We start from the raw sequence: 54,639 nt of genomic DNA, 5'->3' as shown, positions 1-54,639 counted from the left end.
GAATTAGTTTTATAAGTTCTTACAACTTTATAAGTTTCATTCTCATAAATTATATATTGTTCTTTTTCATAATCAATTTGTTTTACTTCAAATATTATCTTTATTTCATTTCCATTTTGACTAGATTGATAGTATTCATTTGTAGTTACTGATTTCTCATTACAAAAAACTTCTCTAGTTATAAAAGTTTTATCTTCTACACCATTATCATTAGCTATAACTGATAAAGTTGCTAGTTCTAAAATATCACACCACATTATAATCACCACATAAACTTAGACTTTGTTTAAGTAAATCATATGACTTTTGATATTTTTCACCATCTTTATTATCTAATCCAAAATTCGCTTTACAATATAATATAATAGCTCTTTGAATTATAGGATCTGTTAACTCTACTTTCCTTACTCCACTTATAGATAAATCTATCTTACAAGCTTCTATTAAATCATTTATTTCATCGTCCAATTTTGAATTTTTTATTCTTAAACTTAATTTTACTTTATCTATCATATAATTCACCTCAAATAAAAGCACTTATATACTTCTAAGTGCTTCAATAAGTTGAGTTTTATTCATACTAGAATATCCAATAACATTATTTTCTTTTGCTATTTGCTTAAGTTCAGCAACCGTATTATTCGAATAATCTATTTTTGAATATAATTTAGCTTTAATTAAGCGTTTTTTTTAGTTATAGTTACTAATGAATTTTTGTCTACAACTTTACCATCAGCTAACATTAAAGCTTTAGTTACTAGATCATCAGTATCATTATCTTCATATCTCTTTATAGTCATATTTAAATTTGTATTAAGTACGTAGTCAGAAGGATTAAATAAGAATGCTATTATTTTATCTGCTTCAACAGTATCAGCATATGAATCCATATAGTCATTTAATACTACTCTTCTTCCTAATAAACTTCTATCAGCCTGTCCGTTGATTCCATAATTTACTCTTGCAATAGGTTGTCCATTTGTATCAACCATTCCTACAAATGACATAAATGTCTTTTTAGTCATAAACCATACTGCTCCATTTTCATAAGCTAACGGTAATACTGATTCTGCTTTTATTAAAGTTTGATATTCTAACTTTCCAGTTGCTGCAACATCAACATTTTGACCTTCTACAACATCTTCTTTTAATATTCCTTTTGGTTGTCCAGAACCACTACCACTTATAATAGCTAATTCTAAAGCTTTAGTCATAGCTTCAACTACATTATTTATAAAAGTAGTTTCAAATACCGGTAAAGCCATAGTATCTACTTCTAATGAATTCGATATAGCACATCTTAATTTATGATAAGCAAATGTTATTGATCCAGTAGTTTTCTTTTGCTTATCTGATGTTGCTCCTTCAGCTACCCAAGTTGCAGTTGGTTTTACAGTTGAAGTAGGAATAGTTAATCCACCTTTATAAGATGTTCTAGTAACTAAAGGAAGTATCATTCCTGTAGCTTCCATCTTCTCAATTATTTTTGATAATACTGTTTCAGGTATCATTTCCCCTACATCTGTAGTTTTTGTTGGTCCTGCTGCATTTTTAAATTCTCCAGGTATTGATATACCCTTTGTTACATAATTCATAAATGCTTTTCTATATTCAGTTGTATTAGAAAAATCTTCTCCAACTATTTCTCCTATTTTATTTTCCTCTCTATTTACTGGTGCTTTTGGACTAACTGTATTTTTGTCTTTTAGTGAGTTAATATTTGCTTGGAGTGTATTTATTTCATCACACTCATTTTCAAATTTTTCAATTTCTTTTAATTTTTCCTTAACTCCTTTTGTATCATTTGCATCAAGCAATTCTTGAGAATCCTTTAATAGTTGATCATATTTTGCTTGTTGTTCTTTATTCATTTTTGTTTTCATTATCTACACCTCTTTTTATTTATTTCATTTTGTAATATTTTTTTTTCTAAAAATAAAAAATCATCCTTATTACTTTGAACTGGATGATTTTCTCTAGGTTCATAGTTTTTAAATTTTGCTAATAAGTTATTATCTAACTTCCCTATGCTATTACAAAAAGTAATAGCATTATTTTTTAATGAATTAAGTAAACTTTTGTCTACTTTATCATCAGAATACATTATTTCATCTATTAACCCCATTTCTAAAGCTTCATCAGCAGTAAGCCAAGTTTCTTTATCCATAAGATTATATGCTTCCTCTTCTGACATTCCAGTTTTTAATATATAAGCATTAGCTATAGTTTTATTAGCTTTCTTTAATATTTCTACAGTATGCTCCATATCTCTATAATCTCCACTTGTTGATGTAGATACATTATGTATCATTATTTCAGCTAAAGGAGACATTTTACACTTGCCTGCCATAGCTATAACACTTGCTATGCTTGCACATAAACCATGTATTTCTATTGTTACTTCTCCACTGTAACTTTTCAATTCATTATATATTTCACATCCTGCAAATACATCACCGCCACCACTATTTATTTTAATAGTTACTGGTTGACCATTAGCATTTTTTAAAGCTCTTGTTACTTGTTTAGGTGATGTTGCTTGGATTCCATACCAATCATAAAGCCATTCATTTCCACTTTGAACTACTTCACCTTTTACATCAATATAAACCATTATTCTTCTTCACCTCCTTCCCCAATAGCTATAGTATCTAATCTTCTTAAAGGTTTATCACCATCTGCAACTGGCGGTAAATTTAAAACTTCCCTCCACTCATTTGGTGTCATTGCCCCTCTATCTACCATAGCTTGTAATCCTAATTTAGTTGACATAGAAGCATATTGAAGATTATTAGCTGAATAAATTATTTTATTACCATATCCTCTTTCTCTTCTAGTGAACAACTTTCTAGTATCTTCATTACTCCATTGCATAGCTAAAGGTTCTATTTCACTTTCATAGTAAGAATTCCATTCATCTTCATTATATTTACTTTGAACTATCTTTTCATTTGTATTAAAGAAAGAGTAAATTCTTTGAGTTGTTCTATCTATTACTGCTGCATTTGGAACATAATCTTTTGGATCTATTTGTATAGCATCTGCTTTACTATCTATTCCAGCTGCTCCCCCACTATTTTCTATATTTAAAAAAGTTTCAGTAAAATCATCTGTTTGAGATTTTATATCTTCTTTTCTCATATTGGTATTAAATTTTAATAACCATTTTATTATTCCGCTATTTTTTATAGCTTTAACTATGCCTTGGTCTGTAGTGCTTACTATATCCATTAATGGTAATAAAGCTTCTCTAGGACTATCTCCAAATATATCATTCTCATTTATATCTTGTCTTAAATGAATTATATCTGTATATGGATAAGTTACTACTACACCATTTCTATTAGTAAACTTCAAAAATAACTCACCATACGAATTATAGATAGCTTCAACTCCAACACATGGAATATTATACATTTCCATAGGATAGCCATTTTCATCTCTTACTAATAAAGCAAATGCATTATTATTTAAAGCCAATTGAGTAGCCATTTTTTCTCTAAATACTTGCCCTGACATATACGGATTAGGTTCTTCATATAAAAATCTTATATACGGTTCTGGATTAACTTTAAATCCCTCCATACTGTTATTCCTTATATGTTGTGGTATTAATTTCCCTATAGCTTTAACCTTCGGTCTTATACAAGCTCTAACTACATCACTTTTATAAATACTTCCATTCCAAGCATAAAACCCATTACCTCTATCTTCTATCATTTCAAATCTTGTTTTAGGAATACTTCTATTGAAAAACCTACTTATTATCCCCATTTTTTCACCCCCTTTCTATATTACAGACATATATCCTTCGTAAACTCTTTCTAGTTGAACATATGCATTTAAAAGTGATGCTAACCCATCTATTCTTCTCCGTTGATTAGATGTTTTTATAGGTTGTATATTATCATTTTTATCAAAATCTACTGCGGTATTAGTTAAACACCACTTAAGAATAGGGTTATTATTATAATTAATAACTTTCTTTTCTAAATCTGCTCCTAACGCTTTCATAGGACCACTCAAAGTTTTCTTACCTTGATATACAGGTTCCCAAGTTTCTTTTCCGAAAATACCTTTCATTTCTTGAACCCAATATTCAGCACTCCACGCATCATAACCACCACTATAAATGTATATATCATATTCATTTTGAATTTCTAAAAACCATTCCGTAACAAAAGTTTTATCAACTCTATTCCCCGGGGTTGTTCTTAGCAAACCTAAATCCCTCCAAATATCATAAGGAATTTTATCTTCTTGAACTCTTTTTTCTAATAAATCTTCCGGTAAAAAATACATTTGCATAACGTAAATAGTATCATCATTGGGAACTTTAAATATTATAGTTGCACAAGTTAAATCTGTTGTGCTTGATAAATCTGCTCCACCTATTCCATATCTAGGTTTTAACTTTTCTATATCAAATGTATTAATATTATTTATTTGTTCAAAGTTCAACCAAGCTTCACTAGAAGTTTCTCTTATATTGAATTCTTTACATAATAAATTCTTGACTAATAAAGGATTCTTTTTAGCTTTTTCAACTTTTTCCTTTAATGTTCTAGAATTTTTTATTGTTCCTAATCCCGGATTAGCTTTTTGCCAGCATTCTTCTTTTATCCATTCTGACCTATTATCTAATTCATATATAAAATAAATACTTCTTTCATCTTTATATCCATTTTCATCATCATATCCATTTATCAACATTTCTGCTTCATCATATTTCATATCATAAATATCTTCTCTTATTGTACCTGCAGTAGTAGTTACAAAAATTAAAGGTTGTTCTCTAGCAGTAACACCATCAGCTATAATATCATATAAAGCTTTACCATTTTTCCATTGATGTATTTCGTCCATTAATGCTCCATGAACATTTAAACCATCTAAACTATCGCTATCACTCGCTAATGGTTTAAAAACCCCATCATTAAATTCACTATCCATTTCAGAAACTAATGTTTTAATTCTTTTTCTTAAAGTTGGTGACTTCTTAACCATCCTTTTAGATTCCTGCCATATAATTTTAGCTTGATCCTTTTTAGTGGCTACACTATACACTTCCGGACCCGCTTCTCCATCTCCAACTTGTAGATATAATCCAACGCATGAAGATAATAATGATTTCCCATTTTTCTTTGCTATTATCAATTCCGCGAATTGATATTTTCTAATACCTTCTATGTTTATAAACCCAAAAATAGTAGCTAACATGGCTTTTTCCCATAATTCTAAAATAACCGGTTTACCACCCATTTTACCTTTAGAATGTCTACAGAAATTTTCAATAAATTCAATTATATGATTCCCTCTCTTATGAGAATAAAAAAACTCTCCAGGATTATTTAAGTCATTAATAACTTTTTTATAAGTCCTGTAGAGTTTATTACAAACTACTATTTCTTTATTTTCAATTTGATTCCAATATTCTAATATAGGATTATAATCATCTGGATATTTTATCATACATCCTCACGTCCATATATAAATTCATTAAAACCATCATCATCTTCTTTTTTATCTTCTATTGTTTTTGGCAGTAAATCTGTTAATTGTTTTAATCCTTTTTGATATGAAGTATTCATAGTGTTATATAAATCAGCTACTGGTCTTTTCCTTTCATATGGAGCCTGTTTTTCTCCTTGCTGAAACAATTCCACAAAACCATTTTGATCTAGGTCTTTTTCAAAATCTTCTAAGGTTACTCGTAAATAAGCTAACCTTTGGATTAACCCTATAACTGTTTCTTTCTTTTTATCTTCTATATTTTTATAAATCTTTTTAAGTCTATTTTCTTCTTTCTTAATCCTTTTATCTTTCTCCATTTACTTTCACCTTCTTTCAAAAATAGATACTTTTTAGGGGAGGGGGTACTGTGAAAATACTTGTGTATTATCTGAATGTCCTCACCTCGGTCTCCCAAGAAATCTAAAATATATTTTTAAGGGGGCTTATAATTTTATTAATTCTCCATATTCATTGAAAGCTAATCCTTTTTCTACAGATTCTTTTTTATCATGTCTTTTATGATGACATTCTTTACATAATAATCTTAAATTATTTTCTCCTAACGTAACATTAGTATCATTCATATTATCTGGTGTTAGATGCTCTATATGATGAACTTCCTTACCTGGAGTTATTATTCCTTTACTCAAACAATCTTGACATAATCCTTTATCTCTTATATATACATATCTTCTAGTTTCCTTCCAAGCCTTGCTCTTATAGAAACTCTTACTAAATTCTTTAGCCATATACTATATTCCCTCATAAATAAAAAAAGAACTCTAGTAATAGAGTTCTTACTTATATGTTATTAATGTGTGATAACCTTCCATTTGCTTTGTTATCCCTTGTCCTTGAATACTATTAAACTTAACATCTATTATCTCGTATCCATCCATTTGCATAGCAGTTAATATTTCATCTATTTGAGTTGTATATTTATCTTCACATCCAAAGTTTTGATTTAACCATTTACTAAAACTATTCACCATAACTATATGAGTATATCCATCTTTTTCTTTTAGTATTGGTTTTATTTGACTTTCATAAATACTAACTGATGTTGATTTTTGTACATTATTAAAAAAACCCATTTTATACACCTCCCTTACTTTTACAATTTTATATTATAATTAGATTTTTTTCAATATTTAGTAAGGTAAGGGTATATAATAAAATGAAAAGAACCCTATTTCTAGAGCTCTTTACTTCTATCTTTGGATATATTTTATTACCCCATCTTCAATAGTTATTTCTCCTTCTTCCTTAAGAACTCGTAAATCACTATCAAAGCATGCATTATGTGCCGAAATAATTCCTGGTGGGTCAGGTGTTATATATATCTTCCTTAAATCACTATATTTTATAGTTCCATATTCTTTTATAACTCTTAATAAACTCGCATTCATTACTTTTGTTACTCTCATATTTTCACCCCCCTCCCCTATAATTTTACAATCTTCTGTAAAAAATGTAAAGCACCTAACATTTATTATGCTAAGTGCTTTCATGGTATAAAAGGGTATTGGGAATTTACGAGAGGTTATATGGTTAATAACCAAATCTATCCGACTATGTGCCTGTAGGTGAGGTCTTACCGCCTGTCGATAGATTATTTCTTGCTTCACTCGTTTTATACCTTAACCTACGCTAGTATAAAAGTCATAGTTAGCTTATGGCGGAGATAGTAAGAATCGAACTTACATATATAGGTTAACAGCCTATTGTTCTACCATTGAACTATATCTCCATGTTGCACCCAGCTTTAAGCCAGGTGCCTCCTATTCATACAGGAGGATGCCAAACAATGAAAAAATCCTGTCCAATTTCTTCACAATATAATTAAATCATATTTTAATGCTTAATTTATTCGAGTTTTATTCCAAAATTATTCCACCTATTCCACTCTCCTATTATTCTTATAGCTTGTTTTATTTTTTTATTAACTTGGCTTTGGCTTAAATGGACCTCATCAGCTATTTTGTATTCATTGTATTTCTTCTTATACTTCATTTCTAAAATGTTTCTATGCTCTGTACTTAATTGAATTATTATATCTTCTATTTCACTTACATCTCTTTCTATATTATCAAGTATTTCTTCTTGCTTTTCTCTTTCAAGTTTCTTTTCAGTTACTCTTCTTATTTTCATTTCTGTAACTCTCATTATTTCTCTTTCTGCATAACTTATTCCACTTCCAGATGTTTGTACTCTTTCTTCAAAAGATGATGACATACTTTCTTCTGGATCTATATTAAAATTACAATTCCTTAAATCCTTCTCTATTTTATCTATTTGTTCATCTAATATCTTAATAGTTTTTTCTATTGATTTTATCTTCTTCTCTCTTTGATAATATCTTTTAATTTTTTCTTCTGTTTCTTTAAACTCCTTTTTATCCATCTACTTACCTCCTGGTATATACAATACCTTTTCTTCTATCTCTACTACTTTCACATTATAGTAACCTTCTTTATATAATCTATCTGCTAATTTCTTAGCACTAGACATACCACCTTCTACTCTGAAAGGTAAATGTACTACTCCATCTTTATTTAATTCCTTATATGTTACTACTAGCATATTTTTTACCCCCAGTTTTTCTATTTGTTAATAGTTTTACCGTTGCTGCATCTTCCAAACTCCAACCTTTTCTTACCCTAGCATAGAAAGTTATTAAACATATCCCATTTTCTAATGCTAAATCTGTATATTTTTTAGGATATTTCCTTGCCTTACATTCTCTTTTTATTGGTGGAGTTGTTATAGCTTTCTCTATATCCCATCCATAATGGTAAACTCTTGAGTAAATTGTAAACTTTTTTATTCCGTTTTTAATTCCAATCTCATATTGTTCATCTGTTATATATATCATCTTATCTCCTTTTATTGAATTGAGAATTATTATTTTTCATATAAAACAATAGCTGTATAATATGTTGAATACCCTGCTTTATGAGTTGAATGTGATATATTGGTTATTTTTATATCCTTATTCTCATATAACCACGCTTCTATTTTTAATTCCAAATTATAAAGTCCATCATCTTCAAATGTTTTTACTGAATAATTAACCATTTTTATTCCTCCATTTTTTTTGTAATATAATTACTGTTTAAAAATTATAGATCTTTATATTCTTTTAATTCTTCCTCTACTCTTTTTACAAATGTATCAAATTCAGTAGGTGGAAGATTAGATATAGCTTTATCCATCAACTCTACAAATTCTTTTTGAAAATCAAATCTATCCATATTTATCTCCTTACTAATAACTCATATAACCTAAAGCATCTAACTTATCTTTTATTTCTTTTTTATAATTTTCCCTAAACTTAATTATCTGTTCATCGGTATAATCATTTCTATCTCCTGGAATATACTTTTTAAATCTTAATCCATACACAAATACATTTATTGAAAAACAATTCATATTTTGCTCCTTTACTTAATGAAAATAGTATAATTATTTCTTAACTTTCCTGTTCTATTAATTCTTCTAAATATGTTTTAGCCTTTAATAGATCCTCTAATCCGTTCTTCTCCTTATATCTAGTGATGTACTTTATTACATTACCTTCAAAGAAGTTAAGATTATTTGATTTTATATAATCAGAAAAAGCAATACTGAATATTATCATCACTTAATTTTAATTCTTTACATTCTTCTTTATCAGCTTCTAAATCATAATATCCCGCTCTTAGTTTATCTAATATGTCATTAGCCTGTTCAGTTTCTTCATTTTTAGAAGCTATAACAACTAAGTATGATAAATCAATAATCGCTTCATACTCTTTATTAGTTTTAATTTTCTTATCTCTTGCACTTTTAATAATTTTATTAGCTTTCTCTATTTCTTCTCTCATACTCATTCACCTTATTTATAAAACCCAATAACACTTAATCTTTTACTTAATGCTAACCAGCTCATCATTCCAAGTTCACTTATTAATTGAACATATAATTTCTCTTCACTTCCTAGAAATAAATTTAGTACTGAATATTTATGTTTATTACTTCCATCAATTATAACTACTGCTCCTGGTACTATTCCTTTATTAATAGCTTTCTTCATTTGATTTTTTACATTTTCTAAACTATTACTTTTACTACTTTCTCCTAATATATCAAATACAGATACTTGCCCCTCTATCATAACTACTCCTTAACTCAAATCCTAAACTCTTCTTTGAGCTCTCTTAAAACTTCTACAGTATTAAAATATCTTTGCTCTATTAGATTAGGATTCTCTAATATTAACCCTCGTATATTTTCTTTAAACTTCTTAGTAGCTTCTATTTTTCTTGCTACATCTTCTTCAAATTTATCTAAGTTCCCAAAATACTTACTGTCTACTGCTCTCGCTTTAGCAACTTTACTACAATTAGCATATCTACTCATAAATTCCTCCTAATTCATATATTTTTCATGACTTTTCTTCACTTCTGAATCATCTACTATTACATATTTTTGAACTGTATTTAAATTAGCATGTCCCAACAATACTGATATTTCTTCTATTGCCATTCCTCTTTTATGAGCTATAGTTGCACATGTTCTTCTGAATCTATGAGGGTGAGTATCTTTTACTCCTGCTCTTTCTCCTATAACTCTTATTATTTCTCTTATTCTGTCAGTTGTTAGATTGTCATAAGGTTTCTGTCTTTTACTGAATAAGTATTCACTCTCTTTTTTGTTATTTAAATAATCCATTAACCTTATCTTTGAGCTTGAATTTAAATAAACTATTCTTTCTTTATCACCTTTTCCGAGTACCTTAACCTCATTTTTTTCTAATCTAACATCATTTATTTTTATATTTACAAGTTCAGCAACTCTAACTCCTGTGCTTATTAGAAATTCAATCAATGCTATTTCAAATTTATTTTCACAACTTAACTTTAATCTTTCTATTTCATCATAAGAAAATGGTGGTTTTACAGTTTTCTTAATCCTTACTTTTTTGATTTTCTTCAACGGACTTTTATTTATATATTCTTCATCTTCAAGGTATTGGAAAAATGTACTTAAGAATCTTCTAGTATTATCTATAGTTACAGAGCTGCAGGTCCCTTTAAGTTGCATACAAGCTAAATAATACTTTATATCATCAGATGTTATGTGAGTGTATTCTTTATTAATAGAATAAAGCATTTTCTCTATTTCTCTTCTATATACTTTCAAACTTCTATCCGATAATCCTTGAAGTTTCTTAGATATTAAAAACATCTTTAAAGCTTTTACATTCTTGCTTTCTTCATATAAAACTATATTACTTTCTTCTTTTACTAACTTGTATCCATTTAACTTTACAGTTATATAACTCTGTAAAAAGTTATAGGTTTCAAAATCACATTTTTCTTTTATTTTATATAAGATTTCCTCAACTACATTCTCCATTTCCGTTACCTCCTTTAGAGTAGGCTAGATATACTAGCCACCCTTATTCTTTTACATCTATCTCTATACCAGTTTCTATTATCCAACCTCTACTAGATAGCTTGTCCTTATGTTCTATATTAATTTCTTGAATTAGATTATCCTCTCCCATGGTCTTTGCCCTTCTGTGGCATCTCCAAAGAATTAATATACATACCTGAATCAAGTCAAATGTTTCTCTAACTATCTCTTTCAAATTACTTAATGTTTTATCTTTATGATAATCCTTAGTAGCTTTAATAACTTCTTTACACTCTTCATCTAACTTATTTAGAATTGTTATATCATTAGCTCTTGTATTATCTATATTTAATTTCTTATTCTCTCTTAATATGTGCATTAATAATTTCATTTCCTACTAGCTCCTTTGAAAAATAACCATATCCCTAAAGCTCCTATAAGCCATATTAAAAATATCTTCATCTATATTTCCTCAAATATTTTCTTAAATTCATTACAGAATACTTCTAACTCATTCACATCTTTAAATGCTATTTTATATCCTTCATTCTCTAATGCTACTCCTATACCTGTTTTTGCTTCATATATACCGTGTATTCCTTTAGCCTTTACTATTTTTATTACTTCCTTCTCTATTATTTCTAATCCTTTTGACACTTCTTTTTCCTCCTTAACTTCTTCTATCTTTTGGCTAACTTCGGCAATATGTTCTTCTTTCTCTAATTGTCTTGCCACTTCTTCTGATACTTTCTTAGCTTCTTCTTTTATCTTTTCTGATGATTCTTTTTCTATTTCTTCTTTTAACTTCTTAGTTTCTTCTCCAAATATATAATTAGTTGCATCTTCTATATCTTGTTCATCTTTTAACTTTCCAAATTCTCTATTAACTAAATTCTTAGATGCTTTGGGAAATTTATATAATGTTTCTTCTATAACATCTGGTTTACTTTTTCCTTGCTCTATTAATCCCTTCATAAATTCTGTAACTTCTTTTTGTAATTTAGCCATATTCACATTCTCCTTACTTATCATTTTTAATTTATTCTCTTCATCTGTTAAAAACTCTGCTAACATCAACTTTACTTTTCTTACTTCTTTTAATGTAAATCCTATATTTATTAAAACTGCTTCTAAGGTTTTATCTACAAGTTCCATCATTTGCCCAGTTTTATATCCACTTACTTCATCTATGATTTTATTTATCTTAAGAATTTCTTTTTCTGGTAGCTTTCTTAATACATCCATCTTTTTCTCTACCTGTCGTTCTCTTTTTCTTCTCTCCTGTCTATTCATAGCTCCTCCTAAAGTTTTTCACAGTTCCTTTTTAATGGTCCATAAAAAACTCCATCTATTTTTATAATAAAATTATTCTCATGTTCAAATAGGTACTGGTGTATAGAGCCACATAAGAAACTCTTATGTAACTCCGTACAATCAACTTTAAAGATTATAAAATTAAAGCCTATTTGGTCCATTAGAACGGACAATCCCCATCATCTACTGGAGCCATATCCTCATAGAAACCACCTTGGTCAAAGTTACTATCTTGATATGATGTATTACTTTGATTATTGTTATTTCCGTTACTGTTTCCTATAAACTCAAATGAATCTACTATTACATCTGTTGTATATCTCTTAGTGCCATCTTTAGCATCATAACTACCTGTTCTAATACTTCCTGTAACTGCTAATTGCCTTCCTTTAGTTATATACTGTGCTATTGTTTCACCAATCTTTCCAAAAGCTATACAGTTTATAAAATCTGTTTCATCTTTCTTAAATGGTCTTGTTACCGCTAAATTAAATTTACATACTGCTGTTCCTGTTCCTGCTGCATAATTTAACTCTGGATCTCTTGTTAATCTTCCTATTAAAAGTACCTTATTCATCTAAAATCCCTCCACATTATCTACTGCTGTAGAACATATTGTTTCATCAGTGTATAATTCATATAAATCACAAGCTTCTCTTAAAGAACATACATCACACCTGCAATTATTTATCGCTATTTTAATTTCATCTACCTCATTCATAATAATCACTCCTACTCCCAACTATATTTTTGTTCTTTCGGTTCTTCTAATTCCATTCCTATTATTTCTCCTACTCGATAAGCTAACCAACTAGCTCCAAATCTTTCTCCATCATTAAAAATGTCATTTTCATTTCCACTAGAATATTCCTCAGTAAGACCACAATCTTCACTATCATAGTTTTCATCAACTAATTTCTTTAACTCTTCTAAAATTTTCATTTCTTGCTCTATTTGAGATAATTTATCTTTAATGATATTTATATCCTCATTCTCTCTTATCACTTGCTCTGGTATGAATTTAAGTGCTCCAGTAAGTGTTGTGCAATAAGATAATGTTTTATATAAATCTTTATCGTCCTTATCTTTTCCTATATACTTCTTAACTTTATATTGTCTTTCATCTGTTTCTATAAAATAATCTCCTAGTTTAATCTTCATTAGGTAATTCCCCCTTATATAATTTCATCCATTCATCTAATGTCATTGTTACAAGCCACTCTGACCTATCTTTCCTATGAAATACTGCTCCTAATTCATTTTCTTTCTTATCTGCTTTAGCTTGGCTTATAGCATCATATATATTAAGTCTTTCTACTCTCTTACATTCGATATGAATACCAGGTAATCCAACTACATCTGCATCACCATTAGCACCACAATATTGTTGCCCTCGTCTTGTTTGGTATCCATATTCTTTTAGCTTAGAAGATAATTCTCTTTCTCCTCTAGCTCCTTTTTGTTTACTATTAGTCATTTCATCACCTCTTATCACTTGATTTTCATTAGTATATGAGAATAAGAGTTTATAACTTTAACTAAATTACTCTTACTCTCCTATTTATTTAATTTTTATTTAATACTTTTAATATTTCTTCTTCTATCTCTCTTATCTTATTTATTTTTTTAAGTGAATATTTCATATCTGCTTCAACTTCTTCTGTATCTCCATATCCACCTTCTAAATAAGTTTCCGCAACTGCTTCTGTATGTTCATTTAAAACTTGAACATGAAATATATATTTTCTTAACAAATCTTCATTTATCATTTTATTTCCTCCTTCTTGAAGTGCGAATTAATCTACTATTTTTCTCTAATTCTCCTTAATTCATTTTCTGCATCTTCATATGAATAGTAAACTTTATTATCGTATCCATAGAATTGTTCAAGTCCTTCTGGACCCCATTCGCCAGGATTTGAAATAATAATTTCTCCGTATTCACCTTTACTAATTTCAAATCCTTCACAGATATGTTTTTCAATTGAATAATGTGGTGTTGGACATTCATATTCATTACTTAATTGAGAACATTTAATAGGATTAAAATCAGCTTCCATCCCATATTCACATAAATCACAAGGACAATCATCACAATAAATTGTATATACAATATCACCTATGTCGCATGGTAATGAAATATTTGTTCCTTTAGGCATTTTTAACTCCCCTTTTTAATTCTAAATATAATCAATTTAAAGTTCTTCCCTATTATTTCTTAAATCTTCTCTACCAAGCTTATAAAGTACTCTTGTATCTCTATGAACTTCATCTAGATACTTAACTATATTCTCTAGTAAATCTTTAAGCTCTGCTCTTTCTCCACGCTTTAGATTACTTCTTATTTCACATCTTATAACTGACCATCTAAAATAAGCTTGTAAGCTATCTTGCATTAATCTAAATGCTCCTACTATGTCATTTTCATTTAGATTATTTTTTCTTTTTATTATGTTTCCTAAGATAATACAATCATCTGGATATTGATTTTTTAATTCTTCCACTTTAATTACCTTCTAATAATTCTGGATTTTCATATATATTACCTATAACCTCACATCTGTAACTCGCTATATTTTTATATCCTTTAGTTTTAGTTTTTCCTGTATCTGTATCGTAAATTAAAGGATTTCTTAAACATACGCCACTAGAAACAATAACTACTTCACCTACATGGCATCCTTCAAAACTTTCCATTTCATCACCAAACCCTATAACTTTATGGTATGTCTGCTTTACTATATCTCCCTCATATATTTCCTTTCCGTTCTTATCTTTAAGTCTTGTGTATTGCATTAAAATTTCATTACCAGCACATTTAATATCTTGATTTACAAATATTTCATTTTGTTCATTCCAGTTTACACTTCCAATATGGTAAATCATAACTTTATGTTTTTTACACCAAGCTCTAAATTTAATCTCTCTCATTTTTACACCTCTATATAATTAATTTTCCGCCCATACAGCGCCTTATTACTTCTTCCTTAACATATTTACCGTTGTGTAAATTCAAAGGTTTTAATAGGCTTTCTAATGTCTTGTCCTTAATCTCTAAAACTTCTTTAATTTCTTCTCTTGTTAAATATGGTTTATTCCATAATATTTCTAACCACCCTTGGAATTCTAATTTAATTTCTCTATCTAATTTTTTATTAAAATGAACTCCCACTCTATGATCTCTATGGTGTATATTACATAAATAAGCATGATTTAATTTACAATCTTCTAGTTGCTTACATTGTGACCTATAAACTCTATGATGTAATTCTATTCCATAGCTTGTACCACACACTTTGCAAAAATGTATTTCCTTACTCACCTTCTTCCTCCTTATCCCAACCTAGTAATTTCTTTTCTAAATCGTCATAGTCATAATCTCTACCTTTGAAATTATCAAACCTTAGTTTATTCTTATTTCCATTATTAGTTGTTTTTTTATCTTCATAGTTACCCTCTATAACTTTAAGGAAGTTATTAGGCTTTACTAACCAATCAAAAGTTATGGTCCAGCCTTTACTATTCTGACCTTTTAAAAATGTACTAGATCTTATATTCTCTATTGCGGCTAAAACTTTATCTTCTCCATATTCATTAATTCTTGCATTTAATAATTTATATCTAGTAGTACCTGGATTAATAGATATTAACTTTTGTAATCCTAGTGAGTTCCATTTGTCTATGATAGGTTGTAATTTATTACTACTAACTATATCTTTAGATATAGTATTATTACTCTTATCTATATCTACTTCTTCTTCTCCTTCTACTTCTTCTTCTAGGGAGTTAACATTAGCTTTACTGTTAACTTTACTGTTAACTTTACCTTCACTTAATGCCTTTTGCTTTTGTCTATACTTTTTCATATAGTCCTTCATATATTCTTTTCTTTCTTCTAATTGGTCTAAAGTTTGATGTTTAGACCAATTAGGGATAGTTATTACATCATTTATAACTTCTATCATTCCGTACATTTCAAAAGTTTTTAGTGCTAATCTTACTGTATTTACATCCCTTCTAAAGATAGTTGCTAACATTTCATCAGTATAAGCAATTCTTTCATTTAGCATAAATACTCCAGAGTTATTATTCTTGCCAGCTAAACATAGAAGTTTAAACCAAATAACTATTATGCTATCTGCACTTGGAAGACTTTCTATTAATAACATCTTTTCATCATCAAATACATCTGTTACTATCTTTATCCACTTTACTTCTGCCATTAGTCCCTCCTATAACTTTTTCTTTGAAATAGTATTAAATTTAATATTGTTGCTTTCTAAAAATTTATTAAGTTTTATAGCTTCATTAAGCGTTAATTCAAACTCAATTTTGACTTGAAATAATTGAGTATCATCTTTTTTAATATTCTCTAAAGTACCCTTTGAGCTATTAGCTTCCTCTTTTGGTTCTTCCTTAATATCACCCTTTTTTTCTAATTGTTCCTGTTCTCTCTTAGCTTTTTCCTCTGCAATCTTAGCAGCTCTTTCTTCTGCTTCTCTTAGATTACTAGCTGTATCATTTATTTCTCTTATAATATAAGTAGGATTCATTCCTTCCTCTAACTTTTTGATATATATATCTGCATTAAGTTTAGATATAAGATTTAAATTAGCTTGATCTATAGTTTCCTTTATAATAACCAAATTCTCTTGATAAACTCTCTTTTCATCCTCCTGTATCTTATAAAGTCCTTCTGCTCTATTAAATATATCTTCCTTTATTGCTTTCTTACTTGTAGCTACTAAAGTATATTTATCTAATACAGTAAGTGAATTAGAATATTTATCATCTAAAGGATATTTCACTAAAGCATCTTTAATAATTTCTCTAGCATACTCTCTCTTTTCTTCTCTCTTCATTTCATCAAAAATTGCTATACCTTCTTTTATTGGTGCATCAACCTCTGATATTAAACACACTAATTCTTTACATTGCCCTTCAAAATTCTTTATTGGTGCTTCTAACTGCTTCTTAATCTCTTTACGATTAGAATCTATATCCTTCTTTAATTTACTTAAACCCTTTTGGATATCCTTACAATCCTTTAAGTTATCATCAGTAACAACTATTCCTTTATATTTTTCTAAATTCTCAACTAAAGATGCTTTAACTTCCTCAAAATTCACATTAACTGTAGCGTTTGTTGTTTTTACTATTAATTCTTTCATTCTTAAATCCCCCTATAGTGGTAAGTCTTCTTCGCTTACTCTATTTTTATTTTCTTCTTCCTCTTTTTTCTTTCTAGCTTTCTCTGCTTCTATTTTCTTTTTATTATCATTCTTCTTTTTCTCTAATAATTTTAGAAGCTCTGGATAATCTTTATTTTTTATATCTTCTAACTTTTTAACATCTGCATATCTTAAAAAGCTATTTATCTCCGTTTCAGTTTCTTCTATAAGTTTTTTCATAACATTAAGATGTACTGTACCTATTTTTTGCTCTCCAGCTGCTTTCTCTTCATCAACTTCTACATTATCAACTAAATCAGTTTCAGCTATTTCAAATGCCATCATATATAAATACCTTCTAGCAAATGTTTGTGACCCTCCTATAGCTTGTATATCACTACAACCTTTCAATGCAGGAATCTTTACTGGTGTACTCCATTCTCTTCTTACATCTGGATTATCACAATCTATAACATATAGAAACGCTAACTCTTCTCCATATTTAAACTCTGTGTATAAACCTAATGAATCACAAATTTCATTCACGTGTGGTAAAAAATCACCTAATTCAAAATATTTGTATCCAGAATATTTATTTAATCCTGTTTTCTTAATATCTCTTTTTTGAAGTTCAACTCTAGCTCTTTGTATCTTTTGAAAAATATTAAGCTTCTTTTCCTCTGCCATCTATTTATCCTCCTTGGTATCAAAATATAAATTATTATCCATGCCATCATATCTAATGTTATTTATATACCAACCTTGATTATCTGAATCATAAATCTTAAATCCTTCTTCATTGAGTATGTTTATAATTGCTATAAGGATTCTTAATAATACTTTAAATGCGTTCATCTTCTAACCTCCTTATAGTTACTCCTGTTTCTATGTCATAAATTTCTCCATTGTCTAAATCTGCTTCAAGTGGTAAAATATCATTAACGTTATTTTTACAGTGCTCATTCTCCTGTGTGGTAGCTAGAGAGTGAGCTTTTTTATATTCTTCAATTAATCTTTCTACTGAAACATTATGTCTTAATGCAATTTCTTCTATTTCTTTAGCAATTTCAAGCTCTTTATTATCCAATGTTCTTTCCTCCTTCCTGGTGTAATAGCATTACTATTTAAAATTAATATCTTGTCCATGTTTCCTCCTAGTAAGTTAAAATAGTTTTACTATCTTCTAATCTTAGTAATCTAATTAAGTGACCTCTTTTCTCTTTATTCATAAGTCCTTTTTTCTTTAATTCATGTACTTTCCCTGCTACTGACTTTTCAGTTCTTCCTAGTGCTAAAGACATTTCTTCCATTCCGATAATGTCATACCAATTCATAAGATACTCTAATTCATCATCACTCCATGATGCTCCTTGATTAAAATGTAGCTCTGGATTATAATTCATCCTTCCACATTTATCATAAGTAACTTCCATAATCTCACCCCCTTACTCCCCTATAAACTTATCTATCTTTCTTCTAAAATAAGCTTTATCTTGCTTTCTATAAGTAACTACTGCCATATATATCATTAATGGTATTGAGCCTATGAAGGCGTATAAGATTAATAAAAACATCATTATATAAACTTGAATTATTGCATCCATTTATTCAAATCCTTCATTTCTTTAACTATTTCTCTATCTCTTTCTTGGCTTATCTTTAATGTTCTTTCATCATTTAAGCCGTACTTTTCTATTGCTGCATATAACCTCTCTTGTGTAGTCATTTAGACACCCCCTAAAACAAATTCAAAATAAAATCTCTACCTTTTCCGGTCCACTTTCTATCGTAAATAATTTTCCCATTATCCAAAGGATGCTGTTTAATACTTACGAGCTCCATTTCTGAATACTTACTATAAAGAAGCCATGTTCCATTTTGCTTATATTGTATTTTCTTCTCTGAAAGTAAGTTATTAAGTTTTGTAGCACTACTTAAACCTAATTCCTTAGCAATTTCAGAAGTTGTATATAATTTATTCTGATGTAATAGCTTGTCCCTTTGCTTTTCTGCTTCCAACCTAGCAGCTCTTTCTTCTTTTAATTTAGTTGCTGCTGCTATTAATAAATCTGGATTATCTAATAATTCATCTTTGGCATACATCCCATGTTTTCTTATAGAAGGTAGAACTTCTGATGTAACCCATTTTCTAAACTTCTTAGCTTCTTCTTTTCTACTTCTAATAATTAAAGTGTATAATCCACTTTCATTAATTAAGTTAGTTTCTCCAATTTGACCGCCTAAGTTTAACTTAGTCACTTCATCTGAATCTAAATTTTGTATTGCAACTGTTGGATTAGATAAATCTAAAATAGAACATACATCTTTTACTACAAACCATGGTTCATTTTCTTTAGATATAACTCTTACTTCTCCAAAGTGTTCATTTTTGAAAATCTCAACTTCACCTTTTAGATATGGGACTTTTTGTCCTCCAATAATTCTTGTTTCTATCATTGTTTATCCTCCTTAACTTTTATTATGTTATATAGCTTGTACTAAAGGCGATTAAGCCTATTTTCATATGTTATAATTGAACTTTATCTAGGTTTTCTAGCTTGTCTATAAATACACCTAACTCTTCATGGGTTAATTTATTAGAAACTATATCAGCCATTACTTCAGCAAATTTATTTTCTAATTCCTTTGTATCTTCTGGTAATATCAAAGTTACTTCATACATACAAATCCTCCTTAAAATTTTCTATAATATCTTATGCTGAATATTTGTTTATGTTCATTGTCTTATTAATTTATTAAGTTCAATTTATTGAACTTCTTTTTCAAAAAAATATACTTGAATTTCATTTGATGCTATATTTAGCAATTCTGAAATCTTAGTTATTTCATCTTGAGAGAAAAATATTTTATTATTTAATTTTAATGATAAAGTTCTTTCAGAAACTCCCATAGCCTTAGCAAAACGTCCTTGAGTTCCATATTTTTCAATTATTCTTCCCCTTAATTTATTATAGTTAAAAGCCATATTGTCACCTCCTGTCATCAAGTTCAATTTTTTGAACAACTTGATAATATCATGTCATATTTTGTCTGTCAACACTTTTTGTTCAAAATTTTTAACTTTTATGTTTAAGGTATTGAACTTTAATTCAAAATACTATATAATATCATTGAAAGGAATGTTGTTATGAATAATGAAAATACATCAACTAGATTAAAACAAATTATGAAAGAAAGGAATTTAAGGCAAGTAGATTTATTAGAAATGGTAAAACCTTTTTGCGAAAAATATAATGTAAAAATTAATAAATCTGATATAAGCCAATATTTATCTGGAAAAGTTAAACCAGGACAAGAAAAACTTTCAATGTTAGGAATGGCTTTAAATATAAATGAAACTTGGTTAATGGGCTATGATGTTCCTAAAGAAAAACAATATACCATTGAAAAAACATCTTTATCTGAAAATGAAATATTATTATTAAAAAATTTTAATATACTTAACAAAGATGGAAAGTCAAAACTAATTGAATATAGTAATGATTTAATTGAAACTCCAAAGTATTTAGAAAGTAATAAAATTATTGATCTTCCTAAAAAAGAAAAACAAATATGGGAAGAAGACGGTAAAGAACATTTAATGCCTATAGCTTGTCATGATGATAATCTTACTGATGAAGAAAAAGTTATAGTTGATGAAAGAATAAATGAGATTTTAAAAAAATATAGATAAATATTAATAAATTTAATACGGAGTACAGATGAGTAATTATGAGAATTTAATATCCCTTGCATATTCTCATGGTATTAAAGTTATAGAATCAGACTTGGGTATAGATAAACCATTTGGGAAATGCATAGGTAATTTAATTATTATAAATAATAGGGTTAATGAATGTGAGAGGCTTTGTGTCTTATACGAAGAATTGGGACACTTTAAACTTACTGTTGGTGATATAACTAATCAAAGTATTTTAAATAATAAGAAACAAGAAGCTATAGCTCGTAGATGGAGTTATGAAAATCTAGTATCTCCAGCTGATATAATTGATGCAATTCTATCTGGAATAGATAATATATATGATCTAGCTGATTATTTAAATATTACAGTAGATTTCCTAACTCAGTCTATCGAGCATTATAAAAGTAAATATGGCATTTATTATGTTGGTAAAAAATACTTACTAACATTTGAGCCATTAAATGTTATAACTTATTAATGGGGGTGATCTTTTGCTTAAAGTAGCAATTTATTCAAGAAAATCAAAATTTACTGGTAAAGGTGATTCTATAGAAAATCAAATTGAAATGTGTAAAGATTACATAACTAATACCATTGGTAAAGATGTTGAGTTTACTATATATGAAGATGAAGGATTTTCTGGTGGTAATCTTGATAGACCTAATTTTAAAAAGTTAATGAATTCTATTAGGAATAAAAAGTTTAATATCTTAGTATGCTACAGGCTTGATAGAATTAGCAGAAATGTTGCTGATTTCTCTGGAACTTTAGAAATACTCCAATCTAATAATTGCTCTTTCATAAGTATTAAAGAACAATTTGATACATCTAGTCCAATGGGTAGAGCTATGATTTATATTGCTAGTGTCTTTGCTCAACTTGAAAGAGAAACTATAGCTGAAAGAGTTAAGGACAATATGCTTGAAATTGCTAAGAATGGTAAATGGACAGGCGGGAAAATTCCTATAGGCTTTAACTCTGAAAAGATTGAGTATATAGATGAAAAAGGTCTTATTCGTACTTCTCCCCAACTAATTATCAATGAAAAAGAAATGGAGTTCGTAAACTTCTTATATAATAAATATTTAGAACTAGGTAGTCTTCATAAATTAGAAGTTTATATTCATGAAAATAATATTAGATCTAGAAATGATGTTTTATATGAAAAATCATCTTTAAAGACAATACTACAAAATCCAATCTATGTTAAAGCTAATGATGATGTTGTTGAATATCTTAATAACTCAAGTTGGACCGTATATGGTGAACCTGATAATATTCACTCCCTATTAACTTATAATAAGACAGAACAAACAAAAAAGGATGGTAAATATGTTAAAGTAAAAAAAGACTTATCCGAGCGTTTAGCTGCAGTAAGTTCTATTAAAGGATATATTGAACCAGATCTTTGGTTAGCTGTTCAAAAACAATTTGATAAAAATAAAGATACTTTCCCAAGGTTAGGTAAAACTCATAATGCTTTGTTAGTAGGTAAAATACGTTGTGGTAAATGTAAAGAATATATGCTAATTAGTCATGGTAGAATCTCAAAGACTACAGGAGAAAAATTATTTTATTATACCTGTTCGCTAAAGAAAAAATCTCGTAAAAAGTTATGTGATAATGGTAATGCAAAAGCAGCTGATTTAGAAAAATTAGTTTTAATATCTTTAAAGCAGCTTAGTTTAAATAAAAAAGATTTCTTATCAAAGATAAGAGATAAATATAAAACAGATGATGATTATAAAAATATAGATTTAGAAAAATTATCTTTAAATAAATCACTTAAAGAAAAGAAACTACAAATAGATAACTTAGTTACAAAACTATCTCTATGCAATGATATTGAAGATATATTATTAACTAAAATAAAAGCTTTAAAAGAAGAATGTAATAATATAGAGAAAAGTCTTACTGAGTTAGAAACTAAAACTTTAACTTTAAAGAATAACTTATTAAATTTAGATCTTATAGAATCTTTATTAGATAAGTGTGCTACTATAGATAAGCTTGATAGATCTGAACAAAAATTAATTATAGATAACCTAATCGATACTATTTATTGGTATAGTGATGGACCAGGTAAAGGAAAAATAAAAATTAAGTTTGTTGGCACTGATGATAATCAAAAAGAGATTAATTTTACAATTGACGAGATGCAACAACTAATGTTGCATTTCTGTTCTCATAGCATGACCAGTATCTAAAAGAATTATATTTTCTGCAAATTCCTTTAGTGCATACTGCTGACAAACCTTTGAGCTAAGTTTATCATAGTTAATATCCTCCTTTGGAACTTCTAATATTACGCATCCCTTTTCATTTAATTCTTTTACTATTTTTTCAGATAAACTTTCCTTAACTAATTTACAAGATCCTGAAAATGCTCCTAAATTATCTTCATCTCTTTCTCCTTGAATATCTGAAACTCCACATCTTTCACTAATACTTATTCTAGGTCCAAAAGCTGGACATCTTAGTACACACATAGAACATCCATTGCCATATCTCAAACAATTCCCCATAGGTCCTGTTGTTCCTGTTGTTTCTATAAATACATCTCCTTCTTCATAAGTTCCATCACTTAAAAAAATTCCTTTTATTTTTTTATCTTCAATTTTTATATCTGTTACTCTACTTTCTATATGAATATTAATCCCTATCTCTTCTAAATATGTGCTTACTTTTCCTTCAATTAAATTCACATCATAAAGTGTAGCATGTTTATGGCCTGGAAATTCTATATCTTTATGCCTAGCAGTGTTATCAACTATCTCTATAAGATCTCCAGCTCCAAGTTCTATTAACTCTTCAGAGGCTGTCCATCTACCATTATTCCTCATTATTCCCCCAACATTACCAAGACCTAATAGCAAATCTGTTTTTTCATAAAGATGTACTTCTGCTCCAGCTTTCTTTGAAGTAATTGCAGCTGAAACTCCTGCCCAGCCCCCACCTACTATAATAACCTTAATCATATAAATCTTCTCCCTTCAAATACCTTTCTTGGATCTATTTGAACTTTACAAAATCTCTTAACCCTATGTCCAGAAAATCTTGCTGTACAACTTCCACAAATGCCTTCTCCACAACACATTTTAATATTATTACAACAGGAAAGTTTTATATCCTTTCTATCTAATTCATTCAAAAACTCAATCAATTTCACCGTCAATATATCTGCACCAGATAAATGAATATATTTAATATCTTTCTCATTTATAATTGCTTTTATTTTCACCTTTGCTTCGTCACTTAAATCTCCTTTATCTAGCAAGAGTTCTTGCATTAAATTAACATTATAATTTTTCAAATAATCTTTAACATAATAATCTTTATAAGGTGAAGTATCTAATATTAAACTAATATCATTATTGCTTTGATAAAGCTTTCTGATTAATGGTATCATTGGTGCCATACCAATTCCTCTAGCTAAAACCAATACATTATTATCTTTTTGAACACTTAAGTTATTAAGTCCAAATACTCCGTTCCAATATGGTCCCCTAATTGTTATTTTATCTCCAGATTTTATATCTAATAAATTCTTTGTTTTTATCCCTCTTACTTCTATCATAATAGCTACTACATTTGTATCTATATTAGCTTCCATTATAGATATAGGTACATCAAAATAAATGTTATCTTCATTTGGTCTAATAAAAATAAAGCTACCTGCTTTAGATAAATCTATTGCTAATTTATGAGGAACTTCAAATTTAATTAAAATTAAATCTTTTTCAAAAATCTCTGTTTCTTTTACTAAACAACCATATGTTTTTCTACCTTCTTTTGCCTTTGATCCATTATTTATATACTCGTGATATATGCATACCCCTTTCCAATTTAAGCAATCACAAAAACACCCACCTTGTAATTGTGAGCAAATTATACATTCACCCGCCTCTGCAAGTTTACAGGGACAAAATTCTGTTCCAGAATCAATACATTCTACAATTTCCCTCATTTATATATCTCCTAAAAGATTTCTTATACAATATTAAGTTATTTTTTATAATATAATTTGTTACAATATTTAGAAATAAAAAAGAGATAAACGTTATATTCCTTGCTCCGTCGCATGCGCTCCAAGTTGACTTCATATAATGTTTATCTCTTTGCAAACTGAAGGAAGGAAATTATAAAAACTCTACCTCTTCAACTACTAACTTTGCTACTCTCATAAAATCATCTACATCTTGTCATAGATATAATTTTCTAAATAATAAAAAATAGAGGCATCAACCCCTACTTTTCTCCTGTTATAACTTTTTCAAATTCTTCTTTACTTATCTTAATTTTACTAGTTAGCGGAAATTTACCTTTTTCATTTTCTTTATCCTTAATTGATATTTTACCAAGTATATCTCCTACTTCAATATTTAAACTAGGATTAAATACTTCAATTTCTAATCTATCGCTCTCCTTATATCCATAGGTAATATCTTCTTCGTTAATTAGATTACCTAAGCCTGCAATCTTTTCATTATTTAATAATTCTTTATTGTTTCTATTTATAAATTCATTGTCTTTAATAACATAATTAAATATTTTTTCTGTTACATTCCATCTGTCAACACAATTTAATACGACTATTATTATATTTCTTCCGTTATGATTTACTGAAGATACTAAACATTTGCCAGCTCCACCAGTATATCCTGTCTTTACACCATTTGCACCTGGTATCTTATATAGTATTTTATTTATATTTTGATAGTCTCTTGTAAAATTATACTTGTCTTTATACATTACCTTTTCTCCAACAAGTTCTTTAAATTCATCATATTCCATAGCTTTAGAAGTTAATATTGCTAAATCATATGCAGAAGAATAATGTTTTGTACTATCTAATCCATGAGGTGATTCAAAATGTGAATTAAGAATACCTAAACTTTTTGCATAGTCATTCATTATATTAGAGAAACCATCAATAGATCCTCCAATATCTTCTGCTATAGCAATAGCTGCATCATTGCCTGATCTAAACATTAATCCAAATAATAATTCTCTCATGGATATCTCTTCACCTGCTCTATATCCTACTGTTGATCCCCTAATAGAGGAAGCATTTTTACTGATGGTTACTTTCCTTTCTAAATTTCCATAATTAATAGCAATTAAAGCAGTTAAAATTTTAGTAGTACTAGCCATAGGTACTATCTCATATCCATTTTGATTCCATAAAACCATATTATTTTTACTATCTATTGCTATTGCATTTCTTGCAGATACTTTTAATGGTGCATTAATATTAACTTCTTCTAAAGAAATATTTATTGATTCCTCTTCAATAATATCAATAGTATCATAATCATCAATATTTTCATCTGTCATTGCTTTTACTGAATAAATATTCCATGTAATTGTCAATAATACTAATAAAATAGTTGCTAAAAATTTTTTAAATATCTTCATATTATCACCCTCTATATTAACCATCTAAAAATAGTTTGTTCTAAAAGATAAATTTTAAACATTAATTTTATATTTTTCTATAAATAGAACATTCTTTGTTTATTGAAAGGATTTTAGGATGAGCTTATTTATTACTTTTTTAATACTTATATCAATATTATTTATACCTATACCTTTAAAAATAAAGATTGAGTACTTAAATCAAAATTTAAATTTGAAATTATTTAATCACATAATTTTTTCATCTCAAAATGGTATAGAAAGTAACCTTTTAAAAAAATTTATTAAAAAACAAAAATATAATACTAAGAAAAATAATATTAATAAAAAAACTTTACATTCCAAAAAATTATCTTTAAAAAAACTATATAAAAATATGAAGTTAAATAAATTTAAACCAAAGATAAAATTAAATGGTGATATTAATTATGGCATAGAAGATGCCGCTTTATGCGCTTTATTATATGGATTATTATGTAATATATCTTCATTTATTTATATTTTATTGAAAATTATATTTAAAATTAAAACCCTAGATTTAAATATTAATCCTAAATTTAATACTTTTACTTTATCATTTGGTATAACCAGTATATTTTACTTTAATATTGCAAATATTATATATATCTTATATTTAATATTTAAATCTATGGAAATAAAGGAGGTGGCTCCCAAATAAGGGAGAAACATATGAGTAATCAACATCCAGTAGAAAATTTAATGAAAAGTACAATGGAAAACCTTAAGGATATGATAGATGTTAATACGGTAGTAGGTGATGCTGTAGAAACTAAAGATGGTAGTTATATCATTCCTATATCAAAAGTAACCTTTGGATTTGTATCTGGAGGAAGTGAATTTGGTTCCTTATGTAAGATACCTATAGAAGAAACTTACAAGCATCCTTTTGGTGGGGGATCTGGAGCTGGTATAACTGTTAAACCGGTAGCCTTTTTAATATTAAGAAAAGATATAGTTCGCTTACTACCAGTTGAACAAAATAATACTTATGATCGAGTTGTAGATTCAGTTCCCCAAATAATAGATATTGTAAAAGGTTTTTTTAGTGAAGATAAAAAAAATAAATCTGAAACTAATTGCTACGAAAAACCTTTTTCTAATACCAATTGTGATAACTCAGATTTATAATATAATAATTTATATAAGATATATTTTAAAATATATCTTATATTTCTTTTAAAATTTCTTCCATATTTTCTACAATCTCGCTATCTTTATCTTCATAAAGATCTAATGATGGTAATTCTTTCAGTTCTTTTAATCCAAATTGTCTTAAAAATTCATCTGTAGTTCCATATAAAATAGGTCTTCCAGGCACCTCTAATCGTCCAACTTCTTTAATTAAATCTTTTTCTAACAATCTTTGCATTGCACTTTCAGATTTTACGCCTCTTATTTCATCAATATCAACTCTAGTTATAGGCTGTTTATATGCAATAATAGCTAAACTTTCTAATGAAGCTTGAGATAGCGATTGTCTCTTATTCTTTTTTAATAATTTTTGAATATAATTGCTATTTTCGGCTTTAGAAACTAATTGATACTCTCCATTAATTGAAATTAGTTTTATTCCTCTCTTTTCATTTTCATATTCATTCATCATTTCTTCTAATATAGTTTTAATAGTTTTAATAGATATTTCTAGCGCATTACTTAAGTCCTTAACAGTTAGTGGATCGCCACTTACAAAAAGTAAGGATTCTATAATAGATTTTATTCTAGGTTTAGAAGATATCTGTTCAAATTCATATTGTTCTACTTCTATCTTATTCACTTACTAATCTCCTTTCAATTATAATATCATCAAAGTTATTATCTTGATAAGCTTTAACAATTCTTAACTTAATAAGTTCTAATAAAGCAAGAAATGAAACTACAGCTTCTAATTTACATTCACTTTCTGCTATAATTTCTTTAAACTTAAGAATTCTATCTTTATCTATCATTTTTAATAAATCATTCATCTTATCTTCAATTTTATATTTATCTACATATATCTTTCTTTGTATAACATTTTCTTTATTTTGTTTCATAAAAAAGTTTTCAATTAAATTATTATAGATATTATATAAATCGAGTAAAGTTGTATTTTTAAATATATCCTCTTCTTGTATTTTAGAATCTAGTACTTCTATAATTTCTGGTTTTTTAGTATAAATATCTCCTGAATTTATATATCTATCTCTTAACAGTAAAGCTGCACCTTTAATCTTTTTATATTCAATTAGTTTTTCCATTAAGTTTTTTTCTATATCTTCTTCATTTTCTTCTATATTTTTAATCACAGGTAATAACTTTTTAGATTTTATTTCTATAAGTGTAGCAGCAACAACTATAAATTCAGATGTAATTTCTAAATCCATAATTTTCATTTCATCTAGAAATCTTAAATATTGATTAGTAATTTTATATATCTCAACATTATATATATCCATTTCATTTTTTTTAATTAAGTGTAATAATAAATCAAAGGGCCCCTCAAAATTAGCTACTTTAACTTTTGGCATTTCCATATATATCATCCGCCTTATTTACATTTTCCTTCGAATATATAATATCAATTTTATTTCCAAAGGACAACCTTTTTTCCTTTCTCTTATATACAACTTTATATTATTATAAAATAAAAACTCCTTTCGGAGTTTTTATTAGAAACATTTTATTAAAGATTAAAATTATATTCCTTTTCTAAACATATTTTTCATATTAAACTTAAAGTTTTCAAATATACCACCTAATTTTATATCTCTATCTGAATATAATTCCACTTCTCCTATCTTATCTTCGCCAAGATACAACTCACATTTACCTACTATGTCGCCTTCTTTATATTCCTTTTTTAGTTCTTCTATAATTATTTTCTTTTCTATTTCTTTATTTTCACCTTTAGGAATAATTGCTATTAAATCATCTTTTGCTTTTGCAACAAAGAATTTCTCTGTATTCTTACTTAAATAGATATTTTCTACATCTTCATCTTTAACTAAAATCTTTTTACCTTCAAATTTAGAAAAACCAAAATTCATAAGCATTCCTGCATCACGGTTTCTTATTTTATAAGTAGGTGCACCCATAATTACTGAAAGCATTCTTACACCATTTCTTGTAGCAGTTGCAGAAATACAGTATTTTGCTTCTTGAGTATATCCTGTTTTTAATCCATCACATCCATCAAAAAATCTTACAAGTTTATTATGGTTCACAAGTTCTATTGGAGATAATCTTCCTTCTGATATAGTTTCCATATAAGTTCCTGTATACTTTAAAATTGTAGGATGCTTTAATAATTCTAATGACATAATTGAAATATCCCTAGCAGTAGATAAATGACCTTCCTTTGGAAGACCATTACAATTTTTAAAAGTTGTATTTACCATTCCTAGTTCATTTGCTCTTTTATTCATCATTTCTACAAAGGCTTCTTCTGTACCTCCTAGATATTCAGCCAAAGCAACTGCTGCATCATTTCCCGATGCAATTGCTACACCCTTTAATAATTCTTCTACAGTTCTAATTTCTCCTGTATCAAGAAGCATGGTGCTCCCACCCATTTTTTTTGCATTTTCACTACAGGTTACTTTATCACTTAATGATATTTTCCCATTATCTACAGCCTCCATTGTTAATAACATAGTCATTATTTTAGTTACAGATGCAGGTGCAAATTTTTCATCTGGATTTTTTTCATATAATATCTTACCTGAAGTAGGTTCAATTAACACTGCTGATTTAGCCTCTACATCTATTCCTTCATCGCTAAAGGTTTCAATAGTCCATTCTTCATAAGTTTCAATTTCCTCTGCTGGTTCATTATAAGCTTTTACAGGTAAAATATTCAATGATAATAAGCTTAAAGTTATAGCTATAACTTTATTTAAAAATTTTTTGTTCATGATATATCCTCCTTTCAAGCTTATTATTACCAATAAAAATAAAAATATGATAAAAAGATTAAATCTTCTTATCATATTTTTGTTTTACTGAACTACATCATATATTAATGGAATTTCTTTATCTATCTTATCAGATATGTTTATGTTACATAATATCTTATTTTTTGCTTTTTCTATATTAGATTTATCGTTACTATGAATATATGCTATAATATCTCCTGATTTAACTTTTTCTCCTCTTTTTTTATTAAGTACTATACCTACAGCTAAATCTATATTACTATCCTTAGTTTCTCTTCCAGCTCCTAATTCCATAGCAATTAATCCAAAGGCTTCCGTATTAATTTTTGTTATAATGCCTGATTTATCTGCTTTAACTTCTTCAATATAATTAGCTTTTGGAAGCTTACTTGTATCATCAACTAAAGATGAATCTCCTCCTTGAGCTTCAACAAATTCTTTTAATTTTTCAAGACCTTTTCCATTTTCTATATTTTCTAATAATAAACTTCTCGCTTCTTCAAAACTTTCAGCCTTGTTAGCACATATAATCATATAACTTCCTAAAGTTAGCGTTAATTCTAATAAATCTTTTGGCCCATTGCCTTTTAATAAATCTATTGCTTCTTTAACTTCTAGAGCATTTCCTATTGCATATCCAAGTGGCTGATCCATATCAGATATAACACCTACAGTCTTTCTCCCAACGGATTTACCTATATTCACCATTTCATTTGCTAAAGCTTTTGCTTCTTCTGGAGTTTTCATAAAAGCCCCATCACCAACTTTAACATCTAACACTATTGCATCTGCTCCAGAGGCTATTTTTTTACTCATTATACTAGATGCTATTAAAGACATATTATCAACTGTTCCAGTTACATCTCTTAAAGCATATAATTTTTTATCTGCTGGTGCTATATTACCTGTTTGACCTGTTAAAGCTATTCCTATTTTATTAGAATTATTTATGAATTCTGATTCTGTTAACTCAACAGAAAATCCATTAAAAGATTCAAGCTTATCTATAGTTCCACCGGTATGCCCTAATCCTCTTCCTGACATTTTTGAAACAGGAATTCCAACAGATGCAACTAGTGGTGTTAAACAAATACTTGTTTTATCTCCCACACCACCTGTAGAATGCTTATCAACTTTTATCCCTTCAATTGAAGATAAATCTATAACATCTCCTGAGTTTACCATTGCCATAGTTAAATCTGCTGTTTCCTTTGTATTCATTTTATTAAAGAATATAGCCATAAGTAATGCAGATGCTTGATAATCAGGAATCTCTCCTTTAGTAAACCCTTCTATAAAAAAATTAATTTCTTCTTTTGATAATTCAAATCCATTTCTTTTTTTGACGATTATGTCATACATTCTCATGAAATATAGCCTCCTATTATTTAAGTATGTTCTTTAAGAAACTCTTTCCATTAATATCATTTTCAATTTCAAAATACTCTAATATAGTTTTGCTTATGTCAGTAAAACTTTCTCTAGTTCCTATGTTAATTGGATTAATCTTGTTTCCATAAACTAATAGAGGGATATATTCTCTTGAATGATCTGTACTTTCAGTAGTTGGATCACACCCATGATCTGCAGTTAACATTAATATATCGTCTTCTGTCATTTTATTATAGATTTCTTTTAATCTATTATCTAATTCTTCAATTGCATTTCCATATCCCTTAGGATCATTTCTATGTCCATATAACATATCAAAATCAACTAAATTTGTAAATATTAGTCCTTCTTTTATTTCATCCATATATTTTAAAGTTACATCAATTCCATCCATATTATCTTTAGTATGAATCGCCTTAGTAACTCCCTTTTTATTATATATATCTTCTATCTTCCCTACTGCAGCTACTTCTTTTCCATTTTCCTTTAAATATTCAAGCATTGTTTTTGAAAATGGATCTAAAGCATAGTCTCTTCTATTAGAAGTTCTCTTATATTTCCCATTTTCACCAACAAACGGTCTTGCAATTACTCTTCCTACAACATTTTCTCCTACAAGCATTTCTCTTGCTATTCTACACATTTCATATAATTCATCTAAAGGTATAACATCTTCATGTGCTGCTATTTGAAAAACACTATCTGCAGAAGTATATATTATTGGAAAACCTGTTTTTACATGCTCATCTCCTAATCTTTCTATTATTTCTGTCCCAGATGCAACACAATTTCCTAGTATTCCTTCTTTATTTACTTTCTTTAGGAATTCATCTATAATTTCCTTTGAAAAACCATCAGGATAAGTATTTAAAGGCGTATCTAGTATAACTCCTCCAATTTCCCAATGTCCTGTTACTGTATCTTTTCCTTTAGATTTTTCAGCAAGCTTTCCATATGCTCCAATATTATCTTTAACTTTATTTAAATATTTAACCCCTTCAATATTTCCAAATCCTAATTTTTCAAGATTATCTATTTTTAATCCCCCACAGGCTTTATAAGTGTTATCTAGTGTATGACTACCAACATCTCCATAAAGATTTGCATCAGGTAGTTCACCTACTCCTAAACTATCCATTACAATTAAAACTACTCTTTTCATATTTTCTACTCCTTTCGACTATAAAGCCTAGAATTATCTATCCTATAGTAATATTATGCTCTAGGATGGGAATTTTTATATACAATATTTATTTTATCATTATTTATGATTTCATAATATGTGTCCATATAAGTTAGTACTTGATTGCCTAAAAGTTTTTGTACTGCTCTTACATTTGCTCCATTTTGCAATAAATGAACAGCAAATGAATGTCTAAATGTATTTAAATTAACTTCTTTTTTTATTCCTGCTCTATGAGAGTATTCTTTAACAATTCTCCAAACGCCTTGTCTCGTTAATTGATTTCCATTTAAATTTACAAATAAGTTATCCACACCTGCACAAGCAACTCTATCTCTTATTTTAAAATATTCCTTTAACGCTTCAACAGCACTTCTTCCTATAGGAATTAGTCTTTCAAAATTTTTATTATCTAAACATTTTACAAAATTTAATTCTAAATTTACATCATAAACCTTCAAATTAATAATTTCGGAAACCTTCATTCCTGTTGCATACATAAGTTCCAAAAGCGCATTATCTCTTATTCCTTTATTACAATCCTTATCTACTATTTTAATTATTCTGTCTACTTCATCAATAGTAAGAATTTGAGGTAATTTTCTAGTAGTAGAGGTATTTTTATAATAAATCTTTGGAATTTCTTTAATAAATTGTTGATCTTTTAAATAATTATAAAAACTTCTTAAACTTATTACTATTCTATTTATTGATCTTTCAGATTTTCCTTGACTTAGCAAATGTTGTATATATCCTAAAACTGATAAATTATCTGTTTCATCAATACTTAAATCCTTACTATTTAAATATTTCACATATAAATTAACATCAGTTACATAAGCATAAACAGTATTCTCACTTTTATGGCTTTTTAGTAAAGCTTCCTTATAATTATTCACAATTTCCTTCATAATACTTCCCCTATCCTAATATATATTTTATTCGACAAAAAAAACATAATTCCTTCTTTATTTTCATTAGATTAGGTTATTTTATAAACATTTGTAATCACTATCTTCATTAATCCCGGACTTATATAGCACTCTATAAAAACTCCTAATATGAATAAAACAAAGAAAAAGGATAATTTCATAACTAATCCATTTAAAACATTCTTATTAAATCTTGCTCCACCAAAGAATTTTTCTTTTACTTTAACAGAAGATAATTCCAATGAAATTATACTTATACCTACAAAAAAAGGTATATAAAGTAAATTTTGCGGTATAGTAGAAGTTAATGCTATCCATATTCCTTTTCCTTCAAATGTAGTTATTAAAAAACTAAAGGTATATCCTAAGGTATATCCCTTTATTAAATCTATAATTAATACTAAAGGAGCACCAAATATAGTAAATCCTAGTGCTATTATAAGTATAATAATTAATATATTATTTTTTATTATACTAAATAAAAGTTCATTAGTTTTTATCTCTTGATTATTAATACTTTTAACAAAACTTGTGAAATAGTCAGATAAATCCTTTGCATCTACTCCATCCATATATTTTATGGTATATGCACCTAGTAATATGCCAACAAAGAAAAATGTTAATACCATTAAGTAAAAAAAATTATTTTCTTTAAAATTTGTGTTCATTTTTTCTATTAAATTCATAATACTCCCCCCATAAAGTTGCTATAAAACATAATATGAAAGTCTTTTAAGTAATATTCATAATTGAATATATGTAAATAAAAAAAATTATAAAAATAAAAAGTGTTAAGGTATCATATCTGGAATCTGCCTTATAGATTCCAGTCACCTTGATATGATACCTTATCACTTCCAAAGAGTAAAAAAGCTATATTAAATAGAATCAAAGTCTACTTAATATAGCATATAAAACATTTATAAATATGTAAAAATACTTATAGTTTTTCCATCAATAATTTCTCCATTTTTAATCATCTCTTTAACTTTATTTATATTTACTATCTTAACATTAGTAAATTCATCATCATCTTCGTTTTTATTCCCTATTGTTAAATTACTAGCTTTATATAAATAAATTATTTCATCACAAAATCCAGGTGCAGTAGCCATACATCCTAAATATTCTAAATTATTTGCTATATAACCTGTTTCCTCTTGCAATTCTCTTTTAGCACATTTTATTGGTTCTTCTCCCTTATCAAGCTTTCCTGCTGGTATTTCTAATAAATTTTTATTTAAAGCTAATCTAAATTGTTCTACTAATATAATATTTTCTTCATCAATAAAAGGTATTATAGCAGTTGCTCCTGGGTGTTTTATAATATCTCTAGATGTATTTTTTCCATTTGGTAACTCAACATTAATATTTAATACATCTATAAAGCTTCCTTTATAAATTAATTTTTCATTTAATACTTTTTCTTTTAAATCCATATTTTCTCCTATAAATCTTTAATTCAGAAAAACACCTTTGACTAAAATTTTATTAATCAAAAGTGTCTTTATAATTGTTTTTTAGCTTACTTTATTCTTAAGTCTTAGCTTATCAGCTATTATTGCAATGAATTCACTATTAGTGGGTTTTCCTTTTTCATTGTGAATTGTGTATCCAAATAGCTTATTTATAGCATCCACTTGACCTCTACCCCAAGCAACTTCTATAGCATGTCTAATTGCTCTTTCAACTCTTGATGCAGTTGTGTTGTACTTTTTAGCTATTGAAGGATATAATTCTTTAGTAACCGCAGAAAGAAGTTCCATATCATTCACTACCATAGTTATTGCTTCTCTTAAATACATATATCCTTTAATATGTGCAGGAACACCAATTTCATGAATTATATTAGTTATTTCCGTTTCTAAATCCATAGGTCCCTTAAGTGTTTGCTTTACATCATTTTCAACAACAGTACTTGTTTGTCTTTTTATTATTTCATTAGAGCTACCATTAAAAAGTTCTCTAATTCTTTTTGTAAAAATATCCATATCAAAAGGTTTAACTACATAATAGTCAGCACCTAATGTAATAGCTTTTTGAGTAATTTTATCTTGACCTACTGCAGAAAGTACTATTATTCTTGGCATTTTCTCTAAGTGCATAGAATTTAATTTTTCTAAAACACCTAAGCCATCTAAATGTGGCATAATTATATCTAATACCACTAAATCTGGTTGTTTTTCTTCGATTAATGCTAAAGCTTCCCTTCCATCTTTAGCCACTGCAGTAACTATTATATCCCTTTGATTTAATAAATAATCATTTAATATACTGCAAAACTCTTTGTTATCATCAGCTATTAAAACTGAAATTTTTGAATCATTCATACTTTTCTCCCCCATCTTCCCGAATACGCCATATAAAATAAGTAGTTTATAATTCTCTAATTTTTTCTCTTTATAAACAATTTATAAGTATTAATTATACATGTATAATTAATACTTATAATTTTATTCGGATATGCTATCATTATAACACAATTTTTTTAAATAAAATAGTTTTTTTACAAATTTTTCAAAATATATGTCTTTACTATATATTTATATTAAAATCTAGTATTATTTTAGTCAATTATCCCCGCATCCTTTAGCATCCATTCTATATATATACCATATCCTACATCAGGCTTATTAATTAAAACATGAGTTACTGCACCTATGAGCTTATCATCTTGTATTATAGGACTTCCACTCATTCCTTGAACTATTCCTCCAGTCTTACTCAATAATTCCTCGTCTACTATTTTAATAACCATACTTTTACCACCTGGTTCTTCTTGTGGTAACAATTTAATTATTTCTATATCATAAGTCTTTGGACCTTCTTCATCTATAGTTGTAATTATTTTAGCAGCTCCTTCTTTTATTTCGCTTCTAAATCCAACTTTTAAAGGTTTACTAAATACTGGATTTATTAATTTACTGCTTCCATTTCCAAATATACCTGCCTCTGTATTCTTTTCTATATTACCTAAACTTTCTTTTTCATTTACAAATAATCCTTTTAATTCTCCAGGAGCACCTTTTTCTCCTTTTCTAACACTTATTACAGATGAATTAAGTAAATTTCCATCTTTTATTACAAAAGGTCTATTTGTATCACCATCTGTAATTGGATGCCCTAAAGCACCAAATAAATTAGTATTTTCATCATAAAAAGTTAAAGTTCCAATTCCTGCTGTAGAATCCCTAATCCAAAGCCCTAATTTATACTCACTATTTTCTTTTTTCATGTGAATGTCTTTTTCTATATTAATTCCATTTCTTAAATATTCTACTGTTATTGTATCTTCTTCTAAATTGTTTATTTTTTGCGATAAATCTCTAGAATTTTTTATTTCTTCTCCATTAATTTTTGTAATTATATCACCCAACTCTATTCCTGAAGCTTTTGCTGGACTTTCAACTTTTCCTTCCATTGTATTAATATCTGAATGTCCAACAACTAATACCCCTTTTGTAGATATCTTTATTCCAACATTTACGCCACCAGGATATACTTCTAAATCTTTAATCTTAGATACTGATACTGACTTTATAGGTATCAAACCAAGAAGTTTTAACTCTAGCTTATCTTTTATTACCTTGCTATCTTTTATAAAAATATTATCTGATACTTTAATAGTATTAGTATCCTCATTTATATATATTTTTTCTGGCAAGTTAAATAAATAGAAATATCTAAATAAACTCAGAATCAACATTGGAGCTATTATCATACCTAAATATTTAATTTTTTTATTTTTCATTTTATCTCCTCCTTTGCTTCTGTAATTAACTTTCCCTTATGTCCACCTATATATGCTGTATTAAGTTTGTTAAAATCGTTAAAAATTTAAAAGAAATAGCGTAAAAAAATAAAAAACTAAAATCATGGCAAATAACCATAATTTTAGTTTGTTCAAAAATTTCTATACTTATGTATTTTTATCGTATTGATTTTACTATTTCTTGCTTTTTTAGTTCAGCAAAAGCTACCATTTCAGTTGCATTTTCTAAAGTTACATCACTAACTTCATCACCACTAGTCATTTTTGCTATTTCTTCTATTTTTTCATCCTTATCTAATGTTCTAATTTCAGTAAAAGTTTTTCCATTTTCAACTTTTTTTGAAACAAAATAATGACAATCAGATAATGCAGCAATTTGAGGTAAATGTGTTATACATAAAACTTGATGTTTTACTGACACTTCATACATCTTTTCTCCAACTCTCTTTGCTATAGTACCACTTATTCCTGTATCTATTTCATCAAAAATCAAGGTAGGTATTTGATCTTTGTCCACAAATACACACTTCATGGCTAGCATAATTCTTGAAAGTTCTCCACCAGAAACTACTTTTTCTAAAACCTTTAAAGGTTCTCCTGGATTAGTTGAAATTAAGAAAGTTACATCATCTGTACCTCTAGAATTAAATATATTACTTTTTTCTATTTGTATTTTTATCTCTGCCTTTTCCATTCCTACATAATTTAATTCATCTTTTATTTCTCTTTCAAGATTTTCAGAGTATTTAATTCTAATACTATGCATTTTATCGCATATAGCATTCATTTCTTCTTCTATTTTCTCTTTTTTACTAGTTAATTCTTTTATAATTTCTTCTGAATTAACTAGTTCTTCATATTGAGTTTTTAAATTTTTTAAGTAATTTAATATATCCTCAACAGATTCTCCATATTTTTTCTTATATAAACTAATTTCATATATTCGTGAATTAATTTTTTCAAGTTCAAATTCATCATAGTAAATTTCAGAAGAAATATCTCTTATTTCTCTAGCTATTTCTTCTAAAATATATAAAGAATCTTCTACTTTTTCTCTTTTATCTTTAATTTTTTCAAAATGCTTTTCAACAGATGATAATTCATTTACTACTTTTGAAATTCCTTCTATTACAGAAATTCCTTCCATAGAACTATCTAATATAGAATAACTTTTACTTAAAGCTAAGGAAATTTTTTCAGCATTAGAAAGAAGATTAAATTCTTCTTTTAAATCTTCTTCTTCATTTATCTTAAGATTAGCTTTTTCTATATCATCAATTTGAAATTTTATATAATCTAAAAGTTTATCTCTATCTGTGTTCCCATTTAATTCTTTAATTTTTTCAATAATTAAATTTTGTTCTTTTCTTAAATTATCATATTCCTCAAGATGATTATATATTTCTTCTCCAATATAATCGTCTAAATATAGTATATGATAAGATTTATTTAATAAATTTTGATTTTGATGTTGACCATGTATATCTAGTAGTTTTTCTCTTACTCTTTTTAAATAGGATAAGACTACTGATTTTCCATTTATCTTTATTATACTTTTTCCTGATAATGTTGTTTCTCTTGAAATTATTAATATTTCATCATCTATATCTAATTCTTTTAAAATATTTGTAAGTTCTTTATTATCTATAGAAAAAATAGCTTCTACAAAGGTCTTACTTTCTCCATATCTTATTAAATCCTTTGAAAACTTTCCTCCTAGTACATAATCAATAGTATCTATTAATATTGATTTACCTGCTCCTGTTTCTCCAGATAAAATGTTAAATCCACTATCAAATTCAACACATAATTCTCTTATTAAAGCAAAATTTTTAATATTTAATTGTAATAACATTTAATATCACCTTTAATTTATAATATCATTCTTCTAACTTTGTCAACTAACTCTTCAGCTTTATCTAAACTTCTAGCTAAAATAAATATAGTATTATCCCCTGCAATTGTTCCTGCCACTTCAGTATCAAACAAATTATCAATAGCTTCTGCAACTGCCATTGCAGAACCTGTTAAAGTTTTTACTACAACAAAGTTATCTACATTTTCTACAGATATAGCAGCATTAGCTAATATACTTGATAATTTATCATTTATATCCTTAGATTCCTTTGAAGAAGCTGCATATTTATAATTTCCTGAAGCTCCTTGCATTTTTATAAGCTTTAATATTTTTATATCTCTTGATACTGTAGCTTGAGTAACATCGTATCCTGCTCTTTTAAGTTCTTCGGCTAATTCCTCTTGTGTTTCTATATCTTTTTCACTAATTATCTCTAGTATCTTATTATGCCTTCTTGACTTCAAATTAATCACCTTCACAATCTTTCCAATTATTTATAATTTTAGCCCTTAATACTTTAAAATAATCATAATCATCAAATAAAATTATCTCAGCATATTCTTTTGCTTTCTTTATATCAATTATAGCCTCATTATTATGAGTAATTGTTCTTTGTCCATCAAATATAATATTAAATTCTTCACTATTATTTTTAATTTTAACTTGTATATTACTATTACTATTTAATACTATTGGCTGAATTCCTGTAGTATGAGCGCATATAGGAGTCAATGTTATTGCATCAACAGTTGGATAAACAAAAGGACCTCCGGCTGAAAATGAATAAGCAGTTGATCCAGTAGGTGTCGCAATAATTAATCCATCACCTTTAAAGTTATAATATCTTTTTCCATCAATAAATATTTCAAATCTTATAATCCTAGATAAAGTTCCTCTTGCAATTACTATATCATTAAGAGCTAATGCTTCATTATTTAATCCCTCAATAGGCGAACTACAAGTAAGAAGCATTCTTTTTTCAGAAGTATATTTACCTTCTTTTATTTTTTTAAAAGCTTTATCTATCTCCGAAAACTCTACACTAGATAAAAATCCTAAATTTCCTATATTAATCCCAAGTATTGGTACATCTAATTTTCCATTAATCCCTCTAGCAACGCTTAAAATAGTTCCATCTCCACCTAATACTATTATAAGATCTAATAATTCTTTAAATTTATAATTCATTATATCATAACTATTTAACATTATAATTTCTACATCTTTGAAATATTCATATAGCTTTTTTTCTACTATCAAAGCCAACTCTTTTTTCTTATCTTTAGCTAAATTAATTGCAATAGCAACTTTTTTCACAATAATGCCCCCCATAGTGTACTTTAAGCTATATTATTTATTAAAGACTTCATTGAAACATTCAAGAAGTCTTCAATAAAAATAACTTTATAATTTATAATAAATCATGAGATTCATTTACAACTTTTTCTACGTCTTCTATATTAAAACTTGATTCTTTGTTTTTATCTTTACTAAAATATACTAAATATTCAATATTTCCTTCTGGTCCCTTTATAGGTGAGTAACTTAAAGAAATAACATTTAAATTTTCTTTTTGTAAATGCTCCACTATGCTCATTACAACTTCTTTATGAACATTTATATCTCTTACAACACCTTTTTTACCAACCTTTTCTTTACCAGCTTCAAATTGAGGCTTTATTAATGCAACTACTTCACCATCATCACTTAGTAAATTAATTGTGGCTGGCATAATTTTTTTTAATGAAATAAATGAAACATCAATAGATGCAAAATTTATCTTTTCTCCTATATCTTCAGGAGTTACATATCTAATATTAGTTCTTTCCATACAAACAACTCTTGGATCTGTTCTTAATTTCCATGCAAATTGCCCATACCCAACATCTACTGAAAAAACTTTACTTGCTCCATTTTGTAACATACAATCTGTAAAACCACCTGTTGAAGCTCCAATATCCATACATACTTTATTATTTAAAGTTATGTTAAACTCTTTCATTGCCTTTTCTAATTTAAGTCCACCTCTACTTACATAGGGCATTTCTTGACCTTTAAAAATAATTTCTGCATCTACATTAACTTTTTCTCCTGCTTTATCTACTCTTTGACCATCAACAAATATTTTACCTGCCATTATATTTGTTTTTGCTCTTTCTCTTGAAGTAAATATTCCTTTTTCAACTAAAAGTATATCAAGTCTTTCTTTTTTTACAGACATTTTTATCTCCTTTATTCAATAAGTTCTATAATAGATTCTGCTATGCCCTCTGGATCTAATTTATTTTCTTTATACAATAATTTTACGTCCCCTTGAGGAACAAATGTATCATTAAACCCTAAAGCTTTAAATTTATTTTTAAATCCTAATTCATTTAATTTCATTAGAACATAGCTTCCAAATCCACCATTTGTAATATTATCTTCTATCGTTATAATATTATAATTCTCATTTACTAAATCCTTCAATAATTCAACATCTAAAGGCTTAATAAAGCTAGCATTAATTATCATAGGATTTATTCCCTTATTTGATAATATTTCTCTTGCTAATAAAGCATGTTGCAGCATTTTTCCTACAGCTAAAATAGCAATTTTATCTCCAAGAATTATTTTCTCCCATTTACCATATTCAATTTTTTCTAGAGGGATTATATCCTTATAAATATCTGCTCCTCTTGGATATCTGATCGCAACTGGTCCATTATGATTTAAAGCCCATGATAACATTGATTTTACTTCATCTAAATGCTTTGGTGCTAATACAGTCATATTGGGAATTTCTGATAAATATGATAAATCAAATATACCTTGATGCGTTTCCCCATCTTCACCCACTAAACCTGCTCTATCTATAGCAAATACTACTGGCATATTTTGAATGCATACATCATGAATGACTTGATCAAATGCTCTTTGCAAGAATGTTGAATATACTGCAAAAACTGGCTTTAAATTTGCTGCTGCAAATCCTGCTGCTAAAGTAGTAGCATGACCTTCTGCTATACCTACATCAAAAAATCTATTTGGAAATTCTTTAGCAAAATTATTTAGCCCAGTTCCATCTGGCATAGCTGCAGTAATTGCTACTATTCTTTCATCTTCCCTTGCAAGCTCTATCATTGCTTCTCCAAAAGCTTTAGAGTAATTCTTTTTACTTGGTATATTAGTTTCGCCACTTTCTAAATCAAAAGGACTCACTCCATGATATTTATTTGGATTTTTCTCAGCTAACTCATATCCTTTTCCTTTATTAGTAACAACATGAATTATTACTGGATCATCGATATTTTTTGCCATCTCAAATACTTCGGTTAAATTCTCTATGTCATGTCCATCTATTGGACCTATATATTTCAATCCCATATCTTCAAATAACATTGAAGGAACAATAAACTGTTTTAAACTATCTTTAAATCTAGATATACAACTAGCTACTTTTTCTCCAGTCTTTGAAGTTTTTAAAGTCTCATTAATATTTGATTTTAATTTATTATATTTAGGTTCCATTCTTAATTTATTTAAATGCATAGATAATCCACCTACATTTGGTGAAATAGACATTTGATTATCATTTAATATAATTATCATTTTTGTCTTATTAAATCCTACATCATTTAAAGCTTCTAAAGCCATTCCACCAGTTAAGGCACCATCTCCTATAACTGCTATAACTTCATTTTTTTCTTTTTTAATATCTCTAGCTCTAGCCATTCCTAAAGCTGCTGATATAGATGTACTACTATGACCTGTATCAAAAGCATCATATTTACTTTCACATCTTTTTGGAAAACCACTTAACCCATTATATTTTCTTAATTTATCAAATTGTTCTTTTCTACCAGTTAATATTTTATGAACATAGCATTGATGTCCAACATCCCATACTATTTTATCTTTTTCTAAATTAAAACTTTTAAATAAGCTTAATGTAAGTTCTACTACTCCTAAGTTAGAAGCTAAATGTCCACCCGTCTTAGAAACACTATCTATTAAAAATTCTCTTATCTCACTAGCTAAAACTTCCAATTCAACATTAGTTAATTTTTTTACTTCTTCGGGTGAAGTAATTTTTTCTAATATTCTACCCATAATTAAACCTTTCTTTCTATTAAAATTCTCTATTTAACAAATCTAGAGTTAATTTTTTTAATTCTATAGCATCTACAGAAAGGCCATCCAGCAATTGTATACATTCTTCTGTTAATTTTAGACATTCTCTTTCACAATAATCTAATCCAAATAAACTTATGAAATTTGATTTATTATTATTTTCATCGCTATTTGTATTCTTGCCTAATTTTGAAACATCCCCTACAATATCTAAAATATCATCTTTAATTTGAAATGCTAACCCAAGTTTTAAACCAAAATCATTTAATATATTTATATCACTTTTAGGGGCATTTGCTAAAATAGCTGAAGCTACTACAGATACCCTTATAAGCTCTCCAGTTTTCTTTTTATGCATATATATAAGTTCATCTTTTGTTATTAATTTGTCTTCGTTTATAATATCGACAACCTGACCGCCAATCATACCTTCAGGTCCAGAACTTTCTGCAATTTCTTTAGATGCTAACAATGCTTCTTTTCCATTTTTTAGCGAAAATTGCATAAGTAAGCTCATTGCCTCATTTAATAACATATCCCCCGCTAAAACTGCTATACTTTCCCCAAATTTTTTGTGATTAGTTGGCATTCCCCTTCTTAAATCATCATTATCCATACATGGTAAATCATCATGTATAAGAGAATAAGTATGAATCATCTCTATTGCTGAGGCCATTTCTATTACGTCTTCAAAATTGTCTTTATATAATCCATATGTTAATAAAAATAATATAGGTCTTATTCTTTTACCTCCTATATTAATACTATAACTTGCTGAATCATATATAATTCTATTATAACTTCCTTTATCCTTAAAATACAAATTTAAATAATTATTTATATAATCCCTATAAAAATCTACTTTATTATTCATTCTTTAGCTCCATCTCCATATTTCCTTTTATAACTGTTAATTTACCTTCTAAAGAATTTATAGTCTTATATAGCTTATTTATTAATTTTACGCCACTTTCATATTCCTTCATTAATTCCTCAAGAGGAAGTTCATTATTTTCCATTTTGTTTAAGATATCTTGAAGATTATATAGCATTTCTTCATAGCTTTCCTTTTTAGCCATAAACTTTCAACTCCCTTTAACTATTTAATTTCTTTTAAAATTTTACTTTTTACTTTACCATCACTAAAAACTATATTAACTTCATCAATATCACTTAACATAGACTTAGAAGATATAACTTTATTATTATTATCTTCAATAATTGTATATCCTTTTTTTAAAACATTTAAAGGATTATGAGCTTCTAGTAAGTCATTGAATGCTTTAATCTTGAATTTTTCTTTTTCTAATCTATTAAAAACTATATTTCTAGCCCTTTCTTCTATTCTGTCTATTTCTAAATAAGCATTAGATAAAATAACTTCAGGACTATTAGAATTTAATAACCTTTTATAATTATTTAATTTCTCTTTCTCATATAATAATACATCTAAAACACTTTTATTAATTTTATTTTCTAAATCTTTTATTGTTTTTAAAATATCTTCTTCTAATGGAACGGCTATTTCTGCAGCTTGTGATGGAGTAGACGCTCTAAAGTCACTTACTAAATCAGAAATTGTAAAATCTACTTCATGGCCAACTGCTGATATTATTGGAATTTTTGATTTAAATATTTCTTTTGCTAATTCTTCTTCATTAAAGTTCCAAAGTTCTTCTAAAGACCCTCCACCTCTTCCAATAATAATAGTATCTACAGATTTTTCTTTATTAAAGTATTCTATTCCTTTAATTATTGATTTATACGCTCCTTCTCCTTGAACTAAAGCTGGATACAAAACTATATCTACTAAAGAACTTCGTCTTCTTGTAACATTAATTATATCTCTTATTACAGCACCTGTTTCAGAAGTTACTACTCCTATTCTTTTAGGCATTCTAGGAATAGGCTTTTTATATTCTTCATTAAAATAGCCTTCTTCTTGTAATTTCTTTTTCAATATTTCTAATTTAATATGAAGCTCTCCTAATCCTTCTTTTTGAAGTTTATCTATATATAATTGAAGTGATCCTGTTCCTTGATAAATAGAGCATCTTGCGTTAGCTACTACTTCCATTCCATCTTCTAATTCAAAATCAAGATTCATACTATTATTTTTAAACATAACACAATTTATTTTACTTACTGAATCTTTTAATGAAAAATATATATGTCCACTACTATGATATTTTAAATTAGATATTTCACCTTTAACTACTATATTATTTAATATGAAATCACTATCTAAAATTCTTTTTATATAATTATTAACTTCACTAACTGTTAAAGTTTTCATTTTCATTATATTCTAACGCCTCACATGAATTCTTAATTAATAACGTTGTTGTCAATGCTCCGACTCCACCTGGTACTGGTGTTATCATACTGATCTCATTAATAATATTTTCTAAATCAACATCTCCAGTTATCTTTCCATCTAAAGATGATGTTCCTACGTCTAATATAATAGAGTTTTCATTTACATATTCTTTATCTATAAACTTTGCTTTTCCTATAGCAACAACTAATATATCTGCTCTTTTACAAATTTCTTTTAAATTTTTTGTTTTAGAATGACATATAGTTACAGTTGCATTTTTATTAACTAATAATTGTGCTACTGGTTTTCCAACTATATTGCTTCTTCCTATAACTACTACATTTTTACCTTCTAATTCTACATTGTATTTTTCTAATAAAGTAATTACAGAATTAGGTGTGCATGGTAAAAATACTTTATCACCACAATAAAGCTTTCCTTGATTTATAAATGTTAAGCAATCAATGTCTTTACTTGGTAAAATTGTATTTATTATTCTTTTTTCATTTAATTTACTAGGTAATGGTAATTGAATTATTATTCCATCAACATTATTATCATTATTTAACTTTTTTATTTTTTCTATAAGATCCTCTTCTTTAATATCTTTATCTAATAGTAATTTATTAAATTCAACGCCAAGAGATGTTGCTACCTTCTCTTGACTGTTTATATAATAAATAGATCCTTCATCGTTACCTACTAAAATAGATACTATTTTCGGTAATCTTAGTCCTTGTTGTTTTCTTTTATCAATAAAATTTTTAATTTCAAACTTTATATCTTGAGCAACCTTTTTACCATCTATTATTTTCCCCATTATAAAACAGCCCCCATTCTTATTACAAACTTTTAAAAGCTTTATCTAATACCCCATTTATAAAAGAAACACTTTTTTCATCAGAATATTTTTTTGTCATTTCAATAGCTTCATTAATTGCTACTTTTTCTGGTACATCTTCTATGTATAACATTTCTCCTATAGCTAATCTTAAAATAGATAAGTTTATCTTTGAAATTCTATCTATCTTCCAGTTAGTTAAAGCATCTTCTATTTTTTTATCAATAGTCTCTTTATTTTTTTCTATGTCCTCAAGAATCTTTTTTATGTATTCTAAATCTATTGTATTTAACTTCATCTCATAGTCTTCTAAGAAATTTTCAATTGTTTCCTCTAATGTATTTTTACTTAAAGTCATCCCAAATAGTAATTCCATTGCTATTTCTCTTGATCTTTTTCTGTTCATATTATCCTCCTAAGTGTCGTTAATAATATTATTAACTTTATAAAACTTTCTAATCATAAATATACTACAACAAATTTATTTAAAGCACAAGAAAAACACCCTCTGAAAAATCAGAGGGTTAGCTTAATTTTCTTTAATTTCTTCTTTTTCAGTTTTTGGTACATAAATACTTTGAACATTAACATTAACTGAATTAACATTTAAGCCTGTCATAGTTTCAACAGTTTTTTTAACATTTTCTTGAACTGCATTTACTACTTCTGGTATTTTAACTCCATACTCAACTGCTAAGTTTATTTCTATTATTGCAAAATCTTCATTTAATGTTACCTTAACATTTTTTCCTGATGTTTTCTTTCCTTTTAGCAATTGTGATATGTTATTACCTACTGGATGTTGTAGATCTTCTACACCATTTATTTCTTCTGCTGCTATACCAGCTATTACACTGACAACTTCATCGGAAATTTTAACTATTCCTAAATTTTCTTCATAATTATTGTTATCCATTTGATTACCTCCTAAGCGTTTTGAATTCAAAACTCTTTCATATGTTAATTATATCAAAGCACTGTTTATATTACAATGTATTATTTCTTAGGTTCTATTATTACATCACTAATTCCTGTAACATTTTCTACTATTTCTTGGATAGAAACTGTATCTGCTTCTGTTAATTCCTCTGCTTTTACAACTACTCTTACATTACTATCTCCTTCTATAGAGCATAGTACATCTTCAAAACCTTTATTTTTTATACTTACTTCTACTGTTCCTTCTTTATCTTTTAACATAGTTTTTTCTCTTAACTCATTTGCTGCTAAATCCTTTTCTTCTTGTGATGTTTGTTCATTATCAATAAGCTCATTTAATCCTTGAATAGTAACTGAGTCTTTTGTATCCTTTTCACTTCTTATAGCATAAAAATATTCTTGACTTCCTAAAGTTTCTTCATCCTTATCCTTTTCCTTCTCCTCATTAGATTGTGATATTACTTGACTAAAATCTGTTGGATCGTTTAACCCCGTCTTATTTATCCTAGCTGCCACAACTCCTACACATACTATAAGAGCCATAAGTGTGAAAATAATACCAAATTGTTTTTTTGTCATTTTAATTTCCCCCCATCTATTTTTCATATTATTTATATGCTAATTTTTCATAGGATATACATTAACCTTATCTAAAGAAATTCCATATAAGCTAGATACAGCTACTTGTATATCATACTTAACTTTTGCACTAGTAGCACCTTCTGCTACTATTAAAACTCCATTAATTTCAGGTTTATTTACTTGTAATATATAAGGTTCATTTTTGCCACTATCCCCAGACATTACAACTTTACTACCCCCTGTCTGTTGTGTTGTTGATCTCTTTCCTCCTTGACTATCTGTTTCTTCTGTTACTGCCTCTTGGATAGATTCTTCAATAGCTGGTACCTTAACCTCACCAGTTTTAAAATAAATCATAACCTCAACCTGCCCAACATTCTCTATTGTTCCTAATAACTTTGTTAATTCTTGTTTTTCATTTTCCTCATAGTTATCTATAGTATTTTTTGCTCCCTCTTCTAAACTATTAGAGTTTGATACATTAGTACTTAATGATTCTTTAGTATCCTTCTTTCTTGTGGTGCTTAAAAAACTTATAGCAAGTAATACAAAAGCTAATATTAGTGCAATTACTACAGCATTTAGAAACTTTTTATTGTTAATTAAGTTTGCTAGATCGTTTTTTATTTTACTATTCCCCATTTTCTCACTCCCATTATTTCATTTTATATATTTTTATTTTATCTTTTGATATATTTAAAGTTTGTGCTAAATAATTCGTAATTTCTTCTTCCTTTTGAATAACTTCATTATTAGAAGAAACTTCTGTACTTTCCTTTCCACTATTAATAATTATTTTTTCAATTTTAGAAACAGATTTATCTTTAACAAAAACTTTAACTTCATTAATTGAATATGTTATTTGAGTCATATTTATGTCACAATCTATTGAAGATTTAAAATCAAATTCATTAAAATTTTCTTTTAACAATAAATTACAATTTTCTTCCAAGTTATTTTTAAATTCTACCTTACTTCCATCCTCTTTTTGTATATTAATTGTTTCTAAGCTCTTATTTTCTACCATTTCAGAATATTCTATTATTTTTTTAGATAAATTATCTTCACCTTTACTAATTATTGAAATTATAGGACTTATCATAACTGCTACTAAAATTGTTCCTAAAACAAATTTTAAATATTTTTTCATACTATTATCTGGAGATATTAATTCTATCGCAGTAATTAAGATAAGCATAGTCACTAAAGTTATTACAAAACCTTTTATTTCACTCATCTTTTTATCCTCCTATAACAAATTTTCCTGCTGATGCCATTATTGCTAGTAATACAAAGAACATTAAGCTAACCGACAAAACACAAGACATTAATAAAACTAAAGAATTCCCTGCTGCTCCAATTGCATTAGTTATTCTTTTATCACTTATAGGCTCTATAACTGCTGCAGTTAGTTTATAAACAAAGGAAAGTAATATTAACTTAATTATTGGATAAAGCATCATAAATATTATTATTACTAATCCTATAGAACTTACTGCATTTTTTATAACTAATGAATATCCAGCTACAGATGCTATAGCATCTGAAAAAGCTTTACCTACTATAGGTATAAAATTATCAATAGCAAATTTTGCTGTTTTTAATGTTACTGCATCTATTGTAGAAGAAGTTATTCCTCTTACAGTCAATAATCCAATAAATATAGTCAAAATTATTCCTTGCATCCATATAGTGGTTTGTTTTATAAGTTTACATAAGTTGTCTATTTTATATTCCGAAGAAATATTATTTGTAAATTCTAATACAAAAGTTATCAGTATTAATGGAATTATAACAGTTGTATATATCCTTGGAATTAATAAAGTTGCTCCCATAATTATCGGATCCATAGTAGCTGCTTGTGTAAATCCTCCAATTGAACCAAGCATTATAACTAAAACAGGTAATATAGCCCCCATAAATTCTGATAAATCTTTAATTATATCTATTGCTATATTAATTGATACTATAAAACTTTTTGATAATATAATTATAAGTATCGCATAGCAAGCAAAAAATGCTATATTAGATATACCTTCATTTGAAAAAGCAGATTGAAGATTTTTTATTAATGAGCAAATAATAGCAATTACTATAATACTTATTGATAAACTAAGTACTGTTTTTATTTCTTTAAACAAAAAACTACTAATTGCATTAATTATAGTCTTAAAGGAGAACCCCCCTTCTCCATTTTCTATATATCCTTTTATATATTCTACCGGATCTAAATCATTTAAAATTTCTACATCTGTCTTTACATTATTTATATAATTGTAAAGAGAAATTAATTTATTATTTACTTCTTCATTATCTAAAATTATATTTTCTTCAGTAATTTCATTATTAATATTTATATTAGTTCCATCATTAGCAAACACATTTTTAGAGTTATAAGTTATAAAAATAATAATTATTATAAATATCCCTCTAAGAAGCCTATTTGATAACATATTTTTAATCATATAAACACCTACAATATTTGTAAAATTGATTGTAAAACAGCCATAAGTATAGGTATTGCTAAAGTTAAAATTAATATCTTAGCTGAAAATTCAACTTTACTAGCAATACTTGAAGCACCTGCATCCTTACATATTTCACTACAAAATGTTGCTAAATAAGATATTGCAAGTATTTTTAAAACTACGCCAATATAAACTGTATCTATATTCGCCTTAGAAGAAATATCTCTTATAAAATAAATTATGTCTGTTAAACTAGAAATAACTAATAGGAATAGTATAGCTCCAGCTACTAATGAAATTAATGTTGCTATATCGTTTCTTCTTTCCTTAAAAACAAGATATATAAACAGCGCTACAAAGGCAACTCCTACGATTTTTATAATATCCATACCTTTCTCCTATAGCATAAACATAGTTCTAACTGTGTTGAATAAATCACTTATTAATCCTATAACAGTTATAAGTATAATAACTATACCAGCAATATTTGTTATTACTGCTATATCATCTTTCCCACTTGCTTTTAAAACCTTGTCAATTACCACAATTAAAACTCCCATAGCTCCAATCTTAAATAAAATACTTATATCTAACATTTAATTTCCCTCCTACTAAAATAAAAAAATTGCAATCATTGCCCCTAAACACATACCTATTACTCTATACATTTTAGAATTTCTCTTTGCTAGTTCATCTGCATTTTTACAATTAAATTTCATATTTTCAATTGTTAAATTAAATAATTTATCTTGTCCATAAATTCCTGACTCTCCAAGACCCTTAAGAAAATCTTTTATTATATTTTTATCTCCTTCATTTAAATTAAAATCTGCTTTATTCTTTGTATACTCTTCCTTAAATGCTTCATATACACTCATTGTATCTCCATTTTCTAGACTTTTCCCTACGTTAAGCAAAACACAGCTTACAGGCTCTTCTACCTTTATAGATACATAATTTAAAGCTTCTGGTAGAGGAGTATTTGAATACATAACTTCATTACATAAAAACATAACTGATTTCAACACTGATTTTAATTGTTTACTTCTTCTATTAAATGTTTGCCCATAGTAAAATCCTAAATAACTGCTTGATAAAAATATTATAGATATTGCTATTATTTTAAGCATTTAATTTCTCCTCCATTTCCTATTGAATATATATTTTCTATAGTTCCTGGGCCTCTTCTACTACTTAAAACAACAATTCTTTCTAAAATAGATTTTTCTAATAGGTCCTTAAATACACTTCTTTTATAAACATCATCAATATTGTAGCCATGGATAGTTACAACTATATTTACACCTGAATTAAAAGCCATATTTAAAGCATCTATCTCTCCACTAGTACCAATTTCATCACATATAAGTACCTCTGGCGATAAGCTTCTTATAGCCATTATCATTCCATCTTTTTTAAAACAGCTATCTAAAATATCACTTCTAATTCCTACATCTAATTGAGGAATTCCATTAAAAGAGGATGCTATTTCACTTCTTTCATCTATTATTGATACTTTTTTTCCACTTAAATTATTAATAGCCATTCCATTAGAAATATTTCGTGCAATATCCCTTAATATAGTTGTCTTGCCACATTTAGGAGGAGATATAATTAAAGTATTGTATATTCTATCTTTAGAAACTATAAATTTCATAATTTCATTAGAGGATCCCTTAACTTCTCTACATATTCTAATATTTATAGAAGATATATTTCTTATAGTCTTAACTTCCCCTTGAGATATTACACATTCTCCAGCCATTCCTATTCTATGACCACCTTTAATAGTTATATACCCTTGTTTTATTTCTTCTTCATAAGCATATAGAGAATAATTAGATATCCTCACCAATATTTGTTTCAAATCATTTATAGTTGCTATTCTATCCAATATAACTTCTTTATTAGATAGATTAACTATTATTGGTTTATTAGCTTTTATCCTTATTTCTTGAAGTGGTTCGTTTATAAGATAGCCTTTAATCTCATTACTTATATCTAATGGCAGTACTCTTAAAATTTCATCTTCATTAATCAATTTATCACGTCCTTTTCTATAGGTATACTTAAGATTATTTCTATCTATCAAATAATATTCATACTAATAATTAAATATGTAAAATATTTTTAAAATAATTTTATATAAAAATCTATTTATTTACTTTTGATTATTCTATAAATGTTAAAGATTACATTAAAACCAATAAAAAATATAAGCTGCTGAAAATACTTAAGTATTCTCAACAGCTTATATTAAAAATTTTATATTATTAAATTGCATCATTATTACAAAATGGACATGGTATACTCTTATTTTCATTTATAGATTCTTTTTCTACAAATAATGGCTTATCACAATGTTTACAATTAACTTCTAAATATTCATCCTCTATCTCCATTAAATCATCAATAGAAACTTCTTCAAACAGTTCATCTTGTAATCCTATAATATCTTCATCCATATATTTAACACTTTCTTCTAAAGATTCTTGCTTATAGCTCATCTCCTCCATAGAATAAGTCATGTCTTCAATTAACGATAATAAATTTTCAAATATTCTTTTATATTTATTATCTTCTAAACATAATATTTCATCTTTAATGCTTTCAATGTTTTCTTTAAAGTTTCTCATATTTTCACATCCTTAAAACAGATTAATCTATTTGCTTTATTATATTATATAGCAAAACTTCTAAACTTAAAAGCATAATAGAATAAAGGGGCTGTCGCAAACAGCCCCTAATGTAAATGTAAAATTTAAAATTATAGCATTATACATTTAAAATTGTGCGACAGCACCTTCTTTATTATACTCTTTCCATGTATTCACCAGTTCTAGTGTCTACTCTGATTACATCCCCTTCATTAACAAACATAGGAACATTTACAACTGCTCCAGTTTCTAATGTAGCAGGCTTCATAGCATTAGTAGCTGTATTTCCTTTAATTCCAGGATCAGCTTGAGTTATTAATAATTCAACAAAGTTTGGAGCTTCTACTGAGAAAGCTTCTCCCTTATAGAATTTAATTACTGCAAACATGTTTTCTTTTATAAACTTTATAGCATCTTCAACTTTCTCATAGTTTAATGGTATTTGTTCAAAAGTTTCTTGATCCATGAAGTAATATAATTCTCCATCTGAATAAAGGTATTGCATTTCTTTTCTTTCTATTACTGCTTCTTGAAGCTTAGTTGTAGGATTGAAAGTTGTATCAGTAACTCCCCCAGAAATAACATTTCTAAGTTTAGTTCTTACAAAAGCTGCACCTTTTCCAGGTTTAACGTGTAAAAAGTCTATTACTGTAAAAACTTGTCCTTCATGCTCGAAAGTAGTACCTTTTCTTAAATCTCCTGCTGATATCATTAAATATCCCTCCAAAAACTTTATTACATATTAGTTTACAGTATTGAAAACTAAATAGTCATACTTATAACAATCTCTATGACATAACAAAAGTATTTTATCAAAATTCACAAATAAATGCAATTATTTAAATTAATATAACGGTAATTTTATGTATTTATTTGTTTATTAACTCTAATTCTAAAAAAACTTTTTTATTTTCATAATTTAAATTATAACTTACAATTTCATAACAGCTTAAGCTTTCAATATCTTTAAGAATATCTTCTTTTTTCCCTTCTAATATGCACTTTAACTTATAATTATTATTTTCTAGTTTATTATACCCTAAAATTGTTAAAGTATTGTTATTTTCTAATTCTTTTATTATTTCTTTAATATATTTTACATTTTTCATTTCACTTATACTATAAGTA

83 protein-coding genes, 1 tRNA gene and 1 pseudogene (1 of these 85 only partly in view) are annotated in these 54,639 nt (G+C 27.3%); 5 read left to right on the top strand and 80 right to left on the bottom strand.

Annotation, left to right across the window (positions count from 1 at the left end; genetic code table 11):
* The 45 genes from H9660_RS05315 to H9660_RS05100 form a co-directional block, all read right to left on the bottom strand.
* Positions 1–257 carry the 5' portion of a phage head closure protein gene (locus tag H9660_RS05315; protein WP_191749271.1) on the bottom strand. It extends 46 nt beyond the left edge of the window, so the window shows 257 of its 303 coding nt (coding positions 1–257); the start codon lies at positions 255–257; the stop codon falls past the left edge of the window.
* Positions 247–513 carry a head-tail connector protein gene (locus H9660_RS05310; protein ID WP_191749269.1) on the bottom strand — a complete coding sequence of 89 codons (267 nt, stop codon included), beginning with the start codon at positions 511–513 and terminating at the stop codon, positions 247–249. Before H9660_RS05310 ends, H9660_RS05315 begins: the two co-directional genes overlap by 11 nt.
* A 24-nt stretch (positions 514–537) precedes the next feature.
* A complete protein-coding gene (locus H9660_RS16660; protein ID WP_423739001.1) occupies positions 538–654 on the bottom strand; it encodes a Rho termination factor N-terminal domain-containing protein in 117 nt (38 codons plus the stop codon).
* 23 nt (positions 655–677) lie between these two features.
* Entirely contained in the window at positions 678–1,883 is a 1,206-nt protein-coding gene (locus H9660_RS05300; protein WP_243190602.1) for a phage major capsid protein, read from the bottom strand.
* Positions 1,883–2,614, bottom strand: coding sequence for a head maturation protease, ClpP-related (locus H9660_RS05295; RefSeq protein WP_191749267.1), 732 nt, complete (start codon positions 2,612–2,614; stop codon positions 1,883–1,885). Before H9660_RS05295 ends, H9660_RS05300 begins: the two co-directional genes overlap by 1 nt.
* Positions 2,614–3,774, bottom strand: coding sequence for a phage portal protein (locus H9660_RS05290; protein ID WP_191749265.1), 1,161 nt, complete (start codon positions 3,772–3,774; stop codon positions 2,614–2,616). The genes H9660_RS05295 and H9660_RS05290 overlap by 1 nt, the downstream gene beginning before the upstream one ends.
* 15 nt (positions 3,775–3,789) lie before the next feature.
* The gene (locus H9660_RS05285) at positions 3,790–5,472 is read right to left on the bottom strand and encodes a terminase large subunit (protein ID WP_191749263.1); all 1,683 of its coding nucleotides are present in this window, start codon (positions 5,470–5,472) and stop codon (positions 3,790–3,792) included.
* Complete coding sequence (locus H9660_RS05280; protein ID WP_191749261.1) at positions 5,469–5,831, bottom strand: hypothetical protein; 363 nt, start codon at positions 5,829–5,831, stop codon at positions 5,469–5,471. Before H9660_RS05280 ends, H9660_RS05285 begins: the two co-directional genes overlap by 4 nt.
* 126 nt (positions 5,832–5,957) lie before the next feature.
* Complete coding sequence (locus H9660_RS05275; protein ID WP_191749260.1) at positions 5,958–6,263, bottom strand: HNH endonuclease; 306 nt, start codon at positions 6,261–6,263, stop codon at positions 5,958–5,960.
* 48 nt (positions 6,264–6,311) lie between these two features.
* Positions 6,312–6,608: a hypothetical protein gene (locus tag H9660_RS05270; protein ID WP_191749258.1), complete on the bottom strand. Its 297-nt coding sequence runs from the start codon at positions 6,606–6,608 to the stop codon at positions 6,312–6,314.
* Between the two features lie 117 nt (positions 6,609–6,725).
* Positions 6,726–6,941: a hypothetical protein gene (locus H9660_RS05265; RefSeq protein WP_191749255.1), complete on the bottom strand. Its 216-nt coding sequence runs from the start codon at positions 6,939–6,941 to the stop codon at positions 6,726–6,728.
* A gap of 249 nt (positions 6,942–7,190) precedes the next feature.
* Positions 7,191–7,264 (bottom strand) — tRNA-Asn (locus H9660_RS05260).
* A gap of 116 nt (positions 7,265–7,380) precedes the next feature.
* Positions 7,381–7,917 carry a hypothetical protein gene (locus H9660_RS05255; protein WP_191749253.1) on the bottom strand — a complete coding sequence of 179 codons (537 nt, stop codon included), beginning with the start codon at positions 7,915–7,917 and terminating at the stop codon, positions 7,381–7,383.
* The gene (locus H9660_RS05250; protein ID WP_191749251.1) at positions 7,918–8,097 is read right to left on the bottom strand and encodes a hypothetical protein; all 180 of its coding nucleotides are present in this window, start codon (positions 8,095–8,097) and stop codon (positions 7,918–7,920) included.
* Positions 8,078–8,389, bottom strand: coding sequence for a hypothetical protein (locus tag H9660_RS05245; protein WP_191749249.1), 312 nt, complete (start codon positions 8,387–8,389; stop codon positions 8,078–8,080). The genes H9660_RS05250 and H9660_RS05245 overlap by 20 nt, the downstream gene beginning before the upstream one ends.
* Positions 8,390–8,418: 29 nt before the next feature.
* On the bottom strand, positions 8,419–8,592 hold the full coding sequence (locus H9660_RS05240) for a DUF2536 family protein (protein WP_191749247.1): 174 nt from the start codon (positions 8,590–8,592) through the stop codon (positions 8,419–8,421).
* Positions 8,593–8,636: 44 nt separating this feature from the next.
* Positions 8,637–8,768 carry a hypothetical protein gene (locus H9660_RS16460; protein WP_279289574.1) on the bottom strand — a complete coding sequence of 44 codons (132 nt, stop codon included), beginning with the start codon at positions 8,766–8,768 and terminating at the stop codon, positions 8,637–8,639.
* 13 nt (positions 8,769–8,781) lie between these two features.
* Positions 8,782–8,946 (bottom strand): hypothetical protein, encoded by a 165-nt coding sequence (locus H9660_RS05235; protein WP_191749245.1) that lies wholly within the window; start codon positions 8,944–8,946, stop codon positions 8,782–8,784.
* Between the two features lie 40 nt (positions 8,947–8,986).
* Positions 8,987–9,154 carry a DUF3310 domain-containing protein gene (locus tag H9660_RS16655; protein ID WP_191749244.1) on the bottom strand — a complete coding sequence of 56 codons (168 nt, stop codon included), beginning with the start codon at positions 9,152–9,154 and terminating at the stop codon, positions 8,987–8,989.
* Positions 9,126–9,380, bottom strand: a complete 255-nt coding sequence (locus H9660_RS05225; protein WP_191749243.1) for a hypothetical protein — start codon at positions 9,378–9,380, stop codon at positions 9,126–9,128. Before H9660_RS05225 ends, H9660_RS16655 begins: the two co-directional genes overlap by 29 nt.
* Before the next feature lie 11 nt (positions 9,381–9,391).
* A complete protein-coding gene (locus H9660_RS05220; protein WP_191749242.1) occupies positions 9,392–9,670 on the bottom strand; it encodes a hypothetical protein in 279 nt (92 codons plus the stop codon).
* Between the two features lie 14 nt (positions 9,671–9,684).
* Positions 9,685–9,915 carry a hypothetical protein gene (locus tag H9660_RS05215; protein ID WP_191749241.1) on the bottom strand — a complete coding sequence of 77 codons (231 nt, stop codon included), beginning with the start codon at positions 9,913–9,915 and terminating at the stop codon, positions 9,685–9,687.
* Between the two features lie 9 nt (positions 9,916–9,924).
* Positions 9,925–10,914: a tyrosine-type recombinase/integrase gene (locus tag H9660_RS05210; protein WP_191749240.1), complete on the bottom strand. Its 990-nt coding sequence runs from the start codon at positions 10,912–10,914 to the stop codon at positions 9,925–9,927.
* A gap of 43 nt (positions 10,915–10,957) precedes the next feature.
* A complete protein-coding gene (locus H9660_RS05205; protein ID WP_191749238.1) occupies positions 10,958–11,305 on the bottom strand; it encodes a nucleoside triphosphate pyrophosphohydrolase family protein in 348 nt (115 codons plus the stop codon).
* Positions 11,306–11,376: 71 nt separating this feature from the next.
* A complete protein-coding gene (locus H9660_RS05200) occupies positions 11,377–12,207 on the bottom strand; it encodes a hypothetical protein (RefSeq protein ID WP_191749236.1) in 831 nt (276 codons plus the stop codon).
* 181 nt (positions 12,208–12,388) lie between these two features.
* On the bottom strand, positions 12,389–12,805 hold the full coding sequence (locus tag H9660_RS05195) for a single-stranded DNA-binding protein (RefSeq protein WP_191749234.1): 417 nt from the start codon (positions 12,803–12,805) through the stop codon (positions 12,389–12,391).
* Positions 12,806–12,949 carry a hypothetical protein gene (locus H9660_RS05190; protein WP_191749232.1) on the bottom strand — a complete coding sequence of 48 codons (144 nt, stop codon included), beginning with the start codon at positions 12,947–12,949 and terminating at the stop codon, positions 12,806–12,808.
* A gap of 11 nt (positions 12,950–12,960) precedes the next feature.
* Positions 12,961–13,389 carry a hypothetical protein gene (locus H9660_RS05185; RefSeq protein ID WP_191749230.1) on the bottom strand — a complete coding sequence of 143 codons (429 nt, stop codon included), beginning with the start codon at positions 13,387–13,389 and terminating at the stop codon, positions 12,961–12,963.
* Positions 13,379–13,705: a PDDEXK family nuclease gene (locus H9660_RS05180; RefSeq protein WP_191749227.1), complete on the bottom strand. Its 327-nt coding sequence runs from the start codon at positions 13,703–13,705 to the stop codon at positions 13,379–13,381. The genes H9660_RS05185 and H9660_RS05180 overlap by 11 nt, the downstream gene beginning before the upstream one ends.
* Positions 13,706–13,793: 88 nt before the next feature.
* On the bottom strand, positions 13,794–13,997 hold the full coding sequence (locus tag H9660_RS05175) for a hypothetical protein (RefSeq protein ID WP_191749225.1): 204 nt from the start codon (positions 13,995–13,997) through the stop codon (positions 13,794–13,796).
* A gap of 35 nt (positions 13,998–14,032) precedes the next feature.
* Complete coding sequence (locus tag H9660_RS05170) at positions 14,033–14,386, bottom strand: hypothetical protein (RefSeq protein WP_191749224.1); 354 nt, start codon at positions 14,384–14,386, stop codon at positions 14,033–14,035.
* A 36-nt stretch (positions 14,387–14,422) separates the two neighbouring features.
* A complete protein-coding gene (locus H9660_RS05165; RefSeq protein ID WP_191749222.1) occupies positions 14,423–14,731 on the bottom strand; it encodes a hypothetical protein in 309 nt (102 codons plus the stop codon).
* A gap of 1 nt (position 14,732) precedes the next feature.
* Positions 14,733–15,158: a YopX family protein gene (locus H9660_RS05160; protein ID WP_191749220.1), complete on the bottom strand. Its 426-nt coding sequence runs from the start codon at positions 15,156–15,158 to the stop codon at positions 14,733–14,735.
* 10 nt (positions 15,159–15,168) lie between these two features.
* Entirely contained in the window at positions 15,169–15,549 is a 381-nt protein-coding gene (locus H9660_RS05155) for a hypothetical protein (protein ID WP_207729417.1), read from the bottom strand.
* On the bottom strand, positions 15,542–16,450 hold the full coding sequence (locus H9660_RS05150; protein WP_191749218.1) for a phage replisome organizer N-terminal domain-containing protein: 909 nt from the start codon (positions 16,448–16,450) through the stop codon (positions 15,542–15,544). The genes H9660_RS05155 and H9660_RS05150 overlap by 8 nt, the downstream gene beginning before the upstream one ends.
* A 9-nt stretch (positions 16,451–16,459) precedes the next feature.
* Entirely contained in the window at positions 16,460–17,398 is a 939-nt protein-coding gene (locus H9660_RS05145) for a DUF1351 domain-containing protein (protein ID WP_191749216.1), read from the bottom strand.
* Between the two features lie 12 nt (positions 17,399–17,410).
* Complete coding sequence (locus H9660_RS05140; protein WP_191749214.1) at positions 17,411–18,085, bottom strand: ERF family protein; 675 nt, start codon at positions 18,083–18,085, stop codon at positions 17,411–17,413.
* Positions 18,086–18,253: a hypothetical protein gene (locus tag H9660_RS05135; RefSeq protein ID WP_191749212.1), complete on the bottom strand. Its 168-nt coding sequence runs from the start codon at positions 18,251–18,253 to the stop codon at positions 18,086–18,088.
* Positions 18,240–18,485, bottom strand: coding sequence for a hypothetical protein (locus H9660_RS05130; protein ID WP_191749323.1), 246 nt, complete (start codon positions 18,483–18,485; stop codon positions 18,240–18,242). Before H9660_RS05130 ends, H9660_RS05135 begins: the two co-directional genes overlap by 14 nt.
* Positions 18,486–18,552: 67 nt before the next feature.
* The gene (locus H9660_RS05125; protein WP_243190601.1) at positions 18,553–18,831 is read right to left on the bottom strand and encodes a hypothetical protein; all 279 of its coding nucleotides are present in this window, start codon (positions 18,829–18,831) and stop codon (positions 18,553–18,555) included.
* Positions 18,832–18,843: 12 nt separating this feature from the next.
* The gene (locus H9660_RS05120; protein WP_191749210.1) at positions 18,844–19,002 is read right to left on the bottom strand and encodes a hypothetical protein; all 159 of its coding nucleotides are present in this window, start codon (positions 19,000–19,002) and stop codon (positions 18,844–18,846) included.
* Positions 18,990–19,124, bottom strand: a complete 135-nt coding sequence (locus H9660_RS05115; protein ID WP_191749207.1) for an aspartyl-phosphate phosphatase Spo0E family protein — start codon at positions 19,122–19,124, stop codon at positions 18,990–18,992. Before H9660_RS05115 ends, H9660_RS05120 begins: the two co-directional genes overlap by 13 nt.
* An 11-nt stretch (positions 19,125–19,135) precedes the next feature.
* Positions 19,136–19,855, bottom strand: coding sequence for a phage antirepressor (locus tag H9660_RS05110; RefSeq protein ID WP_191749205.1), 720 nt, complete (start codon positions 19,853–19,855; stop codon positions 19,136–19,138).
* Positions 19,856–19,925: 70 nt separating this feature from the next.
* Positions 19,926–20,081 (bottom strand): hypothetical protein, encoded by a 156-nt coding sequence (locus H9660_RS05105; protein ID WP_191749203.1) that lies wholly within the window; start codon positions 20,079–20,081, stop codon positions 19,926–19,928.
* Positions 20,082–20,165: 84 nt separating this feature from the next.
* Complete coding sequence (locus tag H9660_RS05100; protein WP_191749201.1) at positions 20,166–20,384, bottom strand: DUF739 family protein; 219 nt, start codon at positions 20,382–20,384, stop codon at positions 20,166–20,168.
* Positions 20,385–20,546: 162 nt separating this feature from the next.
* On the opposite strand from H9660_RS05100, the gene H9660_RS16285 reads away from it, so the two are divergent.
* Genes H9660_RS16285 through H9660_RS05085 form a run of 3 tightly spaced genes read left to right on the top strand, consistent with a single transcriptional unit; the run spans position 20,547 to position 23,308 of the window.
* Positions 20,547–21,092, top strand: a complete 546-nt coding sequence (locus H9660_RS16285) for a DNA-binding protein (protein ID WP_243190600.1) — start codon at positions 20,547–20,549, stop codon at positions 21,090–21,092.
* A gap of 28 nt (positions 21,093–21,120) precedes the next feature.
* Positions 21,121–21,579, top strand: a complete 459-nt coding sequence (locus H9660_RS05090) for an ImmA/IrrE family metallo-endopeptidase (RefSeq protein ID WP_191749199.1) — start codon at positions 21,121–21,123, stop codon at positions 21,577–21,579.
* Between the two features lie 13 nt (positions 21,580–21,592).
* The gene (locus tag H9660_RS05085) at positions 21,593–23,308 is read left to right on the top strand and encodes a recombinase family protein (protein WP_191749197.1); all 1,716 of its coding nucleotides are present in this window, start codon (positions 21,593–21,595) and stop codon (positions 23,306–23,308) included.
* Here the strand turns inward: H9660_RS05085 and H9660_RS05080 are convergent.
* The 3 genes and pseudogenes from H9660_RS05080 to H9660_RS05070 all read right to left on the bottom strand — a co-directional run.
* Positions 23,291–24,076: pseudogene (locus H9660_RS05080) on the bottom strand (FAD-dependent oxidoreductase); the annotation flags it as partial. The gene H9660_RS05085 and the pseudogene H9660_RS05080 sit on opposite strands and share 18 nt — an antisense overlap.
* The gene (locus H9660_RS05075) at positions 24,076–25,068 is read right to left on the bottom strand and encodes a sulfide/dihydroorotate dehydrogenase-like FAD/NAD-binding protein (protein WP_191749195.1); all 993 of its coding nucleotides are present in this window, start codon (positions 25,066–25,068) and stop codon (positions 24,076–24,078) included. The pseudogene H9660_RS05080 and the gene H9660_RS05075, both read right to left, overlap by 1 nt.
* A gap of 281 nt (positions 25,069–25,349) precedes the next feature.
* Positions 25,350–26,519, bottom strand: a complete 1,170-nt coding sequence (locus tag H9660_RS05070) for a D-alanyl-D-alanine carboxypeptidase family protein (protein ID WP_191749193.1) — start codon at positions 26,517–26,519, stop codon at positions 25,350–25,352.
* A gap of 118 nt (positions 26,520–26,637) precedes the next feature.
* Here H9660_RS05070 and H9660_RS16650 point away from each other — a divergent pair, with 118 nt between their 5' ends.
* Both H9660_RS16650 and ytfJ read left to right on the top strand, forming a co-directional pair.
* Positions 26,638–27,198 (top strand): DUF2953 domain-containing protein, encoded by a 561-nt coding sequence (locus H9660_RS16650; protein WP_207729415.1) that lies wholly within the window; start codon positions 26,638–26,640, stop codon positions 27,196–27,198.
* Positions 27,199–27,209: 11 nt separating this feature from the next.
* Positions 27,210–27,668, top strand: a complete 459-nt coding sequence (ytfJ, locus tag H9660_RS05060) for a GerW family sporulation protein (RefSeq protein WP_191749189.1) — start codon at positions 27,210–27,212, stop codon at positions 27,666–27,668.
* Positions 27,669–27,705: 37 nt separating this feature from the next.
* On the opposite strand, the gene scpB is transcribed toward ytfJ, so the two are convergent.
* The 32 genes from scpB to H9660_RS04900 all read right to left on the bottom strand — a co-directional run.
* A complete protein-coding gene (scpB, locus tag H9660_RS05055) occupies positions 27,706–28,314 on the bottom strand; it encodes an SMC-Scp complex subunit ScpB (RefSeq protein ID WP_191749187.1) in 609 nt (202 codons plus the stop codon).
* A complete protein-coding gene (locus H9660_RS05050) occupies positions 28,307–29,053 on the bottom strand; it encodes a segregation/condensation protein A (protein ID WP_191749185.1) in 747 nt (248 codons plus the stop codon). Before H9660_RS05050 ends, scpB begins: the two co-directional genes overlap by 8 nt.
* Before the next feature lie 162 nt (positions 29,054–29,215).
* Complete coding sequence (locus H9660_RS05045; RefSeq protein ID WP_191749183.1) at positions 29,216–30,433, bottom strand: D-alanyl-D-alanine carboxypeptidase family protein; 1,218 nt, start codon at positions 30,431–30,433, stop codon at positions 29,216–29,218.
* A gap of 84 nt (positions 30,434–30,517) precedes the next feature.
* Positions 30,518–31,822 carry a pyrimidine-nucleoside phosphorylase gene (locus H9660_RS05040; protein ID WP_191749180.1) on the bottom strand — a complete coding sequence of 435 codons (1,305 nt, stop codon included), beginning with the start codon at positions 31,820–31,822 and terminating at the stop codon, positions 30,518–30,520.
* 16 nt (positions 31,823–31,838) lie between these two features.
* Complete coding sequence (locus H9660_RS05035) at positions 31,839–33,008, bottom strand: phosphopentomutase (RefSeq protein ID WP_191749178.1); 1,170 nt, start codon at positions 33,006–33,008, stop codon at positions 31,839–31,841.
* 53 nt (positions 33,009–33,061) lie between these two features.
* Entirely contained in the window at positions 33,062–33,940 is an 879-nt protein-coding gene (locus tag H9660_RS05030; RefSeq protein ID WP_191749176.1) for a tyrosine-type recombinase/integrase, read from the bottom strand.
* Between the two features lie 71 nt (positions 33,941–34,011).
* Positions 34,012–34,647 (bottom strand): stage II sporulation protein M, encoded by a 636-nt coding sequence (gene spoIIM / locus H9660_RS05025; RefSeq protein ID WP_191749174.1) that lies wholly within the window; start codon positions 34,645–34,647, stop codon positions 34,012–34,014.
* Between the two features lie 234 nt (positions 34,648–34,881).
* Positions 34,882–35,400, bottom strand: a complete 519-nt coding sequence (locus H9660_RS05020) for an NUDIX domain-containing protein (protein ID WP_191749172.1) — start codon at positions 35,398–35,400, stop codon at positions 34,882–34,884.
* 81 nt (positions 35,401–35,481) lie between these two features.
* Positions 35,482–36,291: a sporulation transcription factor Spo0A gene (gene spo0A, locus H9660_RS05015; RefSeq protein WP_191749170.1), complete on the bottom strand. Its 810-nt coding sequence runs from the start codon at positions 36,289–36,291 to the stop codon at positions 35,482–35,484.
* Positions 36,292–36,527: 236 nt separating this feature from the next.
* Entirely contained in the window at positions 36,528–37,712 is a 1,185-nt protein-coding gene (spoIVB, locus tag H9660_RS05010; protein WP_191749168.1) for a SpoIVB peptidase, read from the bottom strand.
* A 178-nt stretch (positions 37,713–37,890) separates the two neighbouring features.
* A complete protein-coding gene (recN, locus tag H9660_RS05005) occupies positions 37,891–39,588 on the bottom strand; it encodes a DNA repair protein RecN (protein ID WP_191749166.1) in 1,698 nt (565 codons plus the stop codon).
* A 17-nt stretch (positions 39,589–39,605) separates the two neighbouring features.
* Complete coding sequence (locus tag H9660_RS05000) at positions 39,606–40,055, bottom strand: arginine repressor (RefSeq protein WP_191749311.1); 450 nt, start codon at positions 40,053–40,055, stop codon at positions 39,606–39,608.
* Position 40,056: 1 nt separating this feature from the next.
* Positions 40,057–40,908, bottom strand: coding sequence for an NAD(+)/NADH kinase (locus tag H9660_RS04995; RefSeq protein WP_191749164.1), 852 nt, complete (start codon positions 40,906–40,908; stop codon positions 40,057–40,059).
* Positions 40,909–41,002: 94 nt separating this feature from the next.
* The gene (locus H9660_RS04990; protein ID WP_191749161.1) at positions 41,003–41,812 is read right to left on the bottom strand and encodes a TlyA family RNA methyltransferase; all 810 of its coding nucleotides are present in this window, start codon (positions 41,810–41,812) and stop codon (positions 41,003–41,005) included.
* A gap of 11 nt (positions 41,813–41,823) precedes the next feature.
* Positions 41,824–43,683 carry a 1-deoxy-D-xylulose-5-phosphate synthase gene (dxs, locus tag H9660_RS04985; protein WP_191749159.1) on the bottom strand — a complete coding sequence of 620 codons (1,860 nt, stop codon included), beginning with the start codon at positions 43,681–43,683 and terminating at the stop codon, positions 41,824–41,826.
* A gap of 19 nt (positions 43,684–43,702) precedes the next feature.
* Positions 43,703–44,578 carry a polyprenyl synthetase family protein gene (locus H9660_RS04980; protein WP_191749157.1) on the bottom strand — a complete coding sequence of 292 codons (876 nt, stop codon included), beginning with the start codon at positions 44,576–44,578 and terminating at the stop codon, positions 43,703–43,705.
* Positions 44,571–44,783 carry an exodeoxyribonuclease VII small subunit gene (gene xseB, locus H9660_RS04975; RefSeq protein WP_191749155.1) on the bottom strand — a complete coding sequence of 71 codons (213 nt, stop codon included), beginning with the start codon at positions 44,781–44,783 and terminating at the stop codon, positions 44,571–44,573. The genes H9660_RS04980 and xseB overlap by 8 nt, the downstream gene beginning before the upstream one ends.
* Positions 44,784–44,803: 20 nt before the next feature.
* A complete protein-coding gene (gene xseA, locus H9660_RS04970) occupies positions 44,804–46,006 on the bottom strand; it encodes an exodeoxyribonuclease VII large subunit (protein WP_191749152.1) in 1,203 nt (400 codons plus the stop codon).
* A complete protein-coding gene (locus H9660_RS04965; protein WP_191749150.1) occupies positions 45,981–46,844 on the bottom strand; it encodes a tetrahydrofolate dehydrogenase/cyclohydrolase catalytic domain-containing protein in 864 nt (287 codons plus the stop codon). The genes xseA and H9660_RS04965 overlap by 26 nt, the downstream gene beginning before the upstream one ends.
* Before the next feature lie 22 nt (positions 46,845–46,866).
* Positions 46,867–47,271: a transcription antitermination factor NusB gene (nusB, locus tag H9660_RS04960; protein WP_191749148.1), complete on the bottom strand. Its 405-nt coding sequence runs from the start codon at positions 47,269–47,271 to the stop codon at positions 46,867–46,869.
* Between the two features lie 123 nt (positions 47,272–47,394).
* Positions 47,395–47,781 carry an Asp23/Gls24 family envelope stress response protein gene (locus H9660_RS04955; protein WP_191749146.1) on the bottom strand — a complete coding sequence of 129 codons (387 nt, stop codon included), beginning with the start codon at positions 47,779–47,781 and terminating at the stop codon, positions 47,395–47,397.
* Positions 47,782–47,861: 80 nt separating this feature from the next.
* Positions 47,862–48,383 carry a SpoIIIAH-like family protein gene (locus H9660_RS04950; protein WP_191749144.1) on the bottom strand — a complete coding sequence of 174 codons (522 nt, stop codon included), beginning with the start codon at positions 48,381–48,383 and terminating at the stop codon, positions 47,862–47,864.
* 39 nt (positions 48,384–48,422) lie between these two features.
* Positions 48,423–49,028 (bottom strand): stage III sporulation protein AG, encoded by a 606-nt coding sequence (spoIIIAG, locus tag H9660_RS04945; RefSeq protein ID WP_191749142.1) that lies wholly within the window; start codon positions 49,026–49,028, stop codon positions 48,423–48,425.
* Between the two features lie 13 nt (positions 49,029–49,041).
* Positions 49,042–49,623: a stage III sporulation protein AF gene (locus tag H9660_RS04940; protein ID WP_191749139.1), complete on the bottom strand. Its 582-nt coding sequence runs from the start codon at positions 49,621–49,623 to the stop codon at positions 49,042–49,044.
* Positions 49,624–49,627: 4 nt separating this feature from the next.
* Positions 49,628–50,851, bottom strand: a complete 1,224-nt coding sequence (gene spoIIIAE / locus H9660_RS04935; RefSeq protein WP_191749137.1) for a stage III sporulation protein AE — start codon at positions 50,849–50,851, stop codon at positions 49,628–49,630.
* A gap of 8 nt (positions 50,852–50,859) precedes the next feature.
* Positions 50,860–51,243 (bottom strand): stage III sporulation protein AD, encoded by a 384-nt coding sequence (gene spoIIIAD, locus H9660_RS04930; protein ID WP_191749135.1) that lies wholly within the window; start codon positions 51,241–51,243, stop codon positions 50,860–50,862.
* A 9-nt stretch (positions 51,244–51,252) separates the two neighbouring features.
* Positions 51,253–51,450: a stage III sporulation protein AC gene (spoIIIAC, locus tag H9660_RS04925; RefSeq protein ID WP_191749133.1), complete on the bottom strand. Its 198-nt coding sequence runs from the start codon at positions 51,448–51,450 to the stop codon at positions 51,253–51,255.
* A gap of 15 nt (positions 51,451–51,465) precedes the next feature.
* A complete protein-coding gene (spoIIIAB, locus tag H9660_RS04920; protein ID WP_191749131.1) occupies positions 51,466–51,984 on the bottom strand; it encodes a stage III sporulation protein SpoIIIAB in 519 nt (172 codons plus the stop codon).
* A complete protein-coding gene (gene spoIIIAA / locus H9660_RS04915) occupies positions 51,972–52,895 on the bottom strand; it encodes a stage III sporulation protein AA (protein WP_191749129.1) in 924 nt (307 codons plus the stop codon). Before spoIIIAA ends, spoIIIAB begins: the two co-directional genes overlap by 13 nt.
* A 232-nt stretch (positions 52,896–53,127) precedes the next feature.
* A complete protein-coding gene (locus H9660_RS04910; RefSeq protein WP_191749127.1) occupies positions 53,128–53,490 on the bottom strand; it encodes a CD1247 N-terminal domain-containing protein in 363 nt (120 codons plus the stop codon).
* Between the two features lie 175 nt (positions 53,491–53,665).
* Complete coding sequence (gene efp, locus H9660_RS04905; RefSeq protein ID WP_191749125.1) at positions 53,666–54,223, bottom strand: elongation factor P; 558 nt, start codon at positions 54,221–54,223, stop codon at positions 53,666–53,668.
* Positions 54,224–54,380: 157 nt separating this feature from the next.
* The coding region (locus H9660_RS04900) for a hypothetical protein (RefSeq protein WP_191749123.1) at positions 54,381–54,639 on the bottom strand (259 nt) is incomplete at its 5' end.

Origin of the sequence: Clostridium gallinarum, from assembly GCF_014836325.1 — a bacterium.
Taxonomy (GTDB): domain Bacteria; phylum Bacillota; class Clostridia; order Clostridiales; family Clostridiaceae; genus Clostridium; species Clostridium gallinarum.
This window is presented reverse-complemented; position numbering and strand designations above follow the sequence as displayed.

Excerpts from the sequence above, each read along its gene's own strand:
- H9660_RS05310 (WP_191749269.1), bottom strand. The coding sequence starts at position 513 with ATGATAGATAAAGTAAAATTAAGTTTAAGAATAAAAAATTCAAAATTG.
- H9660_RS05300 (WP_243190602.1), bottom strand. The coding sequence starts at position 1,883 with ATGAAAACAAAAATGAATAAAGAACAACAAGCAAAATATGATCAACTA.
- H9660_RS05295 (WP_191749267.1), bottom strand. The coding sequence starts at position 2,614 with ATGGTTTATATTGATGTAAAAGGTGAAGTAGTTCAAAGTGGAAATGAA.
- H9660_RS05290 (WP_191749265.1), bottom strand. The coding sequence starts at position 3,774 with ATGGGGATAATAAGTAGGTTTTTCAATAGAAGTATTCCTAAAACAAGA.
- H9660_RS05285 (WP_191749263.1), bottom strand. The coding sequence starts at position 5,472 with ATGATAAAATATCCAGATGATTATAATCCTATATTAGAATATTGGAAT.
- H9660_RS05280 (WP_191749261.1), bottom strand. The coding sequence starts at position 5,831 with ATGGAGAAAGATAAAAGGATTAAGAAAGAAGAAAATAGACTTAAAAAG.
- H9660_RS05275 (WP_191749260.1), bottom strand. The coding sequence starts at position 6,263 with ATGGCTAAAGAATTTAGTAAGAGTTTCTATAAGAGCAAGGCTTGGAAG.
- H9660_RS05270 (WP_191749258.1), bottom strand. The coding sequence starts at position 6,608 with ATGGGTTTTTTTAATAATGTACAAAAATCAACATCAGTTAGTATTTAT.
- H9660_RS05265 (WP_191749255.1), bottom strand. The coding sequence starts at position 6,941 with ATGAGAGTAACAAAAGTAATGAATGCGAGTTTATTAAGAGTTATAAAA.
- H9660_RS05255 (WP_191749253.1), bottom strand. The coding sequence starts at position 7,917 with ATGGATAAAAAGGAGTTTAAAGAAACAGAAGAAAAAATTAAAAGATAT.
- H9660_RS05250 (WP_191749251.1), bottom strand. The coding sequence starts at position 8,097 with ATGCTAGTAGTAACATATAAGGAATTAAATAAAGATGGAGTAGTACAT.
- H9660_RS05245 (WP_191749249.1), bottom strand. The coding sequence starts at position 8,389 with ATGATATATATAACAGATGAACAATATGAGATTGGAATTAAAAACGGA.
- H9660_RS05240 (WP_191749247.1), bottom strand. The coding sequence starts at position 8,592 with ATGGTTAATTATTCAGTAAAAACATTTGAAGATGATGGACTTTATAAT.
- H9660_RS16460 (WP_279289574.1), bottom strand. The coding sequence starts at position 8,768 with ATGGATAGATTTGATTTTCAAAAAGAATTTGTAGAGTTGATGGATAAA.
- H9660_RS05235 (WP_191749245.1), bottom strand. The coding sequence starts at position 8,946 with ATGAATTGTTTTTCAATAAATGTATTTGTGTATGGATTAAGATTTAAA.
- H9660_RS16655 (WP_191749244.1), bottom strand. The coding sequence starts at position 9,154 with ATGATAATATTCAGTATTGCTTTTTCTGATTATATAAAATCAAATAAT.
- H9660_RS05225 (WP_191749243.1), bottom strand. The coding sequence starts at position 9,380 with ATGAGAGAAGAAATAGAGAAAGCTAATAAAATTATTAAAAGTGCAAGA.
- H9660_RS05220 (WP_191749242.1), bottom strand. The coding sequence starts at position 9,670 with ATGATAGAGGGGCAAGTATCTGTATTTGATATATTAGGAGAAAGTAGT.
- H9660_RS05215 (WP_191749241.1), bottom strand. The coding sequence starts at position 9,915 with ATGAGTAGATATGCTAATTGTAGTAAAGTTGCTAAAGCGAGAGCAGTA.
- H9660_RS05210 (WP_191749240.1), bottom strand. The coding sequence starts at position 10,914 with ATGGAGAATGTAGTTGAGGAAATCTTATATAAAATAAAAGAAAAATGT.
- H9660_RS05205 (WP_191749238.1), bottom strand. The coding sequence starts at position 11,305 with ATGAAATTATTAATGCACATATTAAGAGAGAATAAGAAATTAAATATA.
- H9660_RS05200 (WP_191749236.1), bottom strand. The coding sequence starts at position 12,207 with ATGAATAGACAGGAGAGAAGAAAAAGAGAACGACAGGTAGAGAAAAAG.
- H9660_RS05195 (WP_191749234.1), bottom strand. The coding sequence starts at position 12,805 with ATGAATAAGGTACTTTTAATAGGAAGATTAACAAGAGATCCAGAGTTA.
- H9660_RS05190 (WP_191749232.1), bottom strand. The coding sequence starts at position 12,949 with ATGAATGAGGTAGATGAAATTAAAATAGCGATAAATAATTGCAGGTGT.
- H9660_RS05185 (WP_191749230.1), bottom strand. The coding sequence starts at position 13,389 with ATGAAGATTAAACTAGGAGATTATTTTATAGAAACAGATGAAAGACAA.
- H9660_RS05180 (WP_191749227.1), bottom strand. The coding sequence starts at position 13,705 with ATGACTAATAGTAAACAAAAAGGAGCTAGAGGAGAAAGAGAATTATCT.
- H9660_RS05175 (WP_191749225.1), bottom strand. The coding sequence starts at position 13,997 with ATGATAAATGAAGATTTGTTAAGAAAATATATATTTCATGTTCAAGTT.
- H9660_RS05170 (WP_191749224.1), bottom strand. The coding sequence starts at position 14,386 with ATGCCTAAAGGAACAAATATTTCATTACCATGCGACATAGGTGATATT.
- H9660_RS05160 (WP_191749220.1), bottom strand. The coding sequence starts at position 15,158 with ATGAGAGAGATTAAATTTAGAGCTTGGTGTAAAAAACATAAAGTTATG.
- H9660_RS05150 (WP_191749218.1), bottom strand. The coding sequence starts at position 16,450 with ATGGCAGAAGTAAAGTGGATAAAGATAGTAACAGATGTATTTGATGAT.
- H9660_RS05145 (WP_191749216.1), bottom strand. The coding sequence starts at position 17,398 with ATGAAAGAATTAATAGTAAAAACAACAAACGCTACAGTTAATGTGAAT.
- H9660_RS05140 (WP_191749214.1), bottom strand. The coding sequence starts at position 18,085 with ATGGCAGAGGAAAAGAAGCTTAATATTTTTCAAAAGATACAAAGAGCT.
- H9660_RS05135 (WP_191749212.1), bottom strand. The coding sequence starts at position 18,253 with ATGAACGCATTTAAAGTATTATTAAGAATCCTTATAGCAATTATAAAC.
- H9660_RS05125 (WP_243190601.1), bottom strand. The coding sequence starts at position 18,831 with ATGGAAGTTACTTATGATAAATGTGGAAGGATGAATTATAATCCAGAG.
- H9660_RS05120 (WP_191749210.1), bottom strand. The coding sequence starts at position 19,002 with ATGGATGCAATAATTCAAGTTTATATAATGATGTTTTTATTAATCTTA.
- H9660_RS05115 (WP_191749207.1), bottom strand. The coding sequence starts at position 19,124 with ATGACTACACAAGAGAGGTTATATGCAGCAATAGAAAAGTACGGCTTA.
- H9660_RS05110 (WP_191749205.1), bottom strand. The coding sequence starts at position 19,855 with ATGATAGAAACAAGAATTATTGGAGGACAAAAAGTCCCATATCTAAAA.
- H9660_RS05105 (WP_191749203.1), bottom strand. The coding sequence starts at position 20,081 with ATGTATGAAGTAACTTTGATATTACCAGAAGATACAAAGGAATTAGAA.
- H9660_RS05100 (WP_191749201.1), bottom strand. The coding sequence starts at position 20,384 with ATGGCTTTTAACTATAATAAATTAAGGGGAAGAATAATTGAAAAATAT.
- H9660_RS16285 (WP_243190600.1), top strand. The coding sequence starts at position 20,547 with ATGAATAATGAAAATACATCAACTAGATTAAAACAAATTATGAAAGAA.
- H9660_RS05090 (WP_191749199.1), top strand. The coding sequence starts at position 21,121 with ATGAGTAATTATGAGAATTTAATATCCCTTGCATATTCTCATGGTATT.
- H9660_RS05075 (WP_191749195.1), bottom strand. The coding sequence starts at position 25,068 with ATGAGGGAAATTGTAGAATGTATTGATTCTGGAACAGAATTTTGTCCC.
- H9660_RS05070 (WP_191749193.1), bottom strand. The coding sequence starts at position 26,519 with ATGAAGATATTTAAAAAATTTTTAGCAACTATTTTATTAGTATTATTG.
- H9660_RS16650 (WP_207729415.1), top strand. The coding sequence starts at position 26,638 with ATGAGCTTATTTATTACTTTTTTAATACTTATATCAATATTATTTATA.
- ytfJ (WP_191749189.1), top strand. The coding sequence starts at position 27,210 with ATGAGTAATCAACATCCAGTAGAAAATTTAATGAAAAGTACAATGGAA.
- H9660_RS05050 (WP_191749185.1), bottom strand. The coding sequence starts at position 29,053 with ATGGAAATGCCAAAAGTTAAAGTAGCTAATTTTGAGGGGCCCTTTGAT.
- H9660_RS05045 (WP_191749183.1), bottom strand. The coding sequence starts at position 30,433 with ATGAACAAAAAATTTTTAAATAAAGTTATAGCTATAACTTTAAGCTTA.
- H9660_RS05040 (WP_191749180.1), bottom strand. The coding sequence starts at position 31,822 with ATGAGAATGTATGACATAATCGTCAAAAAAAGAAATGGATTTGAATTA.
- H9660_RS05035 (WP_191749178.1), bottom strand. The coding sequence starts at position 33,008 with ATGAAAAGAGTAGTTTTAATTGTAATGGATAGTTTAGGAGTAGGTGAA.
- H9660_RS05030 (WP_191749176.1), bottom strand. The coding sequence starts at position 33,940 with ATGAAGGAAATTGTGAATAATTATAAGGAAGCTTTACTAAAAAGCCAT.
- spoIIM (WP_191749174.1), bottom strand. The coding sequence starts at position 34,647 with ATGAATTTAATAGAAAAAATGAACACAAATTTTAAAGAAAATAATTTT.
- H9660_RS05020 (WP_191749172.1), bottom strand. The coding sequence starts at position 35,400 with ATGGATTTAAAAGAAAAAGTATTAAATGAAAAATTAATTTATAAAGGA.
- spo0A (WP_191749170.1), bottom strand. The coding sequence starts at position 36,291 with ATGAATGATTCAAAAATTTCAGTTTTAATAGCTGATGATAACAAAGAG.
- spoIVB (WP_191749168.1), bottom strand. The coding sequence starts at position 37,712 with ATGAAAAATAAAAAAATTAAATATTTAGGTATGATAATAGCTCCAATG.
- recN (WP_191749166.1), bottom strand. The coding sequence starts at position 39,588 with ATGTTATTACAATTAAATATTAAAAATTTTGCTTTAATAAGAGAATTA.
- H9660_RS04990 (WP_191749161.1), bottom strand. The coding sequence starts at position 41,812 with ATGTCTGTAAAAAAAGAAAGACTTGATATACTTTTAGTTGAAAAAGGA.
- dxs (WP_191749159.1), bottom strand. The coding sequence starts at position 43,683 with ATGGGTAGAATATTAGAAAAAATTACTTCACCCGAAGAAGTAAAAAAA.
- H9660_RS04980 (WP_191749157.1), bottom strand. The coding sequence starts at position 44,578 with ATGAATAATAAAGTAGATTTTTATAGGGATTATATAAATAATTATTTA.
- xseB (WP_191749155.1), bottom strand. The coding sequence starts at position 44,783 with ATGGCTAAAAAGGAAAGCTATGAAGAAATGCTATATAATCTTCAAGAT.
- xseA (WP_191749152.1), bottom strand. The coding sequence starts at position 46,006 with ATGAAAATGAAAACTTTAACAGTTAGTGAAGTTAATAATTATATAAAA.
- H9660_RS04965 (WP_191749150.1), bottom strand. The coding sequence starts at position 46,844 with ATGGGGAAAATAATAGATGGTAAAAAGGTTGCTCAAGATATAAAGTTT.
- nusB (WP_191749148.1), bottom strand. The coding sequence starts at position 47,271 with ATGAACAGAAAAAGATCAAGAGAAATAGCAATGGAATTACTATTTGGG.
- H9660_RS04955 (WP_191749146.1), bottom strand. The coding sequence starts at position 47,781 with ATGGATAACAATAATTATGAAGAAAATTTAGGAATAGTTAAAATTTCC.
- H9660_RS04950 (WP_191749144.1), bottom strand. The coding sequence starts at position 48,383 with ATGACAAAAAAACAATTTGGTATTATTTTCACACTTATGGCTCTTATA.
- spoIIIAG (WP_191749142.1), bottom strand. The coding sequence starts at position 49,028 with ATGGGGAATAGTAAAATAAAAAACGATCTAGCAAACTTAATTAACAAT.
- H9660_RS04940 (WP_191749139.1), bottom strand. The coding sequence starts at position 49,623 with ATGAGTGAAATAAAAGGTTTTGTAATAACTTTAGTGACTATGCTTATC.
- spoIIIAE (WP_191749137.1), bottom strand. The coding sequence starts at position 50,851 with ATGATTAAAAATATGTTATCAAATAGGCTTCTTAGAGGGATATTTATA.
- spoIIIAD (WP_191749135.1), bottom strand. The coding sequence starts at position 51,243 with ATGGATATTATAAAAATCGTAGGAGTTGCCTTTGTAGCGCTGTTTATA.
- spoIIIAC (WP_191749133.1), bottom strand. The coding sequence starts at position 51,450 with ATGTTAGATATAAGTATTTTATTTAAGATTGGAGCTATGGGAGTTTTA.
- spoIIIAB (WP_191749131.1), bottom strand. The coding sequence starts at position 51,984 with ATGCTTAAAATAATAGCAATATCTATAATATTTTTATCAAGCAGTTAT.
- H9660_RS04910 (WP_191749127.1), bottom strand. The coding sequence starts at position 53,490 with ATGAGAAACTTTAAAGAAAACATTGAAAGCATTAAAGATGAAATATTA.
- efp (WP_191749125.1), bottom strand. The coding sequence starts at position 54,223 with ATGATATCAGCAGGAGATTTAAGAAAAGGTACTACTTTCGAGCATGAA.